Source organism: Neisseria sp. DTU_2020_1000833_1_SI_GRL_NUU_006, from assembly GCA_032388755.1.
GTDB lineage: Bacteria > Pseudomonadota > Gammaproteobacteria > Burkholderiales > Neisseriaceae > Neisseria > Neisseria sicca_C.
Genome location: CP135593.1, coordinates 1,842,210 through 1,899,880 on the forward strand (window position 1 = coordinate 1,842,210; position 57,671 = coordinate 1,899,880).

General features: G+C 51.6%; 50 protein-coding genes, 3 tRNA genes, 3 rRNA genes, 2 pseudogenes and 1 riboswitch (2 of these 59 cut by a window edge). Of the genes and pseudogenes, 23 read left to right on the plus strand and 35 right to left on the minus strand.

Annotated elements, in window-relative coordinates; all coding sequences use genetic code 11:
* Positions 1–683, plus strand: the 3' portion of a protein-coding gene (locus tag RSJ68_08950; GenBank protein ID WNU96562.1) for a HesA/MoeB/ThiF family protein. Its footprint begins 85 nt before the window's first position; only the last 683 of its 768 coding nucleotides appear in the window; its start codon lies beyond the left edge, outside the window; the stop codon is at positions 681–683.
* A gap of 302 nt (positions 684–985) precedes the next feature.
* Here RSJ68_08950 and RSJ68_08955 read toward each other — a convergent pair whose 3' ends face one another.
* The 4 genes from RSJ68_08955 to RSJ68_08970 form a co-directional block, all read right to left on the minus strand.
* Positions 986–1,771 carry a cytochrome c1 gene (locus RSJ68_08955; protein WNU96563.1) on the minus strand — a complete coding sequence of 262 codons (786 nt, stop codon included), beginning with the start codon at positions 1,769–1,771 and terminating at the stop codon, positions 986–988.
* A gap of 14 nt (positions 1,772–1,785) precedes the next feature.
* Complete coding sequence (locus RSJ68_08960) at positions 1,786–3,135, minus strand: cytochrome bc complex cytochrome b subunit (GenBank protein ID WNU96564.1); 1,350 nt, start codon at positions 3,133–3,135, stop codon at positions 1,786–1,788.
* An 18-nt stretch (positions 3,136–3,153) separates the two neighbouring features.
* On the minus strand, positions 3,154–3,735 hold the full coding sequence (gene petA, locus RSJ68_08965) for a ubiquinol-cytochrome c reductase iron-sulfur subunit (protein ID WNU96565.1): 582 nt from the start codon (positions 3,733–3,735) through the stop codon (positions 3,154–3,156).
* 122 nt (positions 3,736–3,857) lie between these two features.
* Entirely contained in the window at positions 3,858–4,607 is a 750-nt protein-coding gene (locus RSJ68_08970) for a Nif3-like dinuclear metal center hexameric protein (protein WNU96566.1), read from the minus strand.
* A 231-nt stretch (positions 4,608–4,838) separates the two neighbouring features.
* Between RSJ68_08970 and RSJ68_08975 the strand changes: the two genes are divergently transcribed.
* From RSJ68_08975 to ileS, 10 genes are all read left to right on the plus strand, one after another.
* Positions 4,839–5,777 (plus strand): LysR family transcriptional regulator, encoded by a 939-nt coding sequence (locus RSJ68_08975; GenBank protein ID WNU96567.1) that lies wholly within the window; start codon positions 4,839–4,841, stop codon positions 5,775–5,777.
* 349 nt (positions 5,778–6,126) lie between these two features.
* Positions 6,127–6,663 carry an HAD family hydrolase gene (locus RSJ68_08980; protein ID WNU96568.1) on the plus strand — a complete coding sequence of 179 codons (537 nt, stop codon included), beginning with the start codon at positions 6,127–6,129 and terminating at the stop codon, positions 6,661–6,663.
* Positions 6,660–7,241 (plus strand): LPS export ABC transporter periplasmic protein LptC, encoded by a 582-nt coding sequence (gene lptC, locus RSJ68_08985; protein WNU96569.1) that lies wholly within the window; start codon positions 6,660–6,662, stop codon positions 7,239–7,241. The genes RSJ68_08980 and lptC overlap by 4 nt, the downstream gene beginning before the upstream one ends.
* A complete protein-coding gene (gene lptA, locus RSJ68_08990) occupies positions 7,222–7,752 on the plus strand; it encodes a lipopolysaccharide transport periplasmic protein LptA (GenBank protein ID WNU96570.1) in 531 nt (176 codons plus the stop codon). Before lptC ends, lptA begins: the two co-directional genes overlap by 20 nt.
* 92 nt (positions 7,753–7,844) lie before the next feature.
* A complete protein-coding gene (gene lptB / locus RSJ68_08995; GenBank protein ID WNU96571.1) occupies positions 7,845–8,579 on the plus strand; it encodes an LPS export ABC transporter ATP-binding protein in 735 nt (244 codons plus the stop codon).
* A gap of 249 nt (positions 8,580–8,828) precedes the next feature.
* Positions 8,829–10,181 (plus strand): RNA polymerase factor sigma-54, encoded by a 1,353-nt coding sequence (rpoN, locus tag RSJ68_09000; protein ID WNU96572.1) that lies wholly within the window; start codon positions 8,829–8,831, stop codon positions 10,179–10,181.
* A 66-nt stretch (positions 10,182–10,247) separates the two neighbouring features.
* A complete protein-coding gene (gene raiA, locus RSJ68_09005; GenBank protein WNU96573.1) occupies positions 10,248–10,562 on the plus strand; it encodes a ribosome-associated translation inhibitor RaiA in 315 nt (104 codons plus the stop codon).
* A gap of 513 nt (positions 10,563–11,075) precedes the next feature.
* Positions 11,076–12,461 carry a GntP family permease gene (locus tag RSJ68_09010; protein WNU96574.1) on the plus strand — a complete coding sequence of 462 codons (1,386 nt, stop codon included), beginning with the start codon at positions 11,076–11,078 and terminating at the stop codon, positions 12,459–12,461.
* Between the two features lie 80 nt (positions 12,462–12,541).
* On the plus strand, positions 12,542–13,060 hold the full coding sequence (locus RSJ68_09015; GenBank protein WNU96575.1) for a gluconokinase, GntK/IdnK-type: 519 nt from the start codon (positions 12,542–12,544) through the stop codon (positions 13,058–13,060).
* A 227-nt stretch (positions 13,061–13,287) separates the two neighbouring features.
* Complete coding sequence (ileS, locus tag RSJ68_09020) at positions 13,288–16,077, plus strand: isoleucine--tRNA ligase (GenBank protein WNU96576.1); 2,790 nt, start codon at positions 13,288–13,290, stop codon at positions 16,075–16,077.
* A 237-nt stretch (positions 16,078–16,314) separates the two neighbouring features.
* Here the strand turns inward: ileS and miaB are convergent, their stop codons facing one another.
* Both miaB and RSJ68_09030 read right to left on the minus strand, forming a co-directional pair.
* On the minus strand, positions 16,315–17,643 hold the full coding sequence (miaB, locus tag RSJ68_09025) for a tRNA (N6-isopentenyl adenosine(37)-C2)-methylthiotransferase MiaB (GenBank protein WNU96577.1): 1,329 nt from the start codon (positions 17,641–17,643) through the stop codon (positions 16,315–16,317).
* 202 nt (positions 17,644–17,845) lie between these two features.
* Positions 17,846–18,253, minus strand: a complete 408-nt coding sequence (locus RSJ68_09030; protein ID WNU96578.1) for a hypothetical protein — start codon at positions 18,251–18,253, stop codon at positions 17,846–17,848.
* 212 nt (positions 18,254–18,465) lie between these two features.
* Here RSJ68_09030 and hemL point away from each other — a divergent pair, with 212 nt between their 5' ends.
* Entirely contained in the window at positions 18,466–19,749 is a 1,284-nt protein-coding gene (gene hemL / locus RSJ68_09035; protein ID WNU96579.1) for a glutamate-1-semialdehyde 2,1-aminomutase, read from the plus strand.
* A 260-nt stretch (positions 19,750–20,009) separates the two neighbouring features.
* Here hemL and RSJ68_09040 read toward each other — a convergent pair whose 3' ends face one another.
* Positions 20,010–20,942, minus strand: a complete 933-nt coding sequence (locus RSJ68_09040; protein ID WNU96580.1) for an AEC family transporter — start codon at positions 20,940–20,942, stop codon at positions 20,010–20,012.
* Positions 20,943–21,606: 664 nt separating this feature from the next.
* Here RSJ68_09040 and RSJ68_09045 point away from each other — a divergent pair.
* Both RSJ68_09045 and RSJ68_09050 read left to right on the plus strand, forming a co-directional pair.
* On the plus strand, positions 21,607–23,988 hold the full coding sequence (locus tag RSJ68_09045) for a YadA-like family protein (protein WNU96581.1): 2,382 nt from the start codon (positions 21,607–21,609) through the stop codon (positions 23,986–23,988).
* Between the two features lie 234 nt (positions 23,989–24,222).
* Positions 24,223–25,536: an NCS2 family permease gene (locus RSJ68_09050; GenBank protein ID WNU96582.1), complete on the plus strand. Its 1,314-nt coding sequence runs from the start codon at positions 24,223–24,225 to the stop codon at positions 25,534–25,536.
* A gap of 138 nt (positions 25,537–25,674) precedes the next feature.
* Here the strand turns inward: RSJ68_09050 and RSJ68_09055 are convergent, their stop codons facing one another.
* From RSJ68_09055 to RSJ68_09090, 8 genes are all read right to left on the minus strand, one after another.
* Complete coding sequence (locus tag RSJ68_09055) at positions 25,675–26,139, minus strand: type IV pilin protein (GenBank protein ID WNU98384.1); 465 nt, start codon at positions 26,137–26,139, stop codon at positions 25,675–25,677.
* Positions 26,140–26,313: 174 nt separating this feature from the next.
* Positions 26,314–26,604: a helix-hairpin-helix domain-containing protein gene (locus RSJ68_09060; GenBank protein ID WNU96583.1), complete on the minus strand. Its 291-nt coding sequence runs from the start codon at positions 26,602–26,604 to the stop codon at positions 26,314–26,316.
* 348 nt (positions 26,605–26,952) lie between these two features.
* Positions 26,953–27,066 (minus strand): 5S ribosomal RNA (rrf, locus tag RSJ68_09065).
* Positions 27,067–27,159: 93 nt separating this feature from the next.
* Positions 27,160–30,051: ribosomal RNA gene (locus RSJ68_09070) — 23S ribosomal RNA — on the minus strand.
* A gap of 431 nt (positions 30,052–30,482) precedes the next feature.
* Positions 30,483–30,558, minus strand: a tRNA-Ala gene (locus RSJ68_09075).
* Positions 30,559–30,563: 5 nt separating this feature from the next.
* Positions 30,564–30,640, minus strand: a tRNA-Ile gene (locus RSJ68_09080).
* A gap of 101 nt (positions 30,641–30,741) precedes the next feature.
* Positions 30,742–32,282 (minus strand): 16S ribosomal RNA (locus tag RSJ68_09085).
* Together the 16S, 23S and 5S rRNA genes with 2 tRNA genes alongside form the textbook arrangement of a ribosomal RNA operon.
* Before the next feature lie 459 nt (positions 32,283–32,741).
* Positions 32,742–33,548: an inner membrane protein YpjD gene (locus tag RSJ68_09090; GenBank protein ID WNU98385.1), complete on the minus strand. Its 807-nt coding sequence runs from the start codon at positions 33,546–33,548 to the stop codon at positions 32,742–32,744.
* Positions 33,549–33,664: 116 nt separating this feature from the next.
* Here RSJ68_09090 and ffh point away from each other — a divergent pair, with 116 nt between their 5' ends.
* Positions 33,665–35,035 (plus strand): signal recognition particle protein, encoded by a 1,371-nt coding sequence (gene ffh / locus RSJ68_09095; protein WNU96584.1) that lies wholly within the window; start codon positions 33,665–33,667, stop codon positions 35,033–35,035.
* 130 nt (positions 35,036–35,165) lie between these two features.
* Here ffh and RSJ68_09100 read toward each other — a convergent pair whose 3' ends face one another.
* Positions 35,166–35,753 carry a YdcF family protein gene (locus RSJ68_09100; GenBank protein WNU96585.1) on the minus strand — a complete coding sequence of 196 codons (588 nt, stop codon included), beginning with the start codon at positions 35,751–35,753 and terminating at the stop codon, positions 35,166–35,168.
* Positions 35,754–36,085: 332 nt separating this feature from the next.
* Between RSJ68_09100 and RSJ68_09105 the strand changes: the two genes are divergently transcribed.
* Both RSJ68_09105 and RSJ68_09110 read left to right on the plus strand, forming a co-directional pair.
* Complete coding sequence (locus RSJ68_09105) at positions 36,086–36,658, plus strand: TMEM165/GDT1 family protein (protein ID WNU96586.1); 573 nt, start codon at positions 36,086–36,088, stop codon at positions 36,656–36,658.
* A 10-nt stretch (positions 36,659–36,668) separates the two neighbouring features.
* Positions 36,669–37,292: a TIGR01621 family pseudouridine synthase gene (locus RSJ68_09110; GenBank protein WNU96587.1), complete on the plus strand. Its 624-nt coding sequence runs from the start codon at positions 36,669–36,671 to the stop codon at positions 37,290–37,292.
* Between the two features lie 149 nt (positions 37,293–37,441).
* Here RSJ68_09110 and RSJ68_09115 read toward each other — a convergent pair.
* The 4 genes and pseudogenes from RSJ68_09115 to tpiA all read right to left on the minus strand — a co-directional run bounded on the left by RSJ68_09115 (position 37,442) and on the right by tpiA (position 39,226).
* Positions 37,442–37,764: pseudogene (locus tag RSJ68_09115) on the minus strand (Arm DNA-binding domain-containing protein).
* Positions 37,765–37,983: 219 nt separating this feature from the next.
* A tRNA-Leu gene (locus tag RSJ68_09120) sits at positions 37,984–38,069 on the minus strand.
* 13 nt (positions 38,070–38,082) lie between these two features.
* Entirely contained in the window at positions 38,083–38,445 is a 363-nt protein-coding gene (secG, locus tag RSJ68_09125; protein WNU96588.1) for a preprotein translocase subunit SecG, read from the minus strand.
* A 7-nt stretch (positions 38,446–38,452) separates the two neighbouring features.
* Complete coding sequence (gene tpiA, locus RSJ68_09130; GenBank protein WNU96589.1) at positions 38,453–39,226, minus strand: triose-phosphate isomerase; 774 nt, start codon at positions 39,224–39,226, stop codon at positions 38,453–38,455.
* A 183-nt stretch (positions 39,227–39,409) separates the two neighbouring features.
* Between tpiA and RSJ68_09135 the strand changes: the two genes are divergently transcribed.
* The 3 genes from RSJ68_09135 to RSJ68_09145 all read left to right on the plus strand — a co-directional run bounded on the left by RSJ68_09135 (position 39,410) and on the right by RSJ68_09145 (position 41,098).
* Entirely contained in the window at positions 39,410–39,913 is a 504-nt protein-coding gene (locus tag RSJ68_09135) for a GAF domain-containing protein (protein WNU96590.1), read from the plus strand.
* 102 nt (positions 39,914–40,015) lie between these two features.
* Positions 40,016–40,672 carry a protein-L-isoaspartate O-methyltransferase gene (locus RSJ68_09140; GenBank protein WNU96591.1) on the plus strand — a complete coding sequence of 219 codons (657 nt, stop codon included), beginning with the start codon at positions 40,016–40,018 and terminating at the stop codon, positions 40,670–40,672.
* A gap of 99 nt (positions 40,673–40,771) precedes the next feature.
* Positions 40,772–41,098: a rhodanese-like domain-containing protein gene (locus RSJ68_09145; GenBank protein ID WNU96592.1), complete on the plus strand. Its 327-nt coding sequence runs from the start codon at positions 40,772–40,774 to the stop codon at positions 41,096–41,098.
* On the opposite strand, the pseudogene RSJ68_09150 reads toward RSJ68_09145, so the two are convergent.
* A pseudogene (locus RSJ68_09150) lies at positions 41,098–41,205 on the minus strand (IS5/IS1182 family transposase). The gene RSJ68_09145 and the pseudogene RSJ68_09150 sit on opposite strands and share 1 nt — an antisense overlap.
* 129 nt (positions 41,206–41,334) lie before the next feature.
* Here RSJ68_09150 and RSJ68_09155 point away from each other — a divergent pair.
* Positions 41,335–41,874, plus strand: coding sequence for a DUF924 family protein (locus tag RSJ68_09155; protein ID WNU96593.1), 540 nt, complete (start codon positions 41,335–41,337; stop codon positions 41,872–41,874).
* A 68-nt stretch (positions 41,875–41,942) separates the two neighbouring features.
* Here RSJ68_09155 and RSJ68_09160 read toward each other — a convergent pair whose 3' ends face one another.
* Together RSJ68_09160 and RSJ68_09165 are read right to left on the minus strand one after the other, a co-directional pair.
* Positions 41,943–42,170 carry a SlyX family protein gene (locus RSJ68_09160; GenBank protein ID WNU96594.1) on the minus strand — a complete coding sequence of 76 codons (228 nt, stop codon included), beginning with the start codon at positions 42,168–42,170 and terminating at the stop codon, positions 41,943–41,945.
* Positions 42,171–43,544 (minus strand): Na+/H+ antiporter family protein, encoded by a 1,374-nt coding sequence (locus RSJ68_09165; GenBank protein ID WNU96595.1) that lies wholly within the window; start codon positions 43,542–43,544, stop codon positions 42,171–42,173.
* A 557-nt stretch (positions 43,545–44,101) separates the two neighbouring features.
* Here RSJ68_09165 and RSJ68_09170 point away from each other — a divergent pair.
* Positions 44,102–45,070 (plus strand): IS110 family transposase, encoded by a 969-nt coding sequence (locus RSJ68_09170; protein ID WNU98386.1) that lies wholly within the window; start codon positions 44,102–44,104, stop codon positions 45,068–45,070.
* A 151-nt stretch (positions 45,071–45,221) separates the two neighbouring features.
* On the opposite strand, the gene RSJ68_09175 is transcribed toward RSJ68_09170, so the two are convergent.
* The 5 genes from RSJ68_09175 to RSJ68_09195 form a co-directional block, all read right to left on the minus strand.
* Positions 45,222–46,418 carry a hypothetical protein gene (locus tag RSJ68_09175; protein ID WNU96596.1) on the minus strand — a complete coding sequence of 399 codons (1,197 nt, stop codon included), beginning with the start codon at positions 46,416–46,418 and terminating at the stop codon, positions 45,222–45,224.
* Between the two features lie 12 nt (positions 46,419–46,430).
* Positions 46,431–49,220, minus strand: a complete 2,790-nt coding sequence (gene polA, locus RSJ68_09180; protein ID WNU96597.1) for a DNA polymerase I — start codon at positions 49,218–49,220, stop codon at positions 46,431–46,433.
* Between the two features lie 207 nt (positions 49,221–49,427).
* The gene (locus RSJ68_09185) at positions 49,428–50,216 is read right to left on the minus strand and encodes a thiazole synthase (protein ID WNU96598.1); all 789 of its coding nucleotides are present in this window, start codon (positions 50,214–50,216) and stop codon (positions 49,428–49,430) included.
* A 59-nt stretch (positions 50,217–50,275) separates the two neighbouring features.
* Entirely contained in the window at positions 50,276–50,470 is a 195-nt protein-coding gene (thiS, locus tag RSJ68_09190; GenBank protein WNU96599.1) for a sulfur carrier protein ThiS, read from the minus strand.
* Between the two features lie 135 nt (positions 50,471–50,605).
* Complete coding sequence (locus RSJ68_09195) at positions 50,606–50,959, minus strand: helix-turn-helix domain-containing protein (protein ID WNU96600.1); 354 nt, start codon at positions 50,957–50,959, stop codon at positions 50,606–50,608.
* Between the two features lie 104 nt (positions 50,960–51,063).
* Here RSJ68_09195 and RSJ68_09200 point away from each other — a divergent pair, with 104 nt between their 5' ends.
* Positions 51,064–52,083, plus strand: coding sequence for a zinc-binding alcohol dehydrogenase family protein (locus RSJ68_09200; protein ID WNU96601.1), 1,020 nt, complete (start codon positions 51,064–51,066; stop codon positions 52,081–52,083).
* 116 nt (positions 52,084–52,199) lie between these two features.
* Here RSJ68_09200 and thiE read toward each other — a convergent pair whose 3' ends face one another.
* The 7 genes from thiE to rpsD form a co-directional block, all read right to left on the minus strand.
* Positions 52,200–52,817, minus strand: a complete 618-nt coding sequence (thiE, locus tag RSJ68_09205; protein ID WNU96602.1) for a thiamine phosphate synthase — start codon at positions 52,815–52,817, stop codon at positions 52,200–52,202.
* A gap of 16 nt (positions 52,818–52,833) precedes the next feature.
* Entirely contained in the window at positions 52,834–53,481 is a 648-nt protein-coding gene (locus RSJ68_09210) for a nuclease-related domain-containing protein (protein ID WNU96603.1), read from the minus strand.
* A gap of 141 nt (positions 53,482–53,622) precedes the next feature.
* The gene (locus RSJ68_09215) at positions 53,623–54,081 is read right to left on the minus strand and encodes an isoprenylcysteine carboxylmethyltransferase family protein (GenBank protein WNU96604.1); all 459 of its coding nucleotides are present in this window, start codon (positions 54,079–54,081) and stop codon (positions 53,623–53,625) included.
* A 51-nt stretch (positions 54,082–54,132) separates the two neighbouring features.
* Positions 54,133–55,227 carry an FAD-dependent oxidoreductase gene (locus tag RSJ68_09220; protein ID WNU96605.1) on the minus strand — a complete coding sequence of 365 codons (1,095 nt, stop codon included), beginning with the start codon at positions 55,225–55,227 and terminating at the stop codon, positions 54,133–54,135.
* A gap of 107 nt (positions 55,228–55,334) precedes the next feature.
* Positions 55,335–55,444, minus strand: a riboswitch (TPP riboswitch).
* A gap of 302 nt (positions 55,445–55,746) precedes the next feature.
* Positions 55,747–56,124 carry a 50S ribosomal protein L17 gene (rplQ, locus tag RSJ68_09225; GenBank protein WNU96606.1) on the minus strand — a complete coding sequence of 126 codons (378 nt, stop codon included), beginning with the start codon at positions 56,122–56,124 and terminating at the stop codon, positions 55,747–55,749.
* Between the two features lie 24 nt (positions 56,125–56,148).
* Positions 56,149–57,135, minus strand: a complete 987-nt coding sequence (gene rpoA / locus RSJ68_09230) for a DNA-directed RNA polymerase subunit alpha (protein WNU96607.1) — start codon at positions 57,133–57,135, stop codon at positions 56,149–56,151.
* A gap of 25 nt (positions 57,136–57,160) precedes the next feature.
* Positions 57,161–57,671, minus strand: the 3' portion of a protein-coding gene (gene rpsD, locus RSJ68_09235) for a 30S ribosomal protein S4 (GenBank protein WNU96608.1). It continues 110 nt past the right edge of the window; 511 of the gene's 621 nt are visible here — the last part of the coding sequence; its start codon lies beyond the right edge, outside the window — the gene reads right to left on this strand; its stop codon occupies positions 57,161–57,163.

Sequence of the window (57,671 nt, forward strand, 5' to 3'; positions counted from 1 at the left end):
CCCGCGTCCTCGTCGTCGGCTGCGGCGGGCTGGGCGCGGCAGCACTGCCGTACCTTGCCGCATCAGGCGTTGGCAAACTCATCATCGCCGACCACGACGCCATAGACAATACCAACCTCCAACGCCAAACCACCTTCACCGAAGCCGACATCGGACAAGCCAAAGCGCAAGTGATGGCAGGTCGTCTGAAAGCCGTCAACAGCGCGTGCGACATTACCGCACTGACCGAAAAACTGAACGAAACCCGCCTAACCGAGCTCATGCATACCGCCGACATCGTCCTCGACTGCACTGACAACTACCCCACCCGCCAAGCCATCAACCGCGCCGCCGTCGCCACCCGTACCCCGCTGGTTTCCGGCGCTGCCGTGCGTTTTGAAGGACAAATCGCCGTGTACCGCCCCGATTTGCCTGACAGCCCTTGCTACGCCTGCCTGTTTGACGGAGATACCGCCGATGACGGCGCCTGCGCCCTGTTCGGCGTATTTTCTCCGTTGGTCGGCATCATCGGCGCCACCCAAGCCGCAGAAGCCCTCAAACTCCTCACCGGCGTAGGCGAACCGGCACACGACAAACTGAAAACTTACAACGCACTTACCGGCAAATGGCAAGAATTCCTCTTCACTCAAAATCCCGACTGCAATGTGTGCGCCAAAGCCAAATCAGACGGAACATGCCGATGATCGTATGCAGAACTTGGATTCTATGATCAGGTTCAAACGAGCATTAAAATATTATCAGCCGCCATTCTCTGCCGACTAATCATCACTGCCACACTATAAAAGTCACTGCCACACTATAAAGGTCACTGCCACACTATAAAGGTCACTGCCACACTATAAAGGTCACTGCCACACTATAAAGGTCACTGCCACACTATAAAGGTCGTCTGAATATATTTGAAATACGCGAAATCCAACCTATTGATTTTTTGATCATAAAAAAAGGCAAACCCGATTGAGTTTGCCTTTTTTTATTACCAGCCTTAATGCACGTCTTTCCAATATTCTTTTTTCAGGAAGTATGCCAGAGGCAGCATTACTGCAAGCAAGAACATCAATACGATATAGCCTGTACGTTTGCGCTGGAGCTGCGCCGGCTCGCCCATGTAAACCAAATAGTTCACCAAATCGCGTACATAAGCATCGTACTCTGTTTGGACGACTTTGCCGTTTGGCAAACGACGGCTGTGCGCGCCGGTAGATTCCCAATAGAGCTTGGGTTTCAATTCGCCATGTTCGTCTTTCACCATGACCGGCTGACCTTTGGCATCCAGCTCAACCGCTTGAACGCCTTGTTGCTCCCACAAGGGATGAGGCATGCCGACTTTGTCGAATACGACGTTGTTCCAGCCGCTTGGACGGGTCGGGTCTTTATAGAAGCCGCGCATATAGGCATACAGATAATCCGCGCCTTTAGAACGGGCAATCAGCGTCAGATCCGGAGGAGCCGCACCAAACCATTTGGCAGCATCTTTAGGATTCATCGCCGCCAACATGACATCACCGACGTTGTCTGTTGTAAACATCAGGTTTTTCTTGATTTCTTCATCAGTCAAACCGATGTCCTTCAAACGGTTGAAACGCATACCGCTTGCCGAGTGGCAGGATAAGCAGTAGTTGGTGAAAATTTGAGCACCGTGCTGCAAGCTGACTTGGTCGCGCAGGTCAATCTCGACTTTTTCATAGTGTCCGCCACCGCTGGCGACGGCGGCACTCATAGGCACTGCCAGTAACAAGGCAGCAAACCAGTTTTTCAGGGTATGTTTCATTTTCGCTGCCCTCATCAGATATTGGTTGCAAACAGGTAAGCACCCACTGCGGTAATACCGACATAAACAAAGAACATGATTTTTTGTTTAGTGGTGCTCATGGTTACGCGTTCCGGAACCGGTTTGTTTGTATCCAGTTTGGTATAGAACGGCATACCCAGGAAGAATGCAAAATAGACGACGGACAGGATGCGCGCAACCAAAGTACGGGTATCGGTTGCCACCATCGCCCCCAAAATACCCAAACCGATAAAGGCAATGATGAACAGAACCAACGCAGTTTTGAAAATCGGACCGCGATAGCGGACGGATTTAACTTCACCCTTATCCAACCAAGGCAACAGGGCAATCAGGACAACTGCCGCGCCCATACCGATTACACCCCAAACCTGAGTACCGAGGAATGAAGGAATCGCACGCAAAATGGCGTAGAACGGGGTAAAGTACCATACCGGTGCAATGTGCGGCGGTGTTTTCAGCGCGTTTGCCGCGTCAAAGTTCGGGGCTTCAAGGAAGTAGCCGCCTCCTTCGGGGGCGAAGAACAATACGGAGCAGAAAACAATCAGGAATACGACAACGCCCAAGATGTCTTTGACGGTGTAGTACGGATGGAAAGGAATGCCGTCGAGCGGAACGCCGTTTTCATCTTTGAGTTTCTTGATTTCCACGCCGTCAGGGTTGTTCGAACCCACTTCGTGCAGGGCGATGATGTGTGCCACGACCAAACCGAGCAACACCAGCGGTACGGCAATAACGTGCAGTGCGAAGAAGCGGTTCAGGGTAACGTCGGAAACGTTGAAGTCGCCGCGGATCCAAGTGGACAAGTCAGGCCCGATGACAGGGATGGCGGAGAACAGGTTAATAATCACCTGCGCGCCCCAGAAGGACATTTGACCCCAAGGCAGCAGGTAGCCCATAAAGGCTTCGGCCATCAATGCCAAGAAAATCAGGGAACCGAAAATCCACACCAATTCGCGCGGTTTTTTGTACGAGCCGTAAATCAGGCCGCGGAACATGTGCAGGTATACGACGATGAAGAAGAAAGATGCGCCTGTGGAGTGCATATAGCGGATAATCCAGCCGCCGGACACGTCGCGCATGATGTACTCTACTGCGGTAAAGGCAGCAGGCAGGTGATAGGCGTTCAGGTTGCCGTCCGGTTTATAGTTCATGGTCAGGAAGATACCGCTGACGATTTGAATCACGAGGACGAGCAGAGCCAAAGAGCCGAAGTAGTACCAGAAGTTGAAGTTCTTCGGCGCGTAGTATTGAGCCAAATGCTCATTCCACATTTTAGACAGGGGGAAACGAGCGTCCGTCCAGTCTAACAATGCTTTTGCTTTGCTATTGGTTTGGTTTGCCATAATTATCGTTCCTTATTTTTAGTCTTCGCCTACCAAGACTGTCGTATCGCTCAGATATTTGTAGGGCGGAACAACCAGGTTGGTCGGTGCAGGAACACCTTTATATACGCGGCCTGCCATGTCGAATTTCGAACCGTGGCAAGGGCAGAAGAAACCGCCTTTCCAGTCCGCCCCCAAATCCGCAGGGGCAACGTCTGGACGGTAGGTCGGCGAACAGCCCAAGTGGGTACAGATACCGATGGCTACAAGGATGTTCGGCTTAATCGAACGGGTCTCGTTTTTACAGTTTTCGGGCTGATGATCCACATCAGAATTAGGGTCGACAACCGCACCGTTCAAACTTTTCAGGTCTTTGAGCTGCTGATCGGTACGGTTAACCACCCAAATCGGTTTACCTTGCCATTCGGCAGTCAACATTTGTCCGGATTCGATTTTGCTGACATCGATTTCGACGGGAGCACCTGCGGCCTTGGCTTTTTCCGACGGGAAAAAGCTTGCCACGAAAGGCGTAGCTACGCCCAAAGCCGCCACACCGCCTGCGCCGCACGTAGCCAGCGTCAGAAAGCGGCGGCGGCCGCTATTGATTTCTTGATTATCCATTATTCAGTCGTCCTAAAATTTTGGGAATACCGAGCCATTAAACGATGTAATTCTACCTAGTTTACCGTGATACTCAAAGCATTATTTAAATTAAGGTAAATTTTCATGACGATTATCAAGGCTTAAGCGGGATTATCTTCGTCGAAATGACAGACTTCCAACTCAAAATGCTGTGCCACGGCTTCGCCCAGGGCGCGGATGCCGTAACGCTCCGTCGCATGGTGTCCCGCGCTGACAAACGCAACGCCTGTTTCATTGGCAAGATGAAACTGCGCCTCCGAGATTTCTCCGGTCAGATAGGCATCGACGCCTTCGTCTATGGTCGTCTGAAAAAATCCCTGCGCACCGCCGGTACACCATGCGATGCGTTTGATTTCGCGAGACATATCGCCGACGGCTACGGGCTGCCGCCCCAACGCTGCAGCAATGTGTTGCAACCATTCAGCCAAAGTCTGCGGTGTTTTCAGACGACCTATATTCAACAGGTTCTGTTCGCCGAACCGCCTTTCGACTTCCCAACCCAACTTATCGGCAAGCTGCGCGTTGTTGCCCAACACAGGGTGCGCATCCAGCGGCAGGTGGTAGCCCGCCATATTGATTTGGTGTTGCAATAATGTTTCGATGCGCACTTTTTTCCAGCCCGTAATCGTTACCGGCTCGCTTTTCCAAAACATCCCGTGGTGCACCAAAAGCATATCCGCGCCCTGCTCCGCAGCGAAATCAACCGCCGCCTTGCTTGCCGTTACCGATGTCGCTATTTTGCCGACTTCCGCCCTGCCCTCGACCTGCAAACCGTTGGGCGCATAGTCTTTGAACATTCCGACCTGCAACACCTCGTCGCACCACACCAAAATATCACTGCGTTTCGCCATATCATTCCTTTCAACACATAGCGGATTGAATTTCACAGGACAAAGCGAAGCAACGCCATCCCTGTTTCAAATAAATTCACCGCATTCATACAAAATCGGACGCACATTCTAACCGCAAACCCTGACGCGTCCCAATCCCCACGCCGTTCGACACGCGCCCGCATTTACACCCCGGCATGAAATATTTTAATATTGCCCGTTTCAAGAGGTCGTCTGAAAGCGTGAAAACCAATGGATTCCATCATCGAACTGCGCCATCTTAAAACCCTGCTGGCACTCGAAGAAACCGGCAGCGTATCCCTTGCCGCCAAGCGCGTCTTCCTGACCCAATCCGCCCTTTCGCACCAAATCCGCGCGCTTGAAAACTATTACGACACCCCTCTGTTTGAGCGCAAATCCACGCCCTTGCGCTTCACGCCCGCCGGCGAACGCCTGTTGCGGCTCGCACGCGAACTCCTCCCGCAAGTTTCCGCCGCCGAGCGCGACCTCGCCCGCATCATCGAAGGCGAAGCAGGCGAGTTGCGGCTGGCAGTCGAATGCCACACCTGTTTCGACTGGCTCATGCCCGCAATGGGCGAATTCCGCCCCATGTGGCCGCAAGTCGAATTGGACATCGTTTCCGGCTTTCAGGCAGACCCCGTCGGACTCCTGCTGCAACACCGCGCCGATCTCGCCATCGTATCCGAAGCCGAAAAGCAAAACGGCATCAGCTTCCGCCCCCTGTTTGCCTACGAAATGGTCGGCATCTGCGCCCAAGACCACCCGCTTGCCGCCAAAACCGTTTGGGAAGCAGAAGACTTCATCGGCGAAACCCTCATCACTTATCCCGTTCCCGACGAAATGCTCGACCTGCCCAAAAAAATATTGTTACCCAAAGGCATCAACCCGCCGCGCCGCCGCAGCGAACTGACCATCGCCATCATCCAACTCGTCGCCAGCAAACGCGGCATCGCCGCCCTGCCCTACTGGACCGTGATGCCCTATCTCGAAAAAGGCTACGTCGTCCACCGCCAAATCACCGCCAACGGCCTGCAAAGCGAACTCTACGCCGCCACGCGTACCGAAGACGCCGACAAAAGCTATCTCGACAACTTCTGCCAAATCGTCCGCGAACGCAGCTTCGCCGATCTCCCCGGCTTGAGCGAACTGACAATGCCCGGACAGGATTGATGTTTTCTTGAAACAGGGTGTCGCGACATTCACGCACTTCGATTTCCATATCAAAAGGTCGTCTGAAAACCCAAATCTCAGGTTTTCAGACGACCCTTGCCCGACAGACACATATTATAAAGTTATAGTGGATTAAATTTAAACCAGTACGGCGTTGCCTCGCCTTGCCGTACTATTTGTACTGTCTGCGGCTTCGTCGCCTTGTCCTGATTTAAATTTAATCCACTATATAAAGCAGCCCCATGACCGTTAAACCGCATTAATCCCCACAAACACAGGCTAACCGTTTTCAGACGACCTTTATGTTAGAATAGGTCGTCTGAAACCTAGCAATCCGCAAGGAAACACTATGCAAACCTTAGACCCCGAGCTGCAACAGCGCGCGGCGCATATCAAGCTGCTGATATTGGATGTGGACGGCGTTTTGACCGACGGACGCATCTTTATCCGCGACGACGGCGAAGAAATCAAATCGTTCCACACTCTGGACGGACACGGTCTGAAAATGCTTCAGGCAAGCGGCGTGCAGACTGCGGTTATCACAGGTCGGGACGCGCCTTCCGTCGGTATCCGCGTCAAACAGTTGGGCATAAATTACTACTTCAAAGGCATTTCGGACAAACGCGCCGCCTATGAAGAATTGCGCGCGCAGGCGGGCGTAGAAGAAGCCGAGTGCGCCTTTGTCGGCGACGACGTGGTCGATTTGCCGGTGATGGTGCGCTGCGGATTGCCGGTTGCCGTCCCCGACGCGCATTGGTTTGCGCTGCAACACGCCGCCTATATTACGAAACACGCGGGCGGCGCGGGCGCGGTGCGCGAAGTGTGCGACCTGATTATGCGCGCGAAAGGTACGCTGGGCGCGGCTTTGAACGAGTACATCAAATGAAAGTAAGATGGCGGTACGGAATCGCATTCCCTTTGGTGCTGGCGGTCGCGCTCGGCGGATTGTCGGCATGGCTGGGGCGCATCAGCGAAATCGACATTGAAGAAGTCAAACTCAACCCCAACCAGCCGCAATACACGATGGACGGCATAGACGGGCGGCGGTTTGACGAACAAGGTCGTCTGAAAGAGCATCTGAGCGCAAGAGGGGCGAAACAATTTCCCGAAAGCAACGACGTCCATTTCGAGCTGCCGCACCTCGTCTTCTTCCAAGAAGGCAGCCGGCTTTACGACGTCGGCAGCGACGAAGCCGTATACAACACCCAAACCAAACAACTCCTGTTCAAACACAACGTCGTCCTGACCAAAGCCGCCGATGCCAAGCGGCAGGCAGGCGTCGTCAAAACCGATCTCCTGCACGTCGATACCGAATCGCAATACGCCCAAACCGACACGCCCGTTACCTTCCAATACGGCGAATCGAGCGGCAACGCCGAAGGTCTGACGTATGACCACAAAAAAGGTTTGTTGAACTTCCCATCCAGAGTGAAAGCCACGATTTATGATACAAAAAATATGTAAGGCATGTGTTTTAACCGCATTTTTCGCCACCGCCCCCGCCTACGCCCTGCAAAGCGACAGCAAGCAGCCGATACAGATTGAAGCCGACCAAGGCTCGCTCGACCAAAACAACCAAAGCACCACCTTTACCGGCAACGTCATCATCAAACAAGGCACGCTCAACATCCGCGCAGGCAGCGTCAACGTCTCCCGCAACGACAAAGGCGAACAGTTCATGAAAGCCAGCGGCTCGCCCGTCCGCTTCAGCCAGACGCTCGACGACAACAAAGGCACGGTTAACGGACAAGCCAACAACGTAACCTACTCCTCCGCCATCAACCTCGTTACCCTGACCGGCAACGCCAAAGTCCAACGCGGCGGCGACGTTGCCGAAGGCGCAGTCATCACCTACAACACCAAAACCGAAGTCTATACCATTAACGGCAGCTCCAAAACAGGTGCCAAATCCGCCGCCAAATCCGGCAGGGTCAGCGTCGTCATCCAGCCGTCCAGCACCCAAAAAACCAAATAACCAATATCTGACAACACAAAAGGTCGTCTGAAAACCAGCATAGCAAGTTCCCAAAACACCTTTTCAGACGACCTCCGAACCAAGAGTCATTTATGAGCGAAAACACCAGCCGCCTCGTCGTTCAAAACCTGCAAAAAAGTTTCAAAAAACGCCAAGTCGTCAAAAGCTTCTCCCTCGAAATCGAAAGCGGCGAAGTCATCGGCCTGCTCGGCCCCAACGGCGCAGGCAAAACCACCAGCTTCTACATGATCGTCGGACTCATCGCCGCCGACGCTGGCAGCGTTACCCTAGACGGACAAGAACTGCGCCACCTGCCCATACACGAACGCGCCCGCCTCGGCGTCGGCTATCTGCCCCAAGAAGCCTCGATTTTCCGCAAAATGACCGTCGAACAAAACATCCGCGCCATTTTAGAAATCAGCACCAAAGACAAAAGCCGCATCGACAGCGAAGTAGAAAAACTGCTCGCCGACCTCAACATCGGACACCTGCGCCACAACCCCGCCCCCTCCCTATCCGGCGGCGAACGCCGACGCGTCGAAATCGCCCGCGTACTCGCCATGAAGCCGCGCTTCATCCTCCTGGACGAACCCTTCGCCGGCGTTGACCCCATTGCCGTCATCGACATCCAAAAAATCATCGACTTCCTCAAATCGCGCGGCATCGGCGTACTCATTACCGACCACAACGTACGCGAAACCCTCAGCATCTGCGACAGAGCCTACATCATCAGCGACGGCACCGTCCTCGCCTCCGGCAAGCCGGACGACTTGGTCAACAACGAACAAGTCCGCTCCGTCTATCTCGGCGAAAACTTCAAATACTGATTCCAAATACCGACCATGACAAACCGCACACTAAATTGTGCGGTTTTTTTAAAATGAAGAAAGCACCCAAAGTGAGTTGACGCATTAAGTGTAAAGTGTTGAAATACACATTTAGTATAAAACCAACAAGCGTTCCCCAAAACGCCAAGCACGCCATAAAAACCTTTTCAGACGACCTCTTTGCCATCGAACCAAACTCGAGGACAAATGCCGTCCGAAATATAAAAAACAATCAACATACATTGCACCATGACCTTACTCGGCCTCAAACTCAGGCAGACCCAACAACTCAACCAACGTCTGCAACAATCCCTGCGCATCCTGCAAATGTCCGGCATCGAACTCGAACGCGAGGTCGAAGACTGGTTGCAGGACAATCCCCTGCTCGAACGACCCGAAACCGACGAATTTGCCGACGCAGAGTTCAATCACGGCACCACCATGCCGCACAGCAACCACCTCGGCGGCGACGATGCCGAAGACGCCTGGCTCAACATCGCCAAAGAAGAAGATTTCAACCAATACCTGCACGCCCAAGTGTGCGAACACCCCCTTTCCGACAAAGAAGCCGCCTACGTCCACATCCTTATCGACTTCCTTGACGACCAAGGCTATTTCACCGACAGCATCCAAGACGTTATCGACAACACGCCCTTGGAATGGATGCTGGACGAAGACGAGCTGCAAAACGCCCTCGACCTTTTGCAGACCTTCGACCCGCCCGGCGTTGCCGCCGCCGACCTGACCGAATCCCTGATGCTCCAACTCATGCGCCTGCCCGCCGGCCCCGCGCGTCAGGCGGCCGCCCACCTCATCCAAAGTTCACTGCACGATTTGGGCAAAAACCGCAAACAAAACATCATCCGCTTCCGCAAACTCTTTCCCGAAATCGACAGCGAAACCATAGAAGCCGCACTCGACATCATCGCCACGCTCAACCCCTACCCCGCCTACGGTTTCGCCTCCTCCGAACCGACCGCCTACATCCAGCCCGACGTTTGGGTCAAAGAAGGCAAAGACGGCTGGAAAGTCATCGGCAACGAAGCCGCCTGGCCCAAACTGCAACTCAACCGCGAATACTGCGAACTGATGAAATCCGCAGAAGACGGCGCACCCGAGTGGAAAGAAAAAATCACCGAAGCCAAGCAGCGCATCGACTCTCTCGAACTGCGCAAAAGCACCGTCATCCGCCTTGCCGAATACATCGTCAAAAATCAGGAAGACTTCTTCATCTTCGGCGAAATCGGACTCGCACCCATGCTTATGAAAGACGCAGCCGCCGAATTGGGGCTTGCCGAAAGCACCATTTCGCGCGCCGCCAACCAAAAATATTTGTCTTGCCCGCGCGGACTATTTGCGTTACGCTATTTCTTCACACAGGCAGTCAATTCCGAAGGCGACAAAGAAGGCCTGAGCCAAGGCGCGATTAAAGCCGTTTTGGGGCAGATTATCGAAAACGAAGACAGCAGCAAACCCCATTCCGACGAAACCCTTGTCCGCCTCCTCAAACAACAGGGCATAGACATCGCCCGCCGCACCGTCGCCAAATACAGAGAGTCGCTCGACATCCCGCCGGCACACAAACGCAAACTTACCGAATGACAGTTTTAAACCGCAGTTTTCCCGTTCCGTTTCTGACGGACTGAACCCCACCGAAGGAGCTGTATTATGAATCTGAAAATCACCGGTCTGAATTTCGACGTTACCGAGGCCATCAAAAACTACGTTTCCGAAAAATTGGAACGCATCAACCGCCACGCAGCCAACGCCATTTCCGTTACCATCACCCTTTCCGTGGAAAAACTCAATCAACAGGCTGAAGCAGACATCCATCTGGCGGGCAAAGACCTCCACGTCGAGGCCGTTGAACAAGATATGTACGCCGCCATTGATGTTCTGATGGACAAGCTCGACCGTGCAGTGCTGAAACACAAAGAAAAAAGCGGCGATGTCCGCAACACGGTAAAACCTGCCGCAGAATAAGCCTTGATTCAATAATAAAAGCGTCGTCTGAAAATTTTCAGACGACGTTTTTTGTTTTGGCCAAGTTTGAGAGCCAGTAATCTAGGGGCTGAACATAATGATTTGAATCCCACATAGGCGTTTTTCTGCGGGTAAAGCCCACGCCATACCGGTCAACAAGTATTGCAGTATGTTAGCCCCATCAGACCAAAATTTTGAAAAACCATTGTATTTAAGAAAGAAATTGTTTTCTTGTTCTGAATTCATGTCGAATTAGAAAAATAGAAAATATCCACGCCCACCTCCTTTGTTCATGAAAGCAAACTACGTTTTCAGATGACCCTCCCTCTCTTCACAAGAGTAAATGACACCGCCCGACTTACTCTCATTATTCAAATCTATTCGAAAAAATAAATACTTAAACCCATCCGAAAACCCACAATACCGCCCCGTTTCAAATCGTGCTATGGTTAATTTAATACGTTTGAAAAACATTAACTACCTTGTATTCTGATTACAAAGAAAGGCTTCAAAATGGATGGTTGGACTCAGACCTTGAGCGCGGGCTGGCTGCTGGGTATTGCGGCGATGGCGATCGTGCTGATTTTGCTGTTGATTGTGAAACTGCGTGTCCATGCGCTGTTGACCTTGGTGTCGGTGAGCCTGCTGACGGCGGTGGCGACGGGGCTGCCGATGGATAAGATTGTGAACGACGTTCTGCTGAAAAACTTCGGCGGTACGCTCGGCAGCGTGGCTTTGCTGGTCGGTTTGGGCGCGATGCTCGGGCGGCTGGTGGAAACTTCGGGCGGGGCGCAGTCGCTGGCGGATGCGCTGATTCGGATGTTCGGTGAAAAACGCGCGCCGTTTGCTTTGGGCGTGGCATCGCTGATTTTCGGCTTCCCGATTTTCTTTGATGCGGGATTGGTGGTGATGCTGCCGATTGTCTTCGCGACGGCGCGGCGCATGAAGCAGGACGTATTGCCTTATGCTCTGGCGTCTATCGGCGCGTTTTCGGTGATGCACGTTTTCCTGCCGCCCCACCCCGGTCCGATTGCGGCTTCGGAATTTTATTCGGCGAACATTGGGCAGGTGCTGATTTTGGGATTGCCCGTCGCCATGTTCACTTGGTATGTCAGCGGTTATCTGCTTGGGAAGGTTTTAGGACGTACCATCCGCGTTCCCGTTCCCGATTTGCTCAGCGGCGGCGCGGTGGACAACGACCGGCCGCAAACGCCTGCCAAGGCTTCGACCGTGGTCGGCATTATGCTGATTCCTATGCTGTTGATTTTTATGAACACAGGGCTGTCCACCTTAATCAGTGAAAAAGTCGTCAGCGCGGACGAACATTGGGTACAGGTGGCGCGCATGATCGGTTCGACCCCTGTCGCGCTGCTGATTTCGGTTTTGGTGGCACTTTATGTTTTGGGCAGCAAACGCGGCGAAAAGGCAAGCGCGCTGGAGAAAACGGTGGACGGCGCACTCGCCCCCGTTTGTTCGGTCATCTTGATTACCGGCGCGGGCGGCATGTTCGGCGGCGTGTTGCGCGCGTCGGGCATCGGTCAGGCGTTGGCGGACAGCATGGCGGATTTGGGCATACCCGTATTGCTGGGCTGTTTCTTGGTGGCATTGGCGCTGCGTATCGCGCAAGGTTCGGCAACCGTCGCGCTGACCACCGCCGCCGCATTGATGGCACCCGCCGTTGCCGCCGCAGGCTTCAACGACTGGCAACTCGCCTGCGTGGTTTTGGCAACCGCGGCAGGCTCGGTCGGCTGCAGCCACTTCAACGACTCGGGCTTCTGGCTGGTCGGCCGCCTTTTGGATATGGACGTACCGACCACGCTCAAAACATGGACGGTCAACCAAACGCTGATTGCCGCCATCGGCTTTTCAGTGTCGGCGCTGCTGTTTGCCGTGGTTTGAGGTCGTCTGAAAACGTTTTTAAGACGCTCTAAACCGTCTGCCCGACCTTATATCTTTCAAATCCAACAAAGGAAGAGAACATGACGACGCATTTTGTGATGATGGGCGTTTGCGGCTGCGGCAAGACCACCGCCGCCCTATCCCTGCAAAAACACCTCAACCAATGCCCCTACGCCGAAGGCGACGATTTCCACACCCAAGCCAACCGCGACAAAATGGGCGCGGGCATCCCGCTGACCGACGAAGACCGCTATCCGTGGCTGTGCAACCTGCGCGACTGGATGACGGAACAGGCGCAAAGCGGCGCGGCGTACACCATCGTTACCTGCTCCGCCTTGAAACGACAATACCGCGACATCCTGCGCAGCGCGCAAGGCAAAACCGCCTTCATCCACCTGACGCCGCCGCAAGCCATCAACCTCGAGCGCATGATGGCGCGCCAAGGGCATTATATGAAAGCGGGTATGCTGGATTCGCAACTGGAAATCCTGGAAGAACTCGGCGCAGACGAATACGGCGTCAAAATCGACAATCCCGGTTCGCCCGAAGCCGTAGAAGCCGATATTTTGGCGTGGGTCAAAGCGGAAGGTTTGTTGTGAAGAAAGTGTGTAAACAGGTATAAGGAAGGTCGTCTGAAAACAGATAGGTCACATTTCGACAAAACAAGTTTTCAGACGACCTTTCTCTTCGTCCGCCGCCATCCCGCATACCCAAACCCCTTATAAAAACAATACAATTCCGCTACAATAGCCCTTTGCATTTTTTCAGACGACCTTAGCGAAACGTCGTCTGAAACCGAAATACCGAAACCATAGAGAATCACAACATGACCGATTACAGCAAAACCGTAAACCTGCTCGAAAGCCCGTTTCCGATGCGCGGCAACCTCGCCAAGCGCGAGCCTGCGTGGCTGAAAAGCTGGTACGAGCACAAACGCTATCAAAAACTGCGCGAAATCGCCAAAGGCCGTCCGAAATTCATCCTGCACGACGGCCCGCCGTATGCCAACGGCGACATCCACATCGGTCATGCCGTCAACAAAATCCTCAAAGACATCATTATCCGCAGCAAAACCCAAGCCGGTTTCGACGCGCCTTATGTGCCGGGCTGGGACTGCCACGGCCTGCCCATCGAAGTGATGGTGGAAAAGCTGCACGGCAAAGACATGCCCAAAGCGCGTTTCCGCGAATTGTGCCGCGAATATGCCGCCGAACAGATTGCCCGCCAGAAAAAAGACTTTATCCGCTTGGGCGTGTTGGGTGATTGGGATAATCCTTACCTGACCATGGATTTCAAAACTGAAGCCGATACCGTGCGTATGCTCGGCGAAATCTACAAATCGGGCTATCTCTACCGCGGTGCAAAACCGGTTCAGTTCTGCTTAGACTGCGGTTCTTCGCTGGCGGAAGCGGAAGTGGAATACAAAGACAAAGTATCGCCTGCGATTGACGTTGGTTATCCGTTTAAAGACACCGCCGCGCTTGCCGCCGCATTCGGTTTGTCCGGCATCGAAGGCAAAGCGTTTGCCGTCATCTGGACGACCACGCCTTGGACGCTGCCTGCGAGCCAAGCCGTGTCTGCGGGTGCGGACGTGGTGTATCAATTAATCGATACGCCCAAAGGCAAATTGGTATTGGCGAAAGATTTGGCGGAAGATGCGCTCAAACGTTACGGTTTTTCAGACGACCTCAGCGTCCTCGCCGAAACCACCGGCGACAAGCTGGAAAACCTGCACATGAACCATCCGTTCCTCGAACGCGATATTCTCATGCTCAACGGCGAACACGTTACCACCGACGCCGGTACCGGCTTGGTGCACACCGCCCCCGCGCACGGTTTGGAAGACTACGCCGTCTGCAACAAATACGGCATCGAGCTTTACAACCCCGTCAACGCCGAAGGCAAATACATCAGCGAAACGCCGCGCGTGGCAGGCATGAGCGTTTGGGAAGCGAATCCCGTCATCCTGCAATGGTTGGAAGAAACCGGCAACCTCTTGGCAAGCAGCAAAATCGAACACAGCTACGCCCACTGCTGGCGCCATAAAACCCCGCTGATTTACCGCGCGACGGGTCAGTGGTTTATCGGCATGGACAAAGCCGGAAGCGACGGCAAAACCCTGCGCGACAAAGCCATCAAAGCCGTGGACGACACCGAATTCTTCCCGTCTTGGGGTCGCGCACGCCTCGAAGCCATGATCGAAGGCCGCCCCGACTGGGTCGTTTCGCGGCAACGCTACTGGGGCACGCCGATGACCTTCTTCGTCCACAAAGAAACGGGCGAGCTGCATCCGAACTCCGCCGAGCTTTTGGAAAAAATCGCCCTGAAAATCGAAGAAAAAGGCATCGAAGCATGGTTCTCCCTCGATAAAAGCGAATTGCTGAGCGCGGAAGATTGCGAAAACTACGACAAACTTTCCGACACGATGGACGTATGGTTCGACTCCGGTTCGACCCATTACTCCGTCTTGAAACAGCGCGAAGAATTGGACTGGCCTGCCGACCTCTACCTCGAAGGCAGCGACCAACACCGCGGCTGGTTCCAATCCTCCATGCTGACCGGCTGCGCCTCATCCATGGGACGTGCTCCGTACAAACAGCTTCTGACCCACGGTTTCGTGGTTGACCAAAACGGCCGCAAAATGTCGAAATCCATCGGCAACGTCGTCGCGCCGCAAGAAGTCTATAACGAGTTCGGCGCGGACATCCTGCGCCTGTGGGCGGCATCCACCGATTACAGCGGCGAATTGGCGATTTCCAAAGAAATCCTCAAACGCGTCACCGAAAGCTACCGCCGCATCCGCAACACCTTGAGCTTCCTGTTTGCCAACCTCAGCGATTTCGACCCGTTCGAACACACCGTACCGCAGGCAGACATGGTCGAAATCGACCGCTACACCTTAGTGTTGGCGCGTCAGCTGCAAGAGCGTCTGGCAGGCGACTTCTATCCGCGCTATGCCTTCCACTTCGCCGTAAAAGACATCGTCGCCTTCTGCTCGGAAGACTTGGGCGCGTTCTACCTCGACATCCTGAAAGACCGCCTCTACACCACCAAAGCCGACAGCCACGCCCGCCGCAGCGCGCAAACCGCCTTGTACCACATCACGCGCAGCCTGGTTCTCTTGATTGCACCGATTTTGTGCTTCACCGGCGAAGAAGCGTGGGACATCATCGGCGGCGGCGAAGAAGACAGCGTCCTCTTCCACACCTGGCACGAGTTCCCGCCCATCAACGAAAAAGCCGAAGCCGAACTGGTGAAAAAATGGACGGCAGTCCGCGAAGCCCGCGAAGCCGTAACCGCCGCCATCGAGCCTTTGCGCGCCGACAAAACCGTCGGTTCGTCCTTGCAGGCAGAAGCCGAAATCACCGCACCGGAAGCCACCGCCGACTACCTGAACGCCTTAGGAGAAGAATTGCGCTTTGCCCTCTTGGTGTCCAAAGTCGAAGTCAAAACCGGCAGCGAACTCGCCGTTACCGCCAAAGCCAGCGACGGCGAAAAATGCGAACGCTGCTGGCACTACACCCACGACATCGGCACAGTCGCAGGTCATGAAACCATCTGCAAACGCTGCGCCGAGAATGTGGACGGCAAAGGCGAAGAGCGGCATTACGCTTAAGTGCTGCCGACATTTGATTTTCGAAGTGGATTTTTGTTTGAAAAGCGGCAAAATCAAGCTGGAAACCGCAGCAAGATTGGATACCTTGCGAGAATTTCCAACGCAGAAGATGCCGCTTTAAGAACAAAAAGATACAGAAATTATTGAATATCGACAGACTCTCAGGTCATCTGAAAAAAGGTCGTCTGAAAACCAAGATACAGGTTTTCAGACGACCTTTGCTATGACGGAACGGCTTTACGCTTCGACCGGTTTGCCGCGCAGGGAGAAGGTGTAGGCTTCGGTGATTTCCAAATCGATCATTTGGTTGATCATATCGGGCGTACCGGTGAAGTTGACCACGCGGTTGTTGGCGGTACGGGCTTGGAGCTGGTCGGGGTCTTTTTTGGAGATGCCTTCAACCAGACAGCGTTGTACGGTGCCGATCATGGTTTGGTTGATGCGGGCGGTTTCGGCTTCGATGACTTCGTTCAGGGCTTCGAGGCGGCGCACTTTTTCGGCGTGCGGGGTGTCGTCCGGCAGGTTGGCGGCAGGTGTGCCGGGGCGCGGGCTGTAAATAAACACGAAGCTCAAATCGAAGGCGATGTCTTTCACCAGCTTCAGGGTTTGCTCGAACTCGCGCTCGGTTTCGCCGGGGAAGCCGACGATGAAGTCGCTGCTCAGGCACAAGTCGGGGCGGATGGCGCGCAGTTTGCGGATGATGGATTTGTATTCCAAGGCGGTGTAGCCGCGTTTCATCGCGCTCAATACGCGGTCGGAACCGCTCTGAATCGGCAGGTGCAGGTGCGACACCAGCTTGGGCAGGTCGCGGTAGCACTCGATAATCGAGTCGGTAAACTCGCGCGGGTGGCTGGTGGTAAAGCGCATACGTTCGATGCCGGGGATTTCGTGGACGATGCGCAGCAGGGTGGCGAAGTCGCAGATTTCGCCGTCTTCCATTTCGCCGCGATAGGCGTTGACGTTTTGTCCCAAGAGGTTGATTTCTTTCACGCCTTGCTGGGCAAGGTTGGCGATTTCGGTCAAAACGTCGTTCAACGGGCGGGAGAACTCTTCGCCGCGGGTGTAGGGGACGACGCAGAACGAGCAGTATTTGGAACAGCCTTCCATGATGGATACGAATGCTGCGCCGCCTTCTACGCGGGCGGGCGGCAGATGGTCGAATTTTTCGATTTCGGGGAAGGAAATGTCGACTTGCGACAGGCCGCTGGTTTCTTTATCCACAATCATTTTGGGCAGGCGGTGCAGCGTTTGCGGGCCGAAGACGACGTCCACATAAGGCGCGCGTTTGATGATGTTTTCGCCTTCTTGGGAGGCGACGCAGCCGGCAACGCCGATGATGAGGTCGGGATTTTTTTCTTTGAGCGGGCGCACGCGGCCTAAGTCGGAGAACACTTTTTCCTGCGCTTTTTCGCGCACGGAGCAGGTGTTGAAGAGGATGATGTCGGCTTCGTCGGCTTCGGTTACTTGTTCGATGCCGCCGTTTTCTTCGGCGAGTACGGCGAGCATTTTTTCGCTGTCGTATTCGTTCATTTGGCAGCCGAAGGTGCGGATAAATACTTTTTTCATGGTTTGTGTCTTTCTCAGGTAGCCCGTAATTGCGGGGCTGATTGTTATGGAAATCTTGATTTCAGACGACCTTGGGAAGGCTTGGCAGGTCGTCTGAAACACTGATTCGTCAGGGCGCAAAAATGCGCGGTTGCGCTGCTGCGGCTGCAACAGCCAACCACGCGGTGTGTGTTTGGGTCGTCTGAAACGGGCAGGCCGCGGCTTATTGCGCGTCTTGCTTAATCTCGTCGCGGACTTCTTTTTGCGCGGTAAAACGGGAGGCTTCGTCGTCGGTCAAAACCCATACTTCGCGCACGAGGGCGTTGGTGTCGTTGTGTTTGAAGGCGATGGTTTTGCCTGTTTTACTTGCCAGTCGCCCCATCGGGATGAAGCGGTCGTTTTCGTCGTGGATTTTGGTGAAACGGGTAATCTGCAGCTTGGCGGAATTGCCGTCGGCAAGGCCCAGCGTCAAGAGGCGCGTCCATGAGAAGCCGCCACGGCTCACTTTCAGATAAGGCAGTTCGACCTGTTTCAAAACCGCCGCGTCCATATCGCTCGGCAGCTTGCGCTGGGCGGCGTAGGAGACGGTGGAAACCAAAAGGGTAAGCATTAAAATGAATCCGCGTAACATGATGTTTTCTTTATGGTATAAATGGGTGCGGATTATAGCACAAACGCTTCAAATATGAACAGAGTGATTGTTTTTACAGAACAATTTTCATTTTCAGATATGGCGTTGCGCCGTGGCGGTTTGGGCTTTCGGGGTCGTCTGAAACGGCTGGCGCGGGCAATCTGATGATAAAATACCGCTTATTTTTCAGACGACCTCAGAAAGAACCCGCTATGAACCGTAACGAAATCCTGTTTGACCGCGCCAAAGCCATCATCCCCGGCGGCGTGAATTCCCCCGTCCGCGCATTCGGCAGCGTCGGCGGCGTGCCGCGCTTCATCAAAAAAGCCGAAGGCGCGTATGTTTGGGACAAAAACGGCACGCGCTACACCGATTACGTCGGTTCGTGGGGGCCTGCGATTGTCGGACACGCGCACCCCGAAGTCATCGAAGCCGTGCGCGAAGCCGCGTTGGGTGGTCTGTCGTTCGGCGCGCCCACCGAAGGCGAAATCGTCATCGCCGAAGAAATCGCCAAAATCATGCCGTCCGTCGAACGGCTGCGCCTCGTCAGCTCCGGCACCGAAGCGACCATGACCGCCATCCGCCTCGCACGCGGCTTTACCGGACGCGACAAAATCATCAAATTCGAAGGCTGCTACCACGGCCATTCCGACAGCCTGCTCGTCAAAGCTGGCAGCGGCCTGCTCACCTTCGGCAACCCGTCTTCCGCAGGCGTTCCCGCCGACTTTACCAAACACACCTTAGTCCTCGAATACAACAACACCGCCCAACTCGAAGAAGCGTTCGCCCGCAACGGCGACGAAATCGCCTGCGTCATCCTCGAACCCTTCGTCGGCAATATGAACCTGGTCCGCCCGACCGAGGCTTTCGTCAAAGCCCTGCGCGAATTGACCGAAAAACACGGCGCCGTGTTGATTTACGACGAAGTGATGACCGGCTTTCGCGTCGCGCTCGGCGGCGCGCAGTCGCTGCACGGCATCACGCCCGACCTGACCACGATGGGCAAAGTCATCGGCGGCGGTATGCCGCTTGCCGCGTTCGGCGGACGCAAAGACATCATGGAATGCATTTCCCCGCTAGGCGGCGTGTATCAGGCAGGTACATTATCAGGCAACCCGATTGCCGTCGCCGCCGGCTTGAAAACGCTTGAAATCATCCAGCGCGAAGGCTTCTACGAAAACCTGACCGCCTTGACCCGCCGCCTCGCCGACGGGCTTGCCGCCTCCGCCAAAGCGCACGGCATCGAGTTCACCGCCGACAGCGTGGGCGGTATGTTCGGCCTGTATTTCGCCGCCCATGCCCCGCAAAACTACGGCGACATGGCGCGTTCCAATATCGACGCCTTCAAACGCTTCTTCCACGGCATGCTCGACCGCAACACCGCCTTCGGCCCGTCCGCCTACGAAGCAGGCTTCGTCTCCGCCGCGCACACGCCCGAGCTGATTGACAAAACCATCGCCACCGCGCACCAAGTGTTTGCGGAAATGGCGAAATAAGGCGAAGCGCATCCGCAGAAGCAGGCAGGTGTGATTTATAGTGGATTAAATTTAAATCAGGACAAGGCGACGAAGCCGCAGACAGTACAGACAGTACGGAACCGATTCACTTGGTGCTTCAGCACCTTAGAGAATCGTTCTCTTTGAGCTAAGGCGAGGCAACGCCGTACTGGTTTAAAGTTAATCCACTATACATAGCAAAGGTCGTCTGAAAACCTAAATCTAGGTTTTCAGACGACCTTTCTCTTTACCCAACCCTTTCAAACCATCGCTTGATACAACGCGATCATCAGCGGCATGGTGATGACGCACAGCAGCGTCGTGATGCCGTAAATCGCGCTGGCTTTACGGGCGTTTTGACCATAAACCATCGCCATTTGGGTAACGGTGGACGCGGCGGGGCTGACGGTGGCGAGGAAGCTGATAAGGACGACGGTATCGCTGTGTCCGCCCAAGCGGGCTATGCCTGAAACTTTGACAAACACCAGCAGAATCAGCGGGATAAGTATCAGGCGCAGGAAGGCGACGAGGTAAATCCGTTTGGAGAGGACGATTTCTTTGAGCGGCAGCGAGGCAATCAACATTCCGGCAACGAGCATGGCGACCGGACCTATCATGCTGCCGACGGTGGCGAGCGTGTTGTCGATGATGTGCGGCAGTTTGATTTGGAAGGCAAACATGAACACGCCGATAAAGATGGAAAGGATGTTGATGTTGGTCAGTACGGTTTTCCACGCAAGATTGCCGCGCCCGCAAAGCAGCAGGCGCAAGTGCGTCCAGAAAAGGAACATTTGGACGATGATGAAGCCGCTGGTGTAAATCACCCATTGCGGTCCGAAAATGGACATCACCAGCGGGATGATGAGGTTGCCGGAATTGGTGTAAACCGTGGCGGCGTGCTCGAGCGTATCGAGCTTGAAAAGGGTTTTGAAAAGCCTGCCCAGCGCGATCAGCAGGATGTGGAACACGACTGCGAGGGCGACCGAGAGTTTCAACCCGTCAATGATGTCGGGCGTGTTCTCGATTTGGAAGGCGTGAATCATCACCGACGGGCTGATGAGGTAGAGCGCGATGACGGAGAGCGTGCGGCTGTGTTCGGAGGTCAGAAGCTTGAATTTCACCAACGCCATGCCCATCAGGACGATCAGGGTCAGCTCGGTGATTTTTCCGGCGAGGAGCAGGGCGGTTTCCATAGCTTATCCGTATCTGAATATAGAAAAGGAATTTTATAGCAAATCGCAGCTTTCGTTATCCATAAAGCCCCGGTTTTCCAAGCTATATCGCCATCTCTATGCAGACCCCTATAAATAAAAAGCAAAAGGGTCGTCTGAAACCTATTTAAGCCTTATGCCAGAATACCAGAGCCTTGCCGACAACAAGTACATCATCCTCATACGCAAGAGAAGTCTTTACAAAAATTAAAACATTTACTTGTAGTAGCAAAATGCCAAATGCATCCTAATAATCAAATTAAAATACCGTTCGTCGCTTTTTCCCCACAAATTGATAAAAATAGAAATTTAAAATATTTTCTACCAAACAAGGTAATACCCATCAAAAAAAACCAAAAATCAAATTAAAATATCATATATTTCATATGCTTATTATTCTATTGCCATTTATTGCATCAAAATACATTTCAAAAAATCGAAGAATACAGGCCTATGCGCCCCTGTTCTCACCATAAAAAATGACACAAGCCTTGATTTTTAATTTCGTACTTTTACAATATGCATTGAAACTTTTCTTGGCGATTATTAAGTTCCAGTCCGAAACGGCATCATCCTTTTACAGTTTACGGGGAGCCGCCGGAAAAGCATCAACGTCCTTACACCCACCATACAAAGGTAAAAAAACATGAAAAAATTCAATGTGAAAGTATTGAGCATGGCTGTTACGGCAGCCGTAGCAAGCGGCGCAGCGGGAGCGGCTGAACAAAACTTTGCAGCAGCGGTTGGCGGCAAAGACGATCAAGGTCAAGCAGCGTTTTTTACTGTCTTCGGCGAAGGCACAACATATGATAAAGATACCGGTAAGCTGACTTTCAAAAAAGATAGCGATGCTCTGCTTTTGAAAACCTTAGAGTTAGAACAAACCATTAATGGTTTTGCTTCCGGTTCGGATTTCATCACAACTGATGCCAATGGTAACAAAACCGTCCGTAAAGCCACCAATGAAGATATCGAAGCCGACAGCCTGAAAGGTGTAGGCTTGGCAGGCGGCCTTGACAACTTGGCAAAAGAAACAGCGGCTGCTTTAGATGATCAAGACGAAACCATCGAAGAACTGAAAACTGCCATTACCACCAATGGTACTCGTATTGCCGAAGTTGCTACGGGTGTGAACAAGCTGAATGAATCAGTTGCAGAAATGGGCAAAGACATTTCTACCAAATTTGACGAAGTGGACAGTGAAATTTCCAAAGCATCATCCGAGCTTTCCGAATCCATTGAAAAAGTAAGCGAAGACGTAACCGCAGTAAATAAACGTGTGGATACTCTGGAACAAGAGACAGCTGCTGCCAAAACTTCAGCTAAAGCCGCTGAAGATAAAGTAACCGAACTTTCTGCCAATGTTGACAGCAAAGTAACAGAAGCCAAAGACGCCGCTAAAGCCGCCGAAGATAAAGTAACCGCGCTTTCTGCCAATATTGACAGTAAAGTAAAAGAAGCTAAAGATGCCGCCGCTAACGCAGTGGATGCTGCTTCTAAAATTGATGCAGTTGCCGAAAAAGCTGACAAGGCAAGCAAAGGCGTAGAAGGTCTGACTGAAGCTTTAGAAAAAGTTGCAGAACAATCAGCTCTTGCAGCAGCTGAGAATGCTCAAGCCCTCAACGGCTTTGCAGAAGGCGATGAAATCGTCGTTACCGATAATAATGGTATCAAATCTGTCAAAACAGCTGCCAAAGAAGATGTTGAAGCCGACGAGTTCAAAGGGTTGGGCTTGAAAGAAGTTGTCGCAACGCACGATGAAGCTTTGGGTGACTTGACTGAAACCGTCAACGACAACAGCGAAGCATTGGTAAAAACTGCTGAAGTCGTTAATGCCATCAGCGCAGATGTGAATGCCAATAAAGCAGCATTGGAAGAGCAAAAAGAAGCTAACGAAGGCTTCAACACTGCTATTGCCAGCTTGGATAAAGACATCGGTGATCTTGCCTTGGCAGGCAAAGCAGCTATGGAAGCTTTAGAAGTCAACCGCAAAGATATTGACGCCAACAAAGCAGCAATCGAAACTAAAGCCGATAAAGCTGACTTCGAGGAATTGGCAAAATACACTGCCGATATGGGTAAAAAAGTTAACGACATCGGTGACGAAGTAACTGCCCTGAGCGATGCGACTAGCGCAGCTATCACTCGTCACGATAAAGACATCGTTGACTTGGCACAAGCAGGTCTGACAGCAACTGAGGCCTTGGAAGCGAACCGCAAGGATATCGATACCAATAAGGCGGCGATTGCTGAAAATACTGCCGCACTCGAAAAGCAAAAAGAAGCTAACGAAGGCTTTAACAATGCCATCACCAGCCTGGATAAAGACATTGGTGATCTCGCGTTGGCAGGCAAAGCAGCGATGGAAGCTTTAGAAGTTAACCGCCAAGATATTGACGCCAACAAAGCGGCAATCGAAACTAAAGCCGATAAGGATGCTGTGGAAACTGCTAAAAATGCAGCGGTTAAAGCTGAAAAATCAGTACAAGCAGTACAAGGTTCTGTTGAAATTGCCCAAAAATCTGCCCAAACAGCTGAAAGCCACGCCAAAGCAGCGCAAACATCTGCTGTTGCAGCCAATAATGTAGCGTCTACTGCACAAACCGCTGCTGCCAAAGCTCAAGAAAGTGCCGATACCAATGCGGTACAAATTGCAGCCAATACTAAGCAAATCGATACTAACAAAACCGATATTGCTGCATTGCAAACTGCAAATGGTCAACACGCTGCAGGTATTGCTAAAAACTCAGCACGCATCGATAGCCTGGATAAAAACGTAGCGAACCTGCGTAAAGAGACCCGCCAAGGTCTGGCAGCACAAGCAGCCCTCAGCGGCCTGTTCCAACCTTACAGTGTCGGTAAATTCAACCTTACCGCTGCTTTGGGTGGTTTCAAATCTGATACCGCAGTTGCTGTGGGTGCAGGTTATCGCTTCAATGAAAACTTTGCAGCTAAAGCCGGTCTTGCAGTGGGTACCTCTTCAGGCGGCTCTGCATCTTACAACGTAGGTTTGAACTACGAATGGTAATATTCTTCGTAGAACTGACCTAAATTGACCCGCAGCTTCGGCTGCGGGTTTTTTATGCATTTAATCTTTGAAAGAAAAAATGCCCAAAGGTCGTCTGAAAACCCAACTCTGATTTTCAGACGACCTTTTCTCAAACTATTTCAAACGAAATGTTGACAATTTTTCACCCGACGACAGGGCGTTTTCAGTATAATACCGCCCGCAAATTTTCCTTTTTTTTGAAAAGCATAAATCATGACTACTTCAAATCAAAATGTGCTGGAGCGCATATTCAATTTAAGCGCAAACGGCACGAATGTGCGCACTGAGCTGATGGCAGGTCTGACCACCTTCCTCGCCATGTGCTACATCATCATCGTCAATCCGCTGATTCTCGGCGAAACGGGCATGGACATGGGCGCGGTATTCGTCGCCACCTGCATCGCTTCCGCCATCGGCTGCTTTGTGATGGGCTTCATCGGCAACTATCCGATTGCGCTCGCGCCGGGCATGGGCTTGAACGCCTATTTCACCTACGCCGTCGTCAAAGGCATGGGCGTGCCCTGGCAGGTGGCTTTGGGCGCGGTATTCGTTTCCGGTATCATTTTCATTTTATTCAGCTTTTTCAAAGTGCGTGAAATGCTGGTGAACGCGCTGCCTATGGGTTTGAAAATGTCGATTGCCGCCGGTATCGGGCTGTTTCTGTCGCTGATTGCGCTCAAAGGTTCCGGCATCATCGTCGCCAGCGACGCGACTTTGGTGAAGCTGGGCGACATCCACCAACCTGCTGCGCTTTTGGTGCTGGCAGGCTTCGCCATGGTGGTGGCTTTGGGGCATTTCCGCGTCAAAGGGGCGATTATCCTGACCATTCTGGCAATCACAGCCATTTCCACCCTACTGGGCTTGAGCGATTTTAAAGGCGTGGTCGGAGAAATTCCGAGCATAGCGCCGACTTTCATGCAGATGGATTTCAATGGTCTCTTTAAAATCAGCATGATCAGCGTGATTTTCGTCTTTTTCCTGGTTGATTTGTTTGACTCCACCGGCACGCTGGTCGGCGTTTCCCACCGTGCGGGCCTGCTGGAAGACGGCAAACTGCCTCGTCTGAAACGCGCCCTATTCGCCGACTCGACCGCCATCGTCGCCGGTGCCGCACTGGGTACGTCCTCGACCACGCCGTATGTCGAAAGCGCGGCAGGCGTGTCCGCAGGCGGCCGCACCGGTCTGACTGCCGTAACCGTCGGCGTATTGATGTTGGCGTGTCTGATTTTCTCGCCGCTAGTGCAGAGTATCCCCGGCTTCGCCACCGCGCCCGCGCTGCTCTACGTCGGTGCGCAAATGCTGCGCAGCGCGCGTGAAATCGACTGGGACGATATGACCGAAGCCGCTCCCGCTTTCCTGACCATCGTGTTCATGCCGTTCACCTACTCGATTGCCGACGGCATCGCTTTCGGCTTCATCAGCTATGCAGTGATCAAACTCTTGTGCAACCGCGTGAAAGACGTACCACCTATGGTGTGGATAGTTTCCGTATTGTGGGCATTGAAATTCTGGTATTTAGGAGGCTAATGGTCCATTTGCAGAAAGGGTCGTCTGAAAAAAGTTTTCAGACGACCTTTTATATATAACTAGTGGCTCATACTTTACTTAATTAATATCAGTTTGAATAGATATATAAACCATTCAGTAATAACTTCACAAACCCTCTTAAAGCCGATATACGGAACAGTTTTTATCTGCACCAGAAAAATAGTTTTTCGTAACATCATCACAAGAACTAGTAGTACTTTCACAAATAAAAGTCGTTAGAGATTCATTAATCTTTATTACCCTAGGTTCTTTATTCTTATCCAATGCAACTGCTTTTAAAGTAAATTTCCCATCTAACGCCCCTCTAGCAAGCCCATGAGGATAAATACAAAAATTTTCTAAACTCCGAGAGTTAGGCAAATCAGGCCACGCTGTAGAAGTTTTCTTGAAACTACCATTCTGCTGATAAAATCGTTCCATAAACTGAGCACTCTCAACAAGCGCTGCCAGAGCCTGACGTATTTCAGAGTCTCTAAGATATTTTTGATAACTTGGATAAGCTATTGAAGTTAAAATCCCAATTATTGCAATTACAAAGATTAATTGAATAAGAGAATACCCTTTACAATTTTCTTTATTCATCATTTATTACCTATTGATAATTTTATTACCTAATTTCAATATATCCTTTTTGTATAAGAAGACCTTTTGGGTTTATAACACTTACTTTCAGACTGACTAAAGCCTCCCACATTTTCTTCCAAGCAGAATACCAGCCTACATCTCAAACTCCTTACTCTAATGCTTCCAGTTAATTTACTTTTGGACGGCGTTTTTAGCTTTTGGGTTTGCGGGTGCGGGCGCGACGGTTGCTTCGGCCTTCAGTTTGGAGAAGATGCCCTCGCCGATGCCTTTGACGTTTTTGAGCTCCTCCACCGATTTGAAGCCACCGTGCTGCTGGCGGTAGTCCGCAATGGCTTTCGCTTTGGCCGGACCGATGCCGGGCAGGGCTTCCAATTCGGACGGGGAAGCGGTGTTGATGTTGACGGCTGCCAGCGACAGCGAGGCGGTCAAAACGGAGAGTGCGGCAAAGAGGAATTTTTTCATAAGGACGTTTTCCTATCGTTTCGTTAATATGGACGGCAACGCCCGGAATGCGTTACCACTGTATATCTTATTATCATATCCTTTCCATTATTTCAACTCAAACAATTTTAAATATTTCCAACCTTACTATCTCCAAATGTATTGATTCCGCAACATCTGCTAGCCCGCCTCAATTTCGGAGCGTACCCGCCCGCATCATCAAGCGTCCATCCTTCTGCAACCGGAGCATTCGGCGTATCACCCCATTTTGCCCACCGCCGCCATACAAGGCAGGGATGTCCGGTTCGCCAAACCCGTCAACGATACAAAGTAAAAGCCCCCGACATCTGTCGGGGGCTTAGGATAGGTGTTTGGCAGTGACCTACTTTCGCATGGAAGAACCACACTATCATCGGCGCTGAGTCGTTTCACGGTCCTGTTCGGGATGGGAAGGCGTGGGACCAACTCGCTATGGCCGCCAAACTTAAACTGTACAAATCGGCAAAGCCTCAATCAATATATCCGGTGATGACTGAATCAGTCAGTAAGCTTTTTATTTGAAGTTCTTCAAATGATAGAGTCAAGCCTCACGAGCAATTAGTATGGGTCAGCTTCACGCGTTACCGCGCTTCCACACCCCACCTATCAACGTCCTGGTCTCGAACGACTCTTTAGTGCGGTCAAACCGCAAGGGAAGTCTCATCTTCAGGCGAGTTTCGCGCTTAGATGCTTTCAGCGCTTATCTCTTCCGAACTTAGCTACCCGGCTATGCAACTGGCGTTACAACCGGTACACCAGAGGTTCGTCCACTCCGGTCCTCTCGTACTAGGAGCAGCCCCCGTCAAACTTCCAACGCCCACTGCAGATAGGGACCAAACTGTCTCACGACGTTTTAAACCCAGCTCACGTACCACTTTAAATGGCGAACAGCCATACCCTTGGGACCGACTACAGCCCCAGGATGTGATGAGCCGACATCGAGGTGCCAAACTCCGCCGTCGATATGAACTCTTGGGCGGAATCAGCCTGTTATCCCCGGAGTACCTTTTATCCGTTGAGCGATGGCCCTTCCATACAGAACCACCGGATCACTATGTCCTGCTTTCGCACCTGCTCGACTTGTCGGTCTCGCAGTTAAGCTACCTTTTGCCATTGCACTATCAGTCCGATTTCCGACCGGACCTAGGTAACCTTCGAACTCCTCCGTTACTCTTTGGGAGGAGACCGCCCCAGTCAAACTGCCTACCATGCACGGTCCCCGACCCGGATTACGGGTCTGGGTTAGAACCTCAAAGACACCAGGGTGGTATTTCAAGGACGGCTCCACAGAGACTGGCGTCTCTGCTTCTAAGCCTCCCACCTATCCTACACAAGTGACTTCAAAGTCCAATGCAAAGCTACAGTAAAGGTTCACGGGGTCTTTCCGTCTAGCAGCGGGTAGATTGCATCTTCACAACCACTTCAACTTCGCTGAGTCTCGGGAGGAGACAGTGTGGCCATCGTTACGCCATTCGTGCGGGTCGGAACTTACCCGACAAGGAATTTCGCTACCTTAGGACCGTTATAGTTACGGCCGCCGTTTACTGGGGCTTCGATCCGATGCTCTCACATCTTCAATTAACCTTCCAGCACCGGGCAGGCGTCACACCCTATACGTCCACTTTCGTGTTAGCAGAGTGCTGTGTTTTTAATAAACAGTCGCAGCCACCTATTCTCTGCGACCCTCCGAGGCTTACGGAGCAAGTCCTTAACCTTAGAGGGCATACCTTCTCCCGAAGTTACGGTATCAATTTGCCGAGTTCCTTCTCCCGAGTTCTCTCAAGCGCCTTAGAATTCTCATCCTGCCCACCTGTGTCGGTTTGCGGTACGGTTCGATTCAAACTGAAGCTTAGTGGCTTTTCCTGGAAGCGTGGTATCGGTTACTTCATGTCCGTAGACACTCGTCGTCACTTCTCGGTGTTAAGAAGACCCGGATTTGCCTAAGTCTTCCACCTACCGGCTTAAACAAGCTATTCCAACAGCTTGCTAACCTAACCTTCTCCGTCCCCACATCGCATTTGAATCAAGTACAGGAATATTAACCTGTTTCCCATCGACTACGCATTTCTGCCTCGCCTTAGGGGCCGACTCACCCTACGCCGATGAACGTTGCGTAGGAAACCTTGGGCTTTCGGCGAGCGGGCTTTTCACCCGCTTTATCGCTACTCATGTCAACATTCGCACTTCTGATACCTCCAGCACACTTTACAATGCACCTTCATCGGCCTACAGAACGCTCCCCTACCATGCCAGTAAACTGGCATCCGCAGCTTCGGTTATAGATTTGAGCCCCGTTACATCTTCCGCGCAGGACGACTCGACCAGTGAGCTATTACGCTTTCTTTAAATGATGGCTGCTTCTAAGCCAACATCCTGGCTGTCTGGGCCTTCCCACTTCGTTTACCACTTAATCTATCATTTGGGACCTTAGCTGGCGGTCTGGGTTGTTTCCCTCTTGACAACGGACGTTAGCACCCGCTGTCTGTCTCCCGAGAAACCACTTGATGGTATTCTTAGTTTGCCATGGGTTGGTAAGTTGCAATAACCCCCTAGCCATAACAGTGCTTTACCCCCATCAGTGTCTTGCTCGAGGCACTACCTAAATAGTTTTCGGGGAGAACCAGCTATCTCCGAGTTTGTTTAGCCTTTCACCCCTATCCACAGCTCATCCCCGCATTTTGCAACATGCGTGGGTTCGGTCCTCCAGTACCTGTTACGGCACCTTCAACCTGGCCATGGATAGATCACTCGGTTTCGGGTCTACACCCAGCAACTCTTCGCCCTATTAAGACTCGGTTTCCCTACGCCTCCCCTATTCGGTTAAGCTCGCTACTGAATGTAAGTCGTTGACCCATTATACAAAAGGTACGCAGTCACACCACAAGGGCGCTCCCACTGTTTGTATGCATCAGGTTTCAGGTTCTATTTCACTCCCCTCCCGGGGTTCTTTTCGCCTTTCCCTCACGGTACTGGTTCACTATCGGTCGATGATGAGTATTTAGCCTTGGAGGATGGTCCCCCCATATTCAGACAGGATTTCACGTGTCCCGCCCTACTTTTCGTACGCTTAGTACCACCGTTGAGATTTCGAATACGGGACTATCACCCACTATGGTCAAGCTTCCCAGCTTGTTCTTCTATCTCGACAGTTATTACGTACAGGCTCCTCCGCGTTCGCTCGCCACTACTTGCGGAATCTCGGTTGATTTCTTTTCCTCCGGGTACTTAGATGGTTCAGTTCTCCGGGTTCGCTTCTCTAAGTCTATGTATTCAACTTAGGATACTGCACAGAATGCAGTGGGTTTCCCCATTCGGACATCGCGGGATCATAGCTTTATTGCCAGCTCCCCCACGCTTTTCGCAGGCTTACACGTCCTTCATCGCCTATCATCGCCAAGGCATCCACCTGATGCACTTATTCACTTGACTCTATCATTTCAAGAACTTCTCTGACTTTGCCTGACATTCCGTTGACTAGAACATCAAACTTGAATTTCCTACTCTGATAAAGCTTACTGCTTGTTGTGTCTTAATCCCGCCTTTTGTCTTTCGGGATTAAGTCGATACAATCATCACCCAAATACTGTACCTGTTTTTCTTTTCCTGTTCGGGAGACAACTGACCGTTTGCAATCGGCCAATCATCAAAAACAGACACATTGTCTTTGTTTGTTGATTTCGGCTTTCCAATTTGTTAAAGATCGATGCGTTCAATATTGCTATTTACTTCGCAAATCAAAATGAGCTGATTATTATAGCAGCCTTTCTTTTTCCGTCAAACTGATTCGTCAGCAGACTTCTCTTTAGAAAAAAAGAAAGCAGTTACACTGCCTTTTTAACTCGCTTTGATTTGGAAAGTATTGGTGGAGGCAAACGGGATCGAACCGATGACCCCCTGCTTGCAAAGCAGGTGCTCTACCAACTGAGCTATGCCCCCGTTCTTGGTGGGTCTGGGAGGACTTGAACCTCCGACCCCACGCTTATCAAGCGTGTGCTCTAACCAGCTGAGCTACAAACCCGGATTCTCTTCTTAAGCGAACCTTGTCTTCACTCAAGCATTTTTCCGCATCTTCTACAGTTTACCGATAAGTGTGAATGCGACAGCCTCTTCTTTCTCTAGAAAGGAGGTGATCCAGCCGCAGGTTCCCCTACGGCTACCTTGTTACGACTTCACCCCAGTCATGAAGCATACCGTGGTAAGCGGGCTCCTTGCGGTTACCCTACCTACTTCTGGTATCCCCCACTCCCATGGTGTGACGGGCGGTGTGTACAAGACCCGGGAACGTATTCACCGCAGTATGCTGACCTGCGATTACTAGCGATTCCGACTTCATGCACTCGAGTTGCAGAGTGCAATCCGGACTACGATCGGTTTTGTGAGATTGGCTCCGCCTCGCGGCTTGGCTACCCTCTGTACCGACCATTGTATGACGTGTGAAGCCCTGGTCATAAGGGCCATGAGGACTTGACGTCATCCCCACCTTCCTCCGGCTTGTCACCGGCAGTCTCATTAGAGTGCCCAACTTAATGATGGCAACTAATGACAAGGGTTGCGCTCGTTGCGGGACTTAACCCAACATCTCACGACACGAGCTGACGACAGCCATGCAGCACCTGTGTTACGGCTCCCGAAGGCACCCCTCCGTCTCTGGAGGGTTCCGTACATGTCAAGACCAGGTAAGGTTCTTCGCGTTGCATCGAATTAATCCACATCATCCACCGCTTGTGCGGGTCCCCGTCAATTCCTTTGAGTTTTAATCTTGCGACCGTACTCCCCAGGCGGTCGATTTCACGCGTTAGCTTCGCTACTAAGCAGTCATGCTGCCCAACAGCTAATCGACATCGTTTAGGGCGTGGACTACCAGGGTATCTAATCCTGTTTGCTACCCACGCTTTCGGGCATGAACGTCAGTGTTATCCCAGGAGGCTGCCTTCGCCATCGGTATTCCTCCACATCTCTACGCATTTCACTGCTACACGTGGAATTCTACCTCCCTCTGACACACTCTAGTCACCCAGTTCAGAACGCAGTTCCCAGGTTGAGCCCGGGGATTTCACATCCTGCTTAAGTAACCGTCTGCGCCCGCTTTACGCCCAGTAATTCCGATTAACGCTCGCACCCTACGTATTACCGCGGCTGCTGGCACGTAGTTAGCCGGTGCTTATTCTTCAGGTACCGTCATCAGACAGGGGTATTAACCCCGCCCTTTTCTTCCCTGACAAAAGTCCTTTACAACCCGAAGGCCTTCTTCAGACACGCGGCATGGCTGGATCAGGCTTGCGCCCATTGTCCAAAATTCCCCACTGCTGCCTCCCGTAGGAGTCTGGGCCGTGTCTCAGTCCCAGTGTGGCGGATCATCCTCTCAGACCCGCTACTGATCGTCGCCTTGGTAGGCCTTTACCCCACCAACCAGCTAATCAGATATCGGCCGCTCAAACAGCGCAAGGCCAAATGGTCCCCTGCTTTCTTCCTCAGAATATATGCGGTATTAGCTAATCTTTCGATTAGTTATCCCCCACTGCTCGGTACGTTCCGATATGTTACTCACCCGTTCGCCACTCGCCACCCAAGAAGCAAGCTTCTCTGTGCTGCCGTCCGACTTGCATGTGTAAAGCATGCCGCCAGCGTTCAATCTGAGCCAGGATCAAACTCTTATGTTCAATCTCTAACTTTTTAACTTCTGGTCTGCTTCAAAGAAACCGACAGGACAATGTCTAAAACATCATCTTGTCTGTCTTTCAAACAGTGTGAGGCTGTCGCACTCACACTTATCGGTAATCTGTTTTGTTAAAGAGCGAAAACGAATTATAAAGCATTTCATCTCATTGTCAATCAAAACTTTTCTTAAAACCTCGAAAAATCAGACCAACTGTGATATACTTGCCTGTTCGTTCAATCACCGCCGAAGCAGCGAAGAACCGAACTATACCCCTCCCCTCAAAAACCGTCAACCCCCAAACCGCAAAAAATTCCAAAAAACCTGACAACAACCTGAAATACAAAGACTTTTATTTCAAAATATTCTCAAACCAAACTCAATCAACACCAAAGGTCGTCTGAAATCCCTTTCAGACGACCTTTATTAATCCAAATACACTATTACCCGAATAACTCTCACCTTAACGCTGCAGCAAGATTTCCAATACAAACTTGCTTCCTACATAAGCGAACATTAGGCTGACAAACCCGATGATTGTCCAAACGGCTGCTTTTTTACCCCGCCATGCCGTCATACTGTGCTTAAGCAGCAACGCACCGTAAATTATCCATGAGAGAATGCCGAATACGGTTTTATGGGTAAATGTAACGGGTTTACCGAATACAGCCTCTGCAAAAAATGTCCCGCTGACAACCGAATAGGTTAATAAGATAAAACCTACCCACATCCCCTGGAACATGAGCTTTTCCAAACTCAGTAAAGACGGCAGAAAACCGGACAAACTGGAAACACGTCGCCTATGCAGGTTACGGTTGAGCAGCAAAATCAAAACGGCAAACAAGGTCACAATGCCGAATAAACCGTATGCCAGCAACGATGTACCAATGTGCGACATAAACGGCAAATCATTGATTTGATAACCGACATATTTTCCTGGAAACAGCGCGCCCAATAATAAGGTAAACGCTGCGCACGGATACAAAAGCAGCTGCAATCCGCGCAGACGATAGAAAAAACTACCAACGAAATACACCAGCAGCATCAACCACACAATCAAACTGATGGAATACCCAAAGCCCATGATCAAAATCTTGTCTTGAATGACAGGCATAAGCAATACGGCACCGTGCATGGTCAGCGCAGCACCCAAAACAGCCAACTCGGCTTTTAGAGGATAATCTTTAATCTCTCGGGTCTTGTGGTTGAACCAAACGAATATACCCAATCCGGCATACACCAGTATCAGGCAAATCAGGATAGTCGGCATAACAAACTTTCTTGGCGCGCATACATAACCGCACGCGATAGTGTAAAATAATCTCAATTTTATTTTAGCAAAGAATGCCCCGAACAGGGCAGCTATTATCATTACCAAGGACAAGCATGTTAGACAACTTAACCAACCGCTTTAGTAAAGTTTTCAAAAATATCCGCGGTCAAGCAAAACTGACAGAAGACAACATCAAAGAGGCGCTGCGGGAAGTCCGCCTTGCCCTGCTCGAAGCGGACGTTGCCCTGCCCGTCGTAAAAGAATTTGTCAACAACGTCAAAGAAAAAGCTCTCGGACAAGAAGTTACCGGCAGCCTGACCCCTGACCAAGCCTTTATCGGCGTCGTCAACCAAGCCTTGATCGAATTGATGGGCAAAGAAAATTCTTCTTTAGACTTGGCGGCCGTACCGCCTGCTGTCGTTTTAATGGCAGGTCTGCAAGGTGCGGGGAAAACCACCACCGTCGGCAAACTCGCCCGTCTGCTGAAAAACGAACAGAAGAAAAAAGTCTTGGTCGTTTCAGCCGACGTATACCGCCCTGCCGCTATCGAACAGTTGCGCCTTTTGGCTGAGCAAGTCGGCATTGACTTCTTCCCTTCCGATTCCAATCAGAAACCTGTCGAAATTGCCACTGCTGCGATTGATTATGCAAAAAAACACTTTTACGACGTCTTGATGGTCGATACCGCCGGACGCTTGGCGATTGACGAAGAGATGATGAATGAAATCAAAGCGCTGCACGCAGCCGTCAATCCGGTAGAAACCTTATTCGTCGTCGATGCCATGTTGGGTCAGGACGCTGTAAACACCGCACAAGCATTCAACGAAGCCCTTCCGCTGACCGGCGTCATCCTGACCAAAATGGACGGTGATTCTCGTGGCGGTGCAGCATTGTCTGTGCGCCACGTTACCGGAAAACCCATCAAATTTATCGGTATCGGTGAAAAAATCACAGGACTCGAACCCTTCTACCCAGACCGCATAGCCAGCCGTATTCTCGGTATGGGCGACGTATTAAGCCTGATTGAAGATGTACAAAAAGGCATAGACGAAGAAGCCGCCGCCAAAATGGCGAAAAAACTGCAAAAAGGCAAAGGCTTCGACCTCAATGACTTTAAAGAACAAATCCAGCAAATGCGTAATATGGGCGGACTGGAAAGCCTGATGTCAAAAATGCCGGGCGAACTGGGTCAGATTTCCAAACAAATTCCCGAAGGCACGGCAGAAAAAGCCATGGGTAAAGTCGAAGCCATCATCAACTCCATGACACCCAAAGAACGCGCCAACCCAGCCCTGCTCAAAGCCAGCCGCAAACGCCGCATTGCCGCAGGTGCCGGCACCAGCGTAGAGGAAGTCAACAAAATGCTCAAACAGTTTGAACAATCGCAACAAGTCATGAAAATGTTCAGCGGAAAAGGACTGGGCAAACTGATGCGCATGGCAAAAGGCATGAAGGGTATGAAAGGAATGTTCCCCGGAATGTAATTGGCAGGAAATCTAAGAGAGAGAGGTCGTCTGAAAACTGAAATTGGGTTTTCAGACGACCTCTTCATATTGAGATTCTAGTCAGTCAAACGCATGGCCATCTACTATTATAAAAAATAATAGTCAGCCCCTAACTGTAAAGTGCAACCGCCTTTACCCATGCAAGCACCTCCCGAGACAGTTTGCGCAAATAATTTACCGTCGAATCACCGCACGCCCCTGAAGCATACAATTCAACAGTTTTACCCTGCCAATAGCGCTTAGCAAGCCAAGAGGCACGCGCAAGATGAAAAGCATCACTGACAATGATGATTTCGTTCGCATCCCGTAGCTTCGGTCCACTCAGCACGATATTTTCATATGTACTTTTTGAATGTTCTTCCAACCGTATTTTTTCGGACGGTACGCCCATTTCCACGGCCATATCGCGCATAGTTTGGGCTTCATTGCTGCCGTCCCCGTCCGTTCCTCCGCTCATCAGCAATTCACCCACCTTACCTTGCCGATACAGCCTGACACCTGCTTCAACCCGCGAGCGCAAACAAGGATTAGGTTTTCCTCTGCGGTTAACAGCATTACCTAAAACAACGGCAATATCGGCAGAAGACAGGTTTTCAGACGACCTTTTTTCCACATTGACTGCACATAGATGCAGCCAGCCCAAAACAGTACACCATACCAAAAAACAAACGATGCACAATATCCAATACTTTTGCATTAATACTCCGGTGGATTTTGACCTTGGGTCATCATAGCATAATTTCTTTCAGCATCTTTCAAGGCTTCAGACAACCCCTTAGCCGCCAATTACTTATTGCATCCCTCCCCTTCCATCTTTATAATGCGCACACTCTTACGGGAGTAGCCATCTGATTTTCACTGACAATCAGAGCCGTTATCAACATAATTGACCGAGTTCGACAAAGATCAGTCATGGTGGCGGCATCTTCCTGACAACAGGAAGACAGGCAAGACGTAAGCGTTGTCCATACCCTGGCGGGCGGTGTGTGCAACGCTTTTTGTTTTTGCCCGCTTCGGTTGAGTATCTTAATGGAAGCATTTTTCTCTTCAATATTGGGCATTGCCATTGCCGAAATCGGCGATAAAACGCAACTGCTCGCTCTTTTCCTTGCCGCTCGTTTCGCCCAGAAAAACGCGGTCGTCTCCGGCATCTTCATTGCCACTTTACTGAATCATTTGGTTTCCGCATTTGTCGGCGTATGGCTGGCGGAAGCCATTTCTCCTGAGACCGTCAAATGGATCGTCGGCATCAGCTTTATCGCAGTCGGTTTGTGGTTGCTCTTGCCCGATAAAGATGAAAACCCCGACAGCCGCTGGCTCAAATACGGCGCGTTCGGGGCGACGGTTTTCCTGTTTTTCATGGCGGAAATCGGCGATAAAACCCAAATCGCCACGGTCTTGCTGGCGGCAAAATACCAATCCTTATCCATGGTCGTACTCGGCAGCGTTGCCGGATTGATGTTGGCAACCGTCCCCGTGGTTTATCTGGGCGATATGTTGATGAAAAAAATCCCCGCCAAAGCCGTGCGGATTTCCGCCTGCGTACTGTTTTGCGTATTGGGCGCCATCACTTTGGCGGGCGGCGGCATTATGTTGAAATAGGTCGTCTGAAATGTGGGAAATCTTATTTCGACATCCCGATTTTGTTGCCATTAACAAGCCGCAAGGCGTATCCGTACATCAGAAAGAGGGCGAAGTCAGCCTGACGCAGACGTTGGCGGTGCAGCTCGGTCTTGAGCAGGTTTGGCTGCTGCACCGCTTGGACAAACTGACCAGCGGCGTGCTGCTGTTTGCCCTGAACCCGAAAAGCGCGTCGGAGTTGGCGCAGCAATTTGCCGCCAAAACCATGCGTAAAACTTATTTGGCGCTGGCAACGGACAAGCCGTCTAAGAAGCAAGGTTGGATCAAAGGCGATATGGAAAAATCGCGGCGCGGCACATGGAAACTGACGCGCGGCATGGAAAATCCCGCCGTGACCGAATTTGGCAGCCACAGTTTAGAACCCGGCCTGCGCCTGTTCGTCCTGCATCCGCATACGGGCAAAACCCACCAACTCCGTGTCGCCATGAAAAGCTTGGGCAGCCCGATTTTGGGCGATACGCTCTACGGCGGGAAGCCTGCATCGAGGATGTTCCTTCATTCCTGGAAAATCAAATTTGATTATCAAGATCAGGCGTTTGAAATCGTCGCGCCCTTGAGTGAGGAATGGCCGCCATTAGATTTCATTTATGAATAAATCCAAAATATCTGACAAGGTTTCGTGTATCGCATCAGATAATCGAAAATAAAAAACCGCTAAGAAAGCGGGTAGTTAGGGCAACACCTTTCAAAGCCGAAAATAATACGGGTGGCGTGGTTTTCTTTCCAGCGGTGTAGATTGTCGTTATGCCAGCGGCGGGCGATTGATTCAAAGGTATTTAGGGCGGCGGCTTGCCGTTCGCGCTTTTCCTGTTGCTTGGCTTCGCTGGGGTCTTGCCCAGATACAAGCAAGCGGCGGGCATTCTCGGCAGCGGCGCGGGCTTCTACCAGTGATACGGTCGGATATTTCCCGATTGAAAGCGTTTTACGTTTGCCGTTATGCGAAAATCAAACCGCCATAACTTCCCGCCGCTTGTATTGATATACAGATACAAGCCCTTGCCGTCATTCAGCTTAAACGGTTTTTCGGCAGGCTTGGCGTTTTTGATTTGTCGGTCATTCAGCTTCATTTTTACGGTATTTTTTCGAGGTATTTTTCAGATACCGCAAAAGATACCGTAAATTTTAGGTTACTTCAATTAGGCTGAATTAGACGGAATTATACAATCAGAAAGAAGACAATAGGATAGCAATCAGTCTGAAAGCCTTGTATTTATTGAGATTGGTTGATGGTATTAGATGGGATTAAACGAAAAAAAACGCCTAGAATTTCTAAGCGTTTTGTGTGTTGGTGCCGACAGCGAGATTTGAACTCGCACAGCCTACGGCCACTACCCCCTCAAGATAGCGTGTCTACCAATTTCACCATGTCGGCATTTGAAAAACTGTTATTTCTGCTGCTGAGGAGTGGGTGCAGCAGGTGTGGGTTGGTTTTCAGCGGGAGCAGCAGGTTTAGGAGCCTGCCGGGTTTGTTTCACATTGCTGAAGTCTAAACCGTGTTTGTTTGTATGGGTATGGATATAAACCATTGCCATGCAGGTTGCGAAGAAGAAAGTCGCTGCGATGGCGGTTGCGCGGCTCAGGAAGTTTGCGTTGCCTGCGGAACCGAATACGCCCTGCGCGCTGCCGCTGCCTGACCCGAAGGTCGCGCCTGCGTCCGCGCCTTTGCCGTGTTGCAGCAATACTAACACAACCACTGACAAAGCGGAAATAATATTAATAATCCAGATAAGGGTTTTAAAGGCTTCCATATGTTTTCTACGAGGCTTGCGCTGCGTTGATGATGGCGGTAAATGAGTCATATGATAATGACGCGCCGCCAACCAATGCGCCGTCTACATGAGGTACTGCGAAGATGTCGGCTGCATTGTCTGCTTTCACACTTCCGCCGTAAAGAACGCGGATTTTAACATCGTTTCCGCACAAAGACAAGATTTCTTTGTAGATGAATGCGTGCATGTCGGCAATTTGTTCTACGGTGGCGACTTTGCCGGTGCCGATTGCCCATACCGGCTCGTAGGCGACGGCGATGTTTTTGGTGTTCAGTCCATGCAATACGGAGAGTTGGTGGGCGATGACTTCGTGTTCTTTGCCGGCTTCGCGCTCTTCGAGGCTTTCGCCGACGCACAATAGGGGAATGAGGCCTACGTTGAGGACGTTTTCCATTTTGCGGCGTTGGATCTCGTTTTTTTCGCCGAAATAGAGGCTTCGTTCGGAGTGTCCGATGAGGACGATGTCTGTGCCGATGTCGGCGAGCATTTCTGCGGAAACTTCGCCTGTGTAGGCGCCGTTGTTGGGGAAGCGGCTGACGTCTTGGGCGCAGGTAAGGATGCGGTTGTTGAGGACAATCTGCATGGCGTTGTGCAGTTGCAACAGGTAAACGGTCGGGGCGGCAAGGCCGATGAGGACGCGTTCGGCGGTGGGCATGATGCGGAAGCGGTGCATGAGTGCGTTGTTGTTTTGGAGTCGGCCGTTCATTTTCCAGTTGCCGATGACCCATTTTTGATCCCACATTCCGATTTGGTGATACATCTTTTTTGCTCCGTGTTGTGTTTCTTTGGCTGTACGCTGCGTGTAGCGTGATGTAACGTGAAGTTTAGTGGATATGCGACGGGTTCGCAACTTGAAACGGGATGCCCGGGGTCGTCTGAAATGCTGTTTCAGACGACCTGTTTTATAATAACTGCTTGATATACACATATATAGGACATGGCTATGCACGCGCTTCATTTTTCGGCTTCGGACAAGGCCGCGCTTTATCGGGAGGTATTGCCACAGATTGAGTCTGTGGTGGCGGACGAGACGGATTGGGTGGCGAATTTGGCGAACACGGCGGCGGTTTTGAAGGAAGCGTTCGGCTGGTTTTGGGTGGGTTTTTATTTGGTCGATACGCGTACGGACGAATTGGTTTTGGCGCCGTTTCAGGGGCCTTTGGCGTGTACGCGGATTCCGTTCGGGCGCGGGGTGTGCGGTCAGGCTTGGGCGAAGGGCGAGACGGTGGTCGTCAAGGATGTCAACGCGCATCCCGACCATATTGCCTGCTCGTCTTTGTCGCGTTCGGAAATTGTGGTTCCGCTGTTTTCAGACGACCTCTGTATCGGCGTATTGGATATGGACAGCGAGCATTTGGCGCAGTTTGATGAAACGGATGCTTTGTATTTGGGCGAACTGGCGAAGATTTTGGAGAAGCGGTTTAAGGCTTCGCATCAGGCGGCTTGAGACCGAAAAAACGGGCGGGCGGCGCGCGCTGAAGTTGGCGTGGCGGGAGTGTGGTTTTATAATGTCTGCCATTGCTAAAACAATTATTTAACGGAGCACAAAATGGATTTTGAAAAAGCGCGGTTCAACATGGTCGAGCAGCAAATCCGTCCGTGGGATGTATTGGATTTTGACGTTTTGGACGCTTTGGAGGAGATTCCGCGCGAGCGTTTCGTGAACGAGTCCTTGCAGGGTTTGGCGTATGCCGATATGGAGCTGCCTCTTGCGAATGGTCATAAGATGCTCGAGCCGAAAGTCGTGGCGCGGTTGGCGCAGGGGTTGAAGCTGACCAAAACCGATACGGTTTTGGAAATCGGTACGGGTTCGGGCTATGCGACCGCGCTCTTGGCGAAACTGGCGGGCAAAGTGGTTTCAGACGACCTCGATGCCGAGCAGCAAAACCGCGCCAAAGCAGTGTTGGACGGCTTGGCTTTGGACAATATCGATTATGTGCAAAACAACGGGCTGACCGAGCCTTCCGCGGGCGCACCGTTTGATGCGGTTTACGTCGGCGGCGCGGTGGACCGCGTGCCTGACGTATTGAAAGAACAGTTGAAAGACGGCGGCCGCATGGCAGTCATCGTCGGTCGCCGGCCGGTACAGCGCGCGCTGCTGATTACGCGCAAGGGCGACGAATTTGAAGAAAAAGTCCTGTTCGACACGCTGGTCGCGCATTTGGACGACAAAGAAAACCGTCCTTTCGGCGATTTCGATTTTTAATCTTTTTTGAAATCAAAGGTCGTCTGAAAACTAGCCGGACATGGCGAAACGTTTTCAGACGACCTTTCATCGTTTCCATCATTTCACACACACAACATCATGACGATCCCGCAACTCACCCCGCTGCAACTGCAACAATGGCAGGAAGAAGGCCGCGCGTTCCATCTGCTGGACGTGCGCACCGACGAGGAAACAGCCGTCTGCGCCCTGCCTGACGCCATCCATATCCCGATGAACCTGATTCCGCTGCGCCAAAACGAGCTGCCCGACGACGATTTGCCGATTGTCGTTTACTGCCACCACGGCATCCGCAGCCTACATACGGCGATGTATCTGGCAGATGCGGGTTTTGAAAATCTGTTTAATCTGCAAGGCGGGATTGATGCTTGGGCTTTGCAGGTGGATGGGACGATGGCGAGATATTGATATAGTGGATTAACTTTAAACCAGTACGGCGTTGCCTCGCCTTGCCGTACTATCTGTACTGTCTGCGGCTTCGTCGCCTTGTCCTGATTTAAAGTTAATCCACTATATATTTGCTCATAAAAAAACTGCACCTTGTGAGTTGGAGGGGATGTCCAACTTTTGGGGTGCAGTTCAAACCTTGATTCGGTTTTTCAGACGACCTTGTACTTAATAATCTTCTATTGCAAGAAATGTTCATGACACCCCAAACCGTCTTAGATTTCTGGTTTGCCGAAGAAAACCGTCCTTTTCTGTTTGCCAAAAACGATGGATTCGATGCCGAGATTCGCGCGCGATTTTTTGATGTCTGGCAACAGGCGGCCCGTGGCGAGCTTGCACACTGGCGCGACACCCTGCAAGGCAGGCTCGCCGAAATCATCCTGCTCGACCAATTCTCGCGCAACCTGTTTCGCAACAGCTCCCAAGCATTTGCCCAAGATTTAGCCGCTCTCATCCTTGCCCAAGAAGCCGTCCGTCAGCCCAGTTTCGCCGACCTCCTATCGCACGAACGCCATTTCATGCTCATGCCGTTGATGCACAGCGAAAGTCAAGTTGTCCACGAACAAGCCGTTCCTCTGTTTGAACGCTATACCGACGGACACGCATTGGATTTTGAAATCAAACACAAAGTCATCATCGACCGCTTCGGACGCTATCCGCACCGCAATGCCGTATTGGGACGTGAAAGCACGGAGGAAGAGGCGGAATTTTTGAAGCAGGAAGGTTCGTCATTTTAATTTGGGTTTCAAAATTTGAAGGTCGTCTGAAAACCATTTTTCAGACGACCTTCTTTCATATTCTCGCTTCAATAATGTGGCGGAATTTCATCACGCAGGCTGTAAGGTTCGCGCTCTCCGTTTGCGCCTTTATCCTGCATTTTCTGATAAAGCAGCCTCAACTGCGCCTGCTGCAAATCCAGCGTCTGCTGCATTTTCGCCACCGTATCGTTCAGGCTGCCGATTAAGTCTTCCTGAAGCGCGGTTTGGATTTCCAGCTCGGCGATGCGGTGTTCCAATTCGTCCATTTCACTCATTTACAGCACCATCGCGGCAATCCAGCCGGCAATCATCAGCGGGATATTGTAGTGGATAAAGGTCGGGATGACGGAGTCTCGGATGTGGTCGTGTTGTCCGTCGGCGTTCAAACCCATGGTCGGGCCGAGCGTCGAGTCAGACGCGGGCGAACCGGCGTCGCCCAATGCGCCCGCCGTACCGACGATGGCGACGGTTGCCAGCGGCGAGAAGCCGAGGCTGATACACAGCGGCACATAAATCGCGGTAATAATCGGCAAGGTGGAGAAAGAAGAGCCGATACCCATGGTGACCAACAATCCGACAAACAACATAGCAAATGCCGCCATGCCTTTATTGCCGCCGAAAAGCTGCATACTGTGTTCGACCAGCGGTTTGATTTCGCCTGTCGCGGTCATGACTGCCGCAAAACCTTGCGCCGCAATCATGATGAAACCGACCATCGCCATCATTTTGATGCCTTCACCGAACACATCACTGGCAGCATCTCGGTTCATCACGCCGAGCATCATAAAGACGGCAAACCCCAGCATCGCGCCCAACACCAGCGAATCTTCATACATCAACTGAATCGCAAAGCACACGCCGATTGCCACCGCCGCCACCAGACTGCGGTAAGCCGAAGGCTGGGGCTGTTCGGATGCTTCGCGGTTGTCCTCGGCATCAATGGTATTGGTTTGGTAAGAACGCGGTTTGCGGTAATGGATAAACGCCAAAATCAGCCCCGCCACCATACCCAGCGCAGGAATCGCCATCGCATGCATGACGCTAATGCCTTTTACGTCCATGCCCGCAGATTTGATGTTGCCCAAGAGGATGTCGTTCAAGAAAATCGCGCCGAAGCCGTAAGGCAGGAACATATAAGTCGTCACCAAACCGAACGTAATCACACACGCCACTAGGCGGCGGTCGACTTTCAAACGGTTAAACACCAGCAAAAGCGGCGGAATAATCATCGGAATAAACGCGATATGAATAGGCACGACGTTTTGACTCATGATGCCCATCGCCAAAATAATCAGCAACAGCGTCCATTTCACCGAACTTTCGCCTTTCGCGGCATCCTGACTGTTGTTGAGTTTGCGGATAATGCCGCCCGCAAGCTGCTGCGGCAGCCCCGAATAGGTAATCGCCATCGCGAACGCACCGAGCATCGCATAAGACAAAGAAATCCGCGCGCCGCCCTTCAAACCTTCGTTAAACACGGGAATAATCCCCGACTGCGTAACATTACCCGCCGTATCTACGACGTTTTCCAGCGGCATACCCGCCACCAGTCCGCCGACAAACGCACCGACAGTCAGGCTCAATACAACGTGTACCCGCGACAGCGACAACACGAGCATCACGATTACTGCAATCACTACGGCATTCATGCCCTTTCTCCGTTTCAGACGACCTGTCGGCCATCTATTTATATATTAAAAGAAACATCATAACCTAACATGATTTAACACGCTAGGGCAAGCCGCCTTTCAGACGACCCGCCCTACCCCGCACCCAAAATAAAGGTCGTCTGAAAACGAGAGAAACCAGTTTTCAGACGACCTCGGATAGTTTTTGGGTTTCAACTACCGCGTGCATGCGTACCGTACACACCTACACCCGATGCCCGGTTTCAACCGTCAGATTCTCGAATCTGACGGCTTTTGAGATGGCAGGCTTTTGTCGAATACAAGTATCCGGCCTACGGCTGACTGTCCATCTTTTCAGACGACCTTGGATGGGTTTTGGGGTTTAACAACCGCATGCGTGCGTACCGCACACACCCTTGTATATCGGAACTCCCGTATCATAGCAACAAACCGCCCGGCCGCCATCCGTACACACCCAAGGCAAACAACCGTTGAGTAGCTTAGGGAGCGGTCGGGCAACCCATCGACACAACCGGACAGTTGCCAGACAACACAACCGAATGCAAGGCAGGTTTATGATGAGTACCCAACACAATTACGCAGGCATCGACATCGCCAAACGAAACTTCGTCATCGCCGTTTCGTCTTTGTCTAAAACCAAAACCGAAACCAACAACCCGAAAGGTATCGCCCATACTATCGAATACCTTAAAAAGCACAACGTCGCCCTCGTTGTGATGGAAAGCACCGGCGGTCTCGAAATCCCCGCCGCCAAAGCCATCCACCGCGCAGGTATGGCCGTGATCATCGCCAACCCGCGTCAGACGCATCAGTTTGCCCAATCGCAGTCGCTGACCAAAACCGATGCCAAAGATGCCCAAATGCTCGCCTTCTTCGCACAGATGATGACGCAGAAAGAAGGTTGGCAAACCATGCTCTACCACCCGCCCACCGAAGCGGAAGAAGTGTTGGAAGCATTGGTTAACCGCCGCAACCAACTGGTGGATATGCGGACTGCCGAGAAAAACCGTCTGCATCAGGTTCATGAAACGCAAGTCGAAAGCGTCAAACAACTGATTGCCCATTTTGACCGGCTGATTGACGAATTGGACAAACAAATCGACGACCACACCCACACGCATTTTGACGGCAAAGCCCAAGTGGCAGAGCAAATCAAAGGTATCGGTTCGATAACGACGGCTACGCTGATGGCGATGCTGCCCGAATTGGGGCGGTTGAGCCACAAACGGATAGCGAGTTTGGTCGGCATTGCCCCGCACCCGAGGGAGAGTGGTGAAACCAAATTCAAAAGCCGCTGCTTCGGCGGAAGGTCTGCGGTGCGTAAGGCGCTGTATATGGCTACCGTGGTAGCGACACGTTTTGAACCGCTTATTCGGGATTTCTATCAGCGCCTGCTGTCCAAGGGTAAGCCGTATAAGGTTGCCGTTACGGCATGTATGCGCAAACTGTTGACGATATTGAATGCCCGGATGCGTGATTATTTTGCCGAAAACGGTACCACCGAAAACGGTATCCGAACGGCTTGATTTGAGTTTTTGTATTTTTGCCCGACGGGGTGAAAAATACAGTTGCTACACCCGATGCCCAGTTTCAGTAGGTCAGATTCTCGAATCTGACGGCTTTTGAGATGGTAGGCTTTTGTCGGACACAAGTATCCGACTATGGGTATACAAAAAACTACAATTTATTGTTTTTAAATAAATTTTCAATGGATAGATTAAATCCACCATCAGGTTTTCCTAAAATCGCATCATAAAGAACTACACTCAACTCTGATTGTGGCAAATTGAAATCACGCTTATATGGTGTTATTTCCCATCCTTCTGCCTCAGCTCTTTCCCCATACCTTTGAACTGCCCCCGGAATCAAATTAGCTGCTTGTTTTTTAGAAATCTGACGTTTTTGGTATTCATCTGATGCATATCTACAAGCCCTATAAATAAAATTATACATTTGAGCTACGGAATATTTTTGGAGAAGCTTATTGAATACCGCTTTTGTTTTTTCTCCTGGAGAAAAAACAAAATGACGTGCTGTCAATTGATAATCCAAATAAGCTAAACATTCCTGTAATGCAACTTCTTCACAGAGCTGTTTTATCTCTAAAGAGTATGTATCAAAAAACTCTGGCATACAGACTATTTCTCCAATCATTGACTGAAGAGAAGAAATATTTTCCTTAGAATTTATCAACCAAATTACTTCAGTTATAGAAAAGCTGAAAGATCCGTCATCATGAAAATTAAAAGCTGATAGATTGCTACTGGGGTCAATCAAAAGTATGTTGTCCCTGTATAACTGCCTAAGGATTTCAATACTGTAATTTTCATTTGGCGTAAATCTTATTCCATAAATATCGGAATAAGCTTGTAGTTCGGACAATTCCTCATTTGCAGAAAATCTTATTAGTGTAAAAAGAAAAATAATCTGCTTTAGAGAAGCTTCCGAAAAATCAAAAAGATGATGTTCCAAGCTAAATGAAACATCATTAATCAATTGCGCTCTCTGCTTTCTTTCCTTTTCTGTTTTTTCTAATTCTTTTTTCTTCTCCTCTTCCTGTTTTTCATATAAAAACTGTTGCTGTTGTTTCGCTCTGCACTCCATACAGATCATATTGTTTTTTTTAATAAGCTTATAAAATTCGGTTCGATTATGGCAAACATGTTGTTTTCCACAGGAAATACAAACCGTGTCAGAAATATAAGCAATACATGATTCTTTCACCATTTTGTATAGAGTAGGGGTATTAATTCCATATTGCCCTGACAATTCTTTTACATCATAGATAAAATGACCATCTTTGTTAATTTGCCAATAATTTTGGCACAGGGCTTTAATGGTTTCGTCATTATTCAAAAATTCCAAATAAATCATCGTTATTCCTCTTCAATGCGCCTCTTCCCAATTCATCCCCACGCCAACCTCCGCCACCAGCGGTACTTTCAACATCCCATCATCCACTTTCGCCATAATCTGCGGCAGTTTTTCTTTGACTGAATCCAGTTCGGCTTCGGGTACTTCCAGCACCAGTTCGTCATGCACCTGCATAATCAGTTTGCTTTGTAAGAGGTCGTCTGAAAGCCAGCGGGACACGTCTATCATGGCGCGTTTGATGAGGTCGGAGGCGGTGCCTTGCATGGGGGCGTTGATGGCGGCGCGTTCGGCTCCGGCGCGGGCGTTGGCGTTTTTGTTGTGGATGTCGGGCAGGTAGAGGCGGCGGCCGAACAGGGTTTCGACGAAGCCTTGGGCGGCGGCTTGTTCTTTGGTGCGCTGCATGTATTCGGCGACGCCGGGGTAGCGGGCGAAGTAGCGGTCGATGAAGGTTTTGGCGGACAGGTTGTCTATGCCCAGCGATTTGGCGAGGCCGTATTGGCCCATGCCGTAAATGAGGCCGAAGTTGATGGTTTTGGCGTAGCGGCGTTGTTCGGACGAGACGTTTTCGGGGGCGATGCCGAATACTTCGACGGCAGTGCGGCGGTGTACGTCTTCGCCGTTTTGGAACGCGGCAATCAGGGTTTTGTCGCCGGAGAGGTGCGCCATGATGCGCAGCTCGATTTGGGAATAGTCGGCAGAGACGATGACGCTGCCTTGCGGTGCGGTGAAGGCGCGGCGCACGCGGCGGCCTTCGGCGGTGCGGATGGGGATGTTTTGCAGGTTGGGGTTGTTGCTGGCGAGGCGGCCGGTGATGGCGACGGCTTGGGCGTAGGTGGTGTGCACGCGGCCGTCTTTGGGGGAAATCATTTCGGGCAGTTTGTCGGTGTAGGTGGATTTGAGTTTCGCCAGGCTGCGGTTTTGCAGGATGATTTTGGGCAGGGGGTAGTCGGGAGCGAGCTGTTCGAGCACGGCTTCGTTGGTGGAAATGCCGCCTTTGGCGGTTTTTTTCAGGCCTTTGGTGGGGATGCCCATTTTGTCGAACAGGATTTCTTGCAGTTGTTTGGGCGAGTTGAGGTTGAACGGCTGGCCTGCGGCGGCGTAGGCTTCCTGTTCGAGCTTCATCAGCTCGGCGCCGAGCTCTGCGCTTTGACGGGCGAGTTCGGCGCGGTCGATTTGCACGCCGTTGCGTTCCATTTCAAACAATACCTGCGCGACGGGCAGCTCCATTTTTTCATACATTTCAAGCTGTTTGGCATCCATTTGCGCGCGCAGGTGCGCTTCGAGGCGCAGGGCGAAATCGGCGTCTTGGGCGGCGTATTCTGTTGCCTGCCCGATGGCAACGTCGGCAAACCCGATTTGCTTCGCGCCTTTGCCGCATAGCGATTCGTAGGTAATGGTTTCCAAGCCCAGCCAGCGTTCGGACAATTCGTCCAAGCCGTGTCCGAGATGGCTCTCGATGATGTAGGAAGCGAGCATGGCGTCGCCGGCAATGCCGTTCAGGGCGATGCCGTAGTTGGCGAAAACGTGTTGGTCGTATTTGAGGTTTTGCCCGATTTTTTTCAGGGCGGGGTTTTCCAAATGCGGTTTCAGACGACCTAATACGTCTTGCAAATCAAGCTGTTCGGGCGCGGCGGTCAGGCTGTGGCCTACGGGGATGTAAACCGCTTCGCCTGCTTGGAACGCGATGCTGATGCCGACCAGCGCAGCGTTCATCGCGTCTAGGGACGTGGTTTCCGTATCAATACCGATTTTGTCCGCCTGCGACAGTTTGTCCAACAAGGTGGCAAACTGCGCTTCAGTGGTAACGGCTTGATAATCCAGCGTATCGGGGGCAACGGCTTTTTCAGGTAGCCTTTCAGACGACGTTTCCATGTCCAACGCCGCCTGTTCGCCTATCGTATCGCTGCCGAACAAATCGCCGTCCGCCGCTTCGTGCATACGGCTTTCCGCTTCTTTCAGCCAAGTGCGGAAGCCCCAGCGTTTGAAATCGACCGCAAGCTGCGACCATTTCGGCGAAGTGCGGCGCAGGCTTTCGAGGCCGTCTGAAAGCTCGGTGTGCAAGTCCACATCGGTTTTAATCGTCACCAAATCATACGAAAGCGGCAGTTGGGGCAGCGCAGCTTGCAGGTTTTCGCCGACCTTGCCCTTGATTTCCGCAGCGTGTTCCATTACGCCTGCCAACGAGCCGTAGGCTTCCAGCCATTTCACCGCCGTTTTCGGGCCGCATTTTTCCACGCCCGGCACATTGTCCACCTTGTCGCCCATCAGCGCGAGATAATCGCGGATTTGGTCGGGGCGCACGCCGAATTTTTCCTTCACGCCTTCAATGTCCAGCGTTTCGCCGCTCATCGTGTTCACCAGCGTCACGCGATCGTTCACCAACTGCGCCATATCCTTATCGCCGGTGGACACCACCACATTCCAACCCGCTTCGCCAGCCATTGCTGCCAGCGTGCCGATGACGTCGTCCGCTTCGACTTGTGGAATCACCAGCACCGGCCAGCCCATCAGCCGCACCAAATCCGGCAAGGCTTCCGCCTGCGGGCGCAAATCGTCCGGCATCGGCGGGCGCGTCGCCTTGTAGTCGGGGAACATCTCGTGGCGGAAATTCTTGCCCTTCGCATCAAACACCACCGCGCAATAATCATGAACATAATCCGCCCGCAGCCGGCGCAGCATGTTCAACACGCCATAAAGCGCACCCGTCGGCGCACCGTCAGGCGCGGACAACTGCGCCATCGCGTGATAAGCGCGGTAGAGATAAGAAGAGCCGTCAACGAGGAGGAGAGTGGGTTTGGACATGGTGAACCTGCTTGAAATGAGTGAAAAATAGATGGACGGATTATAAAGGAAAAGACAAGAGGTCGTCTGAAAGCAAGTTTTCATGGCATAACACGTTCCACTCAAAACGCCCTTCCCTTTCCGCGAACATACCATTAAGCATCGCTGTAAAAAGGTCGTCTGAAAATGTTCAGACGACCTTTTCACATACCCGCAACACGCTATTCGTCAATATTCCGCCGAATGCCAAAACGGCTGCCCCACGGTTGGCGTACTGGCTTGGGCTTTGGTTCGTGCTTCGACCGGTTCAGCTTCAAATGCCAGCCGTCCGGATTCGACGGCAAGTGCGAAGGCGCGCGCCATGTTGACGGGGTCGCCGCTGCGGGAAACGGCGGTGTTCAGCAATACGCCGTCAAACCCCCATTCCATCACTTGCGCCGCCTGCGAGGGCAAACCCAAGCCCGCGTCGATAATCAGCGGCGTGTCGGGCAGGCGTTCGCGCAGGACGTTCAGTGCATAGGCGTGAACCGCGCCCAAACCCGTGCCGATCGGCGCCGCCCACGGCATTAACGCCTGACAGCCCGCGTCGAGCAGGCGGCGGCAGGCAATCAGGTCTTCGGTGCAATAAGGCAGCACTTTGAAGCCGTCTTTAATCAGGATTTCCGCCGCTTCAACAAGCTGGAAGACGTCGGGCTGCAACGTGTCGTCGTCGCCGATGAGCTCGAGTTTGATCCAATCGGTTTCAAATACTTCCCGCGCCATCTGCGCCGTCGTTACCGCTTCCTGCACGCTTTGGCAGCCTGCTGTGTTCGGCAGCACGGGGACGCCGCTTTCTTCCAACAGCGACCAAAACCCCTGACCGTGCGCCTCGCCTCCGCTTCCCGCACGACGCAGCGAGACGGTAATCATCGCGGGGCGGGCGGTTTGGACGGATTGTTTGAGGATTTCGGGCGTCGGGTAGGCAGCCGTGCCGAGCAGCAGCCGTGAAGGGAAAGTTTCTCCGTATAGGGTGAGCATGATGGGTTCCTTTGTAAGGTTGTTTTGGGGACAGGGGTCGTCTGAAAAGGCAAAACCGCCTAGCCGCCGACCACCGGCCGCACAATATCGACTTTGTCGTTTTCGTTCAAAACCGTTTCCGCATATGCGCCTTTGGCGACGAATCCGGTATTTACCGCGACGGCAAAAGGCTTTTGCGGCGCGGTTTGAGCGATGAGGTCGGCAACGGTTGTGCCGTGAAGTTCGGCGGGTTTACCGTTTAAGATGATGTTCATGGTTTCTCGATGTTTCGTATGTATAGTGGATTAACTTTAAATCAGGACAAGGCGACGAAGCCGCAGACAGTACAGATCGTACGGCAAGGCGAGGCAACGCCGTACTGGTTTAAAGTTAAGCCACTATAAGTTTCTTTATTCGCGATGCGCCTGCTCTTGCTTGAATCCGTCGCCCCATTCCTTCAATGCCGTCAGCACGGGCGCAAGCGTTTTGCCGTAGTCGGTCAGGCGGTATTCCACGCGCGGCGGGACTTCGGGATACACGGTGCGCGAAATGATGCCGTCGGCTTCCAATGCACGCAGTTGGACGGTCAGCGTGCGCTGCGACACATCGGGCAGGATGCGGCGGATTTGGTTGAAGCGCAGTGTGCCGTCCGTGTGCAGGCGGTAGAGTATCGTGCCTTTCCATTTGCCGCCGATAACGGAAAGCGCGGCTTCCACCGAGCAGCCTTCGGCGCAGTCGTAGCTTGGGTGCGGTGTGCGGGGCATGGCAGTATCCTTTATGTAACTATATGAAAAACAAGTGCGTTCTTGTTAGTGGTGTGCTTCGGGCGCATGATACACGCTTTCAGACGACCTAACAGGAGAACCTTATGAAAGCCATCGGTTTCAACCGCCCTTTGCCCGTTTCCAACCCTGAAGCCCTGCTCGACATCGAAATGCCCGAACCCGAACTGCGGCCGCACGATATTTTGGTTGCCGTGCAGGCGGTTTCAGTCAATCCTGTCGATGTGAAAGTTCGGGCGGCGCATACGCCTGCGGCAGGGCAGTACCGCGTATTGGGTTACGACGCGGCAGGCATCGTTCAGGCGGTCGGCAGCGAAGTGCGGCATTTCAAAGTCGGCGACGAAGTGTATTACGCGGGTGCCATCAACCGCCAAGGTTCGAACGCACAATTACAGGCGGTGGACGCGCGCATTGCCGCCAAAAAACCGCGTTCGCTGGATTTTGCCCAAGCCGCCGCGCTGCCATTAACGGCAATTACCGCCTGGGAAACGCTGTTCGACCGCTTGGACGTGAACAAACCCGTGGCAGGCGGCGCCAATACGCTGCTCTTAATCGGCGGCGCAGGCGGGGTCGGCTCGCTTGCCATCCAGTTTCTGAAAAAGCTGACCGACATTCAAGTCATCGCCACCGCTTCCCGCCCCGAAAGCCGCGCGTGGGTGAAGGAATTGGGGGCGGATTTCGTCATCAACCATCATGAAAACATGGCGGAACAGGTTGCCGCGTTAAATATCGGCGCGCCATCGTTTGTTTTTTCCACCAACCATACTGACCGCCATCTGCCGCAAATCGTGGAACTCATCGCCCCGCAAGGCAGAATCGCACTGATTGACGACCCCGAAACGTTGGACGTGAACCCGCTCAAAGGCAAAAGCCTGTCGCTGCATTGGGAATTTATGTTTACCCGCCCGCTGCGCGAAACGGCAGACATCGAACGGCAGGGCGAAATCCTGGCCGAAACCGCGCGGCTGGTGGACGAAGGCATCATCCGCCCGACCGCCACCCAAATCCTGCACGGCATCAATGCTGCCAACCTGCGCCGCGCACATGAGATGCTGGAACGCGGAGATATGGTCGGCAAGCTGGTGGTTGAAGGCTGGGACAACTGAATTCACCGATTATTCTTTGCGCCGTTATGCCCGCTTCTGCCTGTATGGCATCCGAAATGACGGCAATCGAATATCCTAATTGAGCAGGTCGTCTGAAATTTGGCTTTCAGACGACCTTATTCCTCCCACAAAGCCTGAAACGCTTTAACCACCGCTTCGGGATTTTCTGCTTCGGTAACGGCGCGGACGACGGCGAGTGAAGAAACGCCGGTTGCCAATACATCTTCGGCGTTGTTTAAATCGATGCCGCCGATGGCGACGACGGGCGTGCTGCCTGCCTGTTTCACATATTCGCGCAGTTTGTCCAAGCCTTGCGGGGCGGTGGGCATTTGCTTGGTTGTGGTCGGGAAAATCGCGCCGCTGGCGACGTAGCTGGGGTGTACGGACAGGGCGCGGTCGAGTTCGGCGACGGAGTGCGTACTCAAACCCAAACGCAAACCGGCGGCGGCGATGGCGGCAAGGTCGGCGGTGTCCATGTCTTCCTGTCCGAGATGCACGCCGTATGCGCCCGCTTCTGTCGCCTCGCGCCAGTGGTCGTTGATGAAAAGCTGCGTGCGGCTGCCCTGACAGGCGGCGACGCAGCGGGCGATTTCGCGTTTCAAGTCATCGCCGTGCAGGGTTTTGCAGCGCAGTTGCACCGTGTCGGCACCTGCTTTGACCATGCGCTCCACCCAATCGGCGGTGGGAACGACGGCGTAGAATTTGAGCGGGGATTTTAGGGGTGGGAAGATCATGGGGTGTCCTTTTAAGTTATCGCTGATGGCGTTCCTGCAGGCGTTCGGTATGCGCCCGCAGTTTTTCGCCGTCGGCTTGGTATTCGTTTGAAGACAGCACGGCAGTTGCCGCCTCTATTTCCTGCGGCAGCAATAAGGTCGTCTGAAAACGTCTGATATAGGATGCTGCCTGTCTGATACGGCAGACATTCGGCGGCATTTGCGTTTTCAATTCACAATCACCGAGAAAAACCACCATCGAATGAAATTTTTCTTCCGGCAGTTGCAGCAGTTCGGATAATGCCTTGATGTGTGCGTAATTCTGGCGCAACGGATTTTGAAAGTAGTGTTTCTGCTTATAGACGACTTGTGTCCATTTCGATTGCTTCTCGCTGCCGAAAATCCAACCTGTGTAATTCTTGGTTTCTATGACAAATATCCCGAAAACCGAAACATAGATATGGTCGATTTGCGTCGTGCCGCTGCGGGACGGAATAATCAAATCGTGAAATTCGATATAGGTTTCTTCATCCAAATCTTTTCCGATTACTGAACGGACTGCCCGTTCGCCTATGCGTCCTTTCACTTTGGGGTTTTGGAGCAGCGCTTTCAAAAGAAGCAGGGGAATGACGAGCAGGAAAATCCAAAAGATACCTGACAGGTTTCCTATTGCTTGTTCAATCATGACGTTTTCCTTTTTTGTTTTATTGTTTAATGAAAGTGAGCCTGGTATAGCCATCTGATGAGGTCGTCTGAAAACATCAAGTATTCACATTCATGCCGTAGAGTAGAAGACGGGTGATACTTGATTGGAAGCTCCCCCTTCTTATAACCAACGGCGAACGCGCCGACAGTAAGACTCGTATTCTGCGCCGAATTTCTGCGCCAAAACGCATTCTTCGGGCATGATTTGAAAGCGCGTCATATAGGCAACAAATGCAGCCAAAAACAACCACGGCAGCGGGTGCGCCAAATAGCCCGCCCATGCAACCAGCCAGCAGCCCATACCCGCATACATCGGGTTGCGGCTGAAACGGTACACGCCGTCTGAAACAAAGTGTTCAGTTTGTTCGGGGTTGAACGGGCTGACGGTCGTGCGCACACGGCGAAACGCCCACACACCTAATATGCCTAACAAAGTCCCAAACGCCATCAAAACAACCGACAGCAATATAGGAAAGCGCGGCATTATGTCAGCCAACGCCGACACTTGGGCAGAGATGTACATCAACAACGCACAAATAAAACATATCGCCGGCGGCGGAATTTTAGTTTCTAAATTCATATTGTTACCTTTATAAAACGGATAGCGCGACGTTTTCAGACGACCTCAAACTTATTTTTCAATATACGCCAAACCGCTTTCTTCATCACGTTCGGGCGCGTCTTTTCCGTCAAACAGTGCCACTGCCAATCTGACGGCGGCGGCGGTTACGGCGGGAGAAATCATGAAGCCGTGACGGAAAAGGCCGTTGATTTCAATCAGGCGTCGGGCGCGGCTGTAACGAATTTCGGGGTTGTGGTGGTTGAGCGTCGGGCGCAGGCCGGTGGCGATTTCGAGAATGTCGGCTTCGCCGAAGGCGGGGTGGACGGCATAGAGTGCGGATAAAAGTTCCAACCCGGAACGTACGCTGGCTGGGGCTTGGCTTTCGCTTTCGATTTGGGTCGCGCCGATGACGAAGACGTGGTTTTCTTTCGGGGCGATGTAGAGCGGGTAACGCGGGTGCAGCAGGCGCACGGGACGGTTGAGCGTGATTTCGGGCGTATAAACCCGCGCCACTTCGCCACGTATGCCGCGCAAGGTGCTGGTGTGTTCGGGGGATTGGTTCCACGCAGTTTTTGCGCCGTAGCCGCGGCAGTCGATCAGCCAGTCGTATTGGGCTTGCAGGTCTTCGGGGGCACATTCGTGTTCCCAATGGCAAGGGACGTTCATCCCGTCCAAAGCGTCGGCAAGTGCAGACAAGATTTGCTGTCCGTCGAGCTGGCCTTCGGTCGGCAGGTAGATTCCGTCTGAAAAGCGTCCGCCGAGTTGCGGTTCGCGTTTGGCGATGTCGTCGGCGCGCCAACGGACGATTTCGTCATCCGCTACGCCGCCGCGTTTGAGATGGCGGACGAACTCGCTGGATAATGGCTTGTCCTGCCCGTGCCACACAATCAGGCTGCCGTTTTCCTGCATCATGGTCGGCGTTTTCAGACGACCTCGTATGTCGCGCCACAGTGGAATGCTCTGCCTGCCCAGTTTGATGACTTCGGGCGTAGCCTCGACCGCTTCCGCAGCAGGCGCGAGCATGGCGGCGGCAACATAAGCGGCGGCGTGTTCGCCTTTGCGCCCACCCTTGTCAAAGAGGGCAATGGATAAACCTTGTTCTGCAAGTTGTAAAGCAGTCAGACGGCCGCAGAGGCCGCCGCCGAGAATGGCGATACGGGGCATGGTGGATTCCTTTGCAGTGTTTGGGCAGTCGGGAAGACGAAAGACAAGACGGAAGCGGAATCCACCGAATGGCGGGAAATGCGAGAAAGGGAACGGAAGCCTGAAAAGGCGTTTGACAGCTTGTTTCCTACGCAGGCATTACCCCGACAGGTTCTACGGATTCCGCTGTTGCGGTCTCAGCTGTTTGCGGGAACAAGCAGCACTCCGACAAGGAAAATATGAAGTTTATACAGATTTGTTTATTTTGGCAAAAGATCGTCTGAAAATACAAGTTTTCATGAAGTAAAATACTTTAAAAAAGTAATTTTCCAAATCAATCTTGGCACTTTGTCCAAATGAAACGCTCTATTAAAGAAATTTGTTTCAAAACACGAAAATGAAAAACTTCAAACACAAACAAATAACGATAAATAAATAATTACCTAAACTAAAAAATAATTTATAGCATGCAATTCAACATCTTGAATTACCAATAAAAAATGTCATCCGCAATGCGGATGACACTTAATTCCGAAGCAATTATTCGCTAACTGTATTATCAGCTTTATCAACCAATTCAACGAGTGCTAACGGAGCATTATCGCCTTTTCGGAAACCATACTTCAGCACGCGAACATAGCCACCATTTCGGGCAGCAAAGCGTGGACCCAATTCATCAAACAATTTAACCACAACATCACGATCACGAGTGCGGTCAAATGCCAAACGACGGTTTGCCAAGGAAGGTTTTTTACCCAATGTAATCAAGGGTTCTACTACGCGGCGCAATTCTTTAGCTTTAGGCAAAGTTGTCACAATAGTCTCGTGATTCAACAATGAGTTCGCCATATTACGCAGCATTGCAGCACGATGGCTGCTTGTACGGTTTAATTTGCGGTTACCATTACGATGACGCATGTCATTATCCTTTAATCTTCAAACTTACGGCTTTTCTAAGCCTACAGGCGGCCAAGCTTCCAATTTGGAACCTAGTGTCAAGCCTTTAGATGCCAACACTTCTTTGATTTCATTCAAAGACTTACGACCCAAATTCGGAGTTTTAAGAAGCTCTGTTTCAGTACGTTGAATCAAATCGCCAATATAATAAATATCTTCAGCTTTCAGACAATTAGCTGAACGTACAGTTAATTCCAAATCATCTACCGGACGCAGCAGGATAGGATCAATAGGAGAAGCTTTTTCTTCAACTTCTTCTACTGGAGTACCTTGCAAATCAGCAAAGATAGACATTTGATCAATTAAAATACGAGCGGCACTACGTACAGCTTCTTCAGGATCAATAGAACCATCAGTTTCAATATCTAAAACTAACTTATCTAAGTCCGTACGTTGCTCTACACGTGCAGGTTCAACTTCAAAGCTAACACGACTGATGGGCGAAAAGCTCGCATCCAACTGAATTGCACCAATCTGACGGTTTTCATCACGGACGACACGACGACCGGAAACAGATTGGTAGCCACGACCCTGCTCAACTTTGATTTCCATATCAATTTGACCGTTCTCAGCCAAATGACAAATAATATGCTCAGGATTTAAAACTTCCACATCATGTGGCAATTCGATATCACCGGCAACAACTGCTCCGGCACCTGACTTTTTCAAAGTTAACTTAACTTGGCCACGTCCATGCAGCTTAAATACAATACCTTTGACATTCAATAAAATATCGACAACATCTTCTTGAACACCATCAACAGTAGAGTATTCGTGCAACACACCGGAAATGGCCACTTCAGTAGGAGCAAAACCATTCATGGATGACAGTAAGATACGACGCAAAGCATTACCTAAAGTATGACCAAAACCGCGCTCAAACGGCTGCATAGATACTTTTGCACGAGTTGTAGATAAAGTATCGACATCAATTTGACGAGGTTTCAAAAATTCGGTTGTGCTATTTTGCATTTAACTGTCCCTCACTGAGCTAGCATTATTTAGAGTAGAATTCTACCACCAGCTGTTCATTAATATCGCCAGTTAATTCTGAACGATCCGGCATATTTTTAAATACGCCTTCCAATTTGTCTGGATCAACAGAAACCCAGCTTGGCAAACCGATTTGAGTTGCTAAACTTAAAGCTTCCTGGATACGAACTTGTTTTTTAGCTTTCTCACGAACAGCTACAACATCACCTGCTTTAACTTGGAAAGAAGGAATATTTACAACCTGACCGTTAACGGTAATTGCTTTATGAGAAACCAGCTGACGTGCTTCAGCACGGGTCGAGCCAAATCCCATGCGATATACGACATTATCCAAACGAGACTCTAACAATTGCAGCAGCAATTCTCCAGTAGAGCCTTTACGTCGATCTGCTTCTGCAAAATAGCGACGGAATTGACGTTCCAAAACGCCATAAATACGACGAATCTTTTGCTTTTCACGTAGTTGCAAGCCATAGTCAGACAAACGTGGTTTCTTTGCACCATGCTGACCAGGA

Coding starts and splice junctions, on each gene's coding strand:
- RSJ68_08955 (WNU96563.1), bottom strand. CDS start 1,771: ATGAAACATACCCTGAAAAACTGGTTTGCTGCCTTGTTACTGGCAGTG.
- RSJ68_08960 (WNU96564.1), bottom strand. CDS start 3,135: ATGGCAAACCAAACCAATAGCAAAGCAAAAGCATTGTTAGACTGGACG.
- petA (WNU96565.1), bottom strand. CDS start 3,735: ATGGATAATCAAGAAATCAATAGCGGCCGCCGCCGCTTTCTGACGCTG.
- RSJ68_08970 (WNU96566.1), bottom strand. CDS start 4,607: ATGGCGAAACGCAGTGATATTTTGGTGTGGTGCGACGAGGTGTTGCAG.
- RSJ68_08975 (WNU96567.1), top strand. CDS start 4,839: ATGGATTCCATCATCGAACTGCGCCATCTTAAAACCCTGCTGGCACTC.
- RSJ68_08980 (WNU96568.1), top strand. CDS start 6,127: ATGCAAACCTTAGACCCCGAGCTGCAACAGCGCGCGGCGCATATCAAG.
- lptC (WNU96569.1), top strand. CDS start 6,660: ATGAAAGTAAGATGGCGGTACGGAATCGCATTCCCTTTGGTGCTGGCG.
- lptA (WNU96570.1), top strand. CDS start 7,222: ATGATACAAAAAATATGTAAGGCATGTGTTTTAACCGCATTTTTCGCC.
- lptB (WNU96571.1), top strand. CDS start 7,845: ATGAGCGAAAACACCAGCCGCCTCGTCGTTCAAAACCTGCAAAAAAGT.
- rpoN (WNU96572.1), top strand. CDS start 8,829: ATGACCTTACTCGGCCTCAAACTCAGGCAGACCCAACAACTCAACCAA.
- raiA (WNU96573.1), top strand. CDS start 10,248: ATGAATCTGAAAATCACCGGTCTGAATTTCGACGTTACCGAGGCCATC.
- RSJ68_09010 (WNU96574.1), top strand. CDS start 11,076: ATGGATGGTTGGACTCAGACCTTGAGCGCGGGCTGGCTGCTGGGTATT.
- RSJ68_09015 (WNU96575.1), top strand. CDS start 12,542: ATGACGACGCATTTTGTGATGATGGGCGTTTGCGGCTGCGGCAAGACC.
- ileS (WNU96576.1), top strand. CDS start 13,288: ATGACCGATTACAGCAAAACCGTAAACCTGCTCGAAAGCCCGTTTCCG.
- miaB (WNU96577.1), bottom strand. CDS start 17,643: ATGAAAAAAGTATTTATCCGCACCTTCGGCTGCCAAATGAACGAATAC.
- RSJ68_09030 (WNU96578.1), bottom strand. CDS start 18,253: ATGTTACGCGGATTCATTTTAATGCTTACCCTTTTGGTTTCCACCGTC.
- hemL (WNU96579.1), top strand. CDS start 18,466: ATGAACCGTAACGAAATCCTGTTTGACCGCGCCAAAGCCATCATCCCC.
- RSJ68_09040 (WNU96580.1), bottom strand. CDS start 20,942: ATGGAAACCGCCCTGCTCCTCGCCGGAAAAATCACCGAGCTGACCCTG.
- RSJ68_09045 (WNU96581.1), top strand. CDS start 21,607: ATGAAAAAATTCAATGTGAAAGTATTGAGCATGGCTGTTACGGCAGCC.
- RSJ68_09050 (WNU96582.1), top strand. CDS start 24,223: ATGACTACTTCAAATCAAAATGTGCTGGAGCGCATATTCAATTTAAGC.
- RSJ68_09055 (WNU98384.1), bottom strand. CDS start 26,139: ATGAATAAAGAAAATTGTAAAGGGTATTCTCTTATTCAATTAATCTTT.
- RSJ68_09060 (WNU96583.1), bottom strand. CDS start 26,604: ATGAAAAAATTCCTCTTTGCCGCACTCTCCGTTTTGACCGCCTCGCTG.
- RSJ68_09090 (WNU98385.1), bottom strand. CDS start 33,548: ATGCCGACTATCCTGATTTGCCTGATACTGGTGTATGCCGGATTGGGT.
- ffh (WNU96584.1), top strand. CDS start 33,665: ATGTTAGACAACTTAACCAACCGCTTTAGTAAAGTTTTCAAAAATATC.
- RSJ68_09100 (WNU96585.1), bottom strand. CDS start 35,753: ATGCAAAAGTATTGGATATTGTGCATCGTTTGTTTTTTGGTATGGTGT.
- RSJ68_09105 (WNU96586.1), top strand. CDS start 36,086: ATGGAAGCATTTTTCTCTTCAATATTGGGCATTGCCATTGCCGAAATC.
- RSJ68_09110 (WNU96587.1), top strand. CDS start 36,669: ATGTGGGAAATCTTATTTCGACATCCCGATTTTGTTGCCATTAACAAG.
- secG (WNU96588.1), bottom strand. CDS start 38,445: ATGGAAGCCTTTAAAACCCTTATCTGGATTATTAATATTATTTCCGCT.
- tpiA (WNU96589.1), bottom strand. CDS start 39,226: ATGTATCACCAAATCGGAATGTGGGATCAAAAATGGGTCATCGGCAAC.
- RSJ68_09135 (WNU96590.1), top strand. CDS start 39,410: ATGCACGCGCTTCATTTTTCGGCTTCGGACAAGGCCGCGCTTTATCGG.
- RSJ68_09140 (WNU96591.1), top strand. CDS start 40,016: ATGGATTTTGAAAAAGCGCGGTTCAACATGGTCGAGCAGCAAATCCGT.
- RSJ68_09145 (WNU96592.1), top strand. CDS start 40,772: ATGACGATCCCGCAACTCACCCCGCTGCAACTGCAACAATGGCAGGAA.
- RSJ68_09155 (WNU96593.1), top strand. CDS start 41,335: ATGACACCCCAAACCGTCTTAGATTTCTGGTTTGCCGAAGAAAACCGT.
- RSJ68_09160 (WNU96594.1), bottom strand. CDS start 42,170: ATGAGTGAAATGGACGAATTGGAACACCGCATCGCCGAGCTGGAAATC.
- RSJ68_09165 (WNU96595.1), bottom strand. CDS start 43,544: ATGAATGCCGTAGTGATTGCAGTAATCGTGATGCTCGTGTTGTCGCTG.
- RSJ68_09170 (WNU98386.1), top strand. CDS start 44,102: ATGAGTACCCAACACAATTACGCAGGCATCGACATCGCCAAACGAAAC.
- RSJ68_09175 (WNU96596.1), bottom strand. CDS start 46,418: ATGATTTATTTGGAATTTTTGAATAATGACGAAACCATTAAAGCCCTG.
- polA (WNU96597.1), bottom strand. CDS start 49,220: ATGTCCAAACCCACTCTCCTCCTCGTTGACGGCTCTTCTTATCTCTAC.
- RSJ68_09185 (WNU96598.1), bottom strand. CDS start 50,216: ATGCTCACCCTATACGGAGAAACTTTCCCTTCACGGCTGCTGCTCGGC.
- thiS (WNU96599.1), bottom strand. CDS start 50,470: ATGAACATCATCTTAAACGGTAAACCCGCCGAACTTCACGGCACAACC.
- RSJ68_09195 (WNU96600.1), bottom strand. CDS start 50,959: ATGCCCCGCACACCGCACCCAAGCTACGACTGCGCCGAAGGCTGCTCG.
- RSJ68_09200 (WNU96601.1), top strand. CDS start 51,064: ATGAAAGCCATCGGTTTCAACCGCCCTTTGCCCGTTTCCAACCCTGAA.
- thiE (WNU96602.1), bottom strand. CDS start 52,817: ATGATCTTCCCACCCCTAAAATCCCCGCTCAAATTCTACGCCGTCGTT.
- RSJ68_09210 (WNU96603.1), bottom strand. CDS start 53,481: ATGATTGAACAAGCAATAGGAAACCTGTCAGGTATCTTTTGGATTTTC.
- RSJ68_09215 (WNU96604.1), bottom strand. CDS start 54,081: ATGAATTTAGAAACTAAAATTCCGCCGCCGGCGATATGTTTTATTTGT.
- RSJ68_09220 (WNU96605.1), bottom strand. CDS start 55,227: ATGCCCCGTATCGCCATTCTCGGCGGCGGCCTCTGCGGCCGTCTGACT.
- rplQ (WNU96606.1), bottom strand. CDS start 56,124: ATGCGTCATCGTAATGGTAACCGCAAATTAAACCGTACAAGCAGCCAT.
- rpoA (WNU96607.1), bottom strand. CDS start 57,135: ATGCAAAATAGCACAACCGAATTTTTGAAACCTCGTCAAATTGATGTC.